Annotated in this window: 51 protein-coding genes and 4 tRNA genes (1 of these 55 running past the window's edge); 28 read left to right on the forward strand and 27 right to left on the reverse strand. The window is 70.9% G+C overall.

Annotation, left to right across the window (positions count from 1 at the left end):
- A partial coding sequence (locus AC1DU4_RS11310; protein ID WP_477839844.1) for an FAD-binding oxidoreductase occupies window positions 1-508 on the reverse strand: 508 nt, incomplete at its 3' end.
- 206 nt (window positions 509-714) lie between these two features.
- On the opposite strand from AC1DU4_RS11310, the gene AC1DU4_RS11315 reads away from it, so the two are divergent.
- Together AC1DU4_RS11315 and AC1DU4_RS11320 are read left to right on the forward strand one after the other, a co-directional pair.
- Window positions 715-1,353: a TetR family transcriptional regulator gene (locus AC1DU4_RS11315; protein WP_477839846.1), complete on the forward strand. Its 639-nt coding sequence runs from the start codon at window positions 715-717 to the stop codon at window positions 1,351-1,353.
- A gap of 39 nt (window positions 1,354-1,392) precedes the next feature.
- Window positions 1,393-2,202, forward strand: a complete 810-nt coding sequence (locus AC1DU4_RS11320) for a TetR/AcrR family transcriptional regulator (protein ID WP_477839848.1) — start codon at window positions 1,393-1,395, stop codon at window positions 2,200-2,202.
- Here AC1DU4_RS11320 and AC1DU4_RS11325 read toward each other — a convergent pair.
- Together AC1DU4_RS11325 and AC1DU4_RS11330 are read right to left on the reverse strand one after the other, a co-directional pair.
- A complete protein-coding gene (locus AC1DU4_RS11325; RefSeq protein ID WP_477839850.1) occupies window positions 2,184-3,164 on the reverse strand; it encodes an endonuclease/exonuclease/phosphatase family protein in 981 nt (326 codons plus the stop codon). The genes AC1DU4_RS11320 and AC1DU4_RS11325 overlap by 19 nt on opposite strands.
- Window positions 3,165-3,266: 102 nt before the next feature.
- The gene (locus AC1DU4_RS11330; protein WP_477839852.1) at window positions 3,267-4,508 is read right to left on the reverse strand and encodes a PucR family transcriptional regulator; all 1,242 of its coding nucleotides are present in this window, start codon (window positions 4,506-4,508) and stop codon (window positions 3,267-3,269) included.
- A 140-nt stretch (window positions 4,509-4,648) separates the two neighbouring features.
- Here AC1DU4_RS11330 and AC1DU4_RS11335 point away from each other — a divergent pair, with 140 nt between their 5' ends.
- Together AC1DU4_RS11335 and AC1DU4_RS11340 are read left to right on the forward strand one after the other, a co-directional pair.
- Entirely contained in the window at window positions 4,649-5,512 is an 864-nt protein-coding gene (locus AC1DU4_RS11335) for an alpha/beta fold hydrolase (protein ID WP_477839853.1), read from the forward strand.
- Window positions 5,509-6,090 (forward strand): DUF4203 domain-containing protein, encoded by a 582-nt coding sequence (locus AC1DU4_RS11340; RefSeq protein WP_477839855.1) that lies wholly within the window; start codon window positions 5,509-5,511, stop codon window positions 6,088-6,090. The genes AC1DU4_RS11335 and AC1DU4_RS11340 overlap by 4 nt, the downstream gene beginning before the upstream one ends.
- On the opposite strand, the gene AC1DU4_RS11345 is transcribed toward AC1DU4_RS11340, so the two are convergent.
- Window positions 6,063-7,415, reverse strand: a complete 1,353-nt coding sequence (locus tag AC1DU4_RS11345) for an MFS transporter (protein ID WP_477839857.1) — start codon at window positions 7,413-7,415, stop codon at window positions 6,063-6,065. The genes AC1DU4_RS11340 and AC1DU4_RS11345 overlap by 28 nt on opposite strands.
- A gap of 151 nt (window positions 7,416-7,566) precedes the next feature.
- Between AC1DU4_RS11345 and AC1DU4_RS11350 the strand changes: the two genes are divergently transcribed.
- The 6 genes from AC1DU4_RS11350 to AC1DU4_RS11375 all read left to right on the forward strand — a co-directional run bounded on the left by AC1DU4_RS11350 (window position 7,567) and on the right by AC1DU4_RS11375 (window position 15,305).
- Window positions 7,567-8,493 carry an SGNH/GDSL hydrolase family protein gene (locus tag AC1DU4_RS11350; RefSeq protein WP_477839859.1) on the forward strand — a complete coding sequence of 309 codons (927 nt, stop codon included), beginning with the start codon at window positions 7,567-7,569 and terminating at the stop codon, window positions 8,491-8,493.
- Between the two features lie 82 nt (window positions 8,494-8,575).
- Window positions 8,576-9,103 (forward strand): PadR family transcriptional regulator, encoded by a 528-nt coding sequence (locus tag AC1DU4_RS11355; RefSeq protein WP_072844888.1) that lies wholly within the window; start codon window positions 8,576-8,578, stop codon window positions 9,101-9,103.
- A gap of 70 nt (window positions 9,104-9,173) precedes the next feature.
- Window positions 9,174-11,204, forward strand: coding sequence for an FAD-dependent oxidoreductase (locus AC1DU4_RS11360; RefSeq protein WP_477839862.1), 2,031 nt, complete (start codon window positions 9,174-9,176; stop codon window positions 11,202-11,204).
- A 102-nt stretch (window positions 11,205-11,306) separates the two neighbouring features.
- On the forward strand, window positions 11,307-12,110 hold the full coding sequence (cmrA, locus tag AC1DU4_RS11365; protein ID WP_477839864.1) for a mycolate reductase: 804 nt from the start codon (window positions 11,307-11,309) through the stop codon (window positions 12,108-12,110).
- Between the two features lie 105 nt (window positions 12,111-12,215).
- Window positions 12,216-13,559, forward strand: a complete 1,344-nt coding sequence (gene lysA, locus AC1DU4_RS11370) for a diaminopimelate decarboxylase (protein WP_477839865.1) — start codon at window positions 12,216-12,218, stop codon at window positions 13,557-13,559.
- Window positions 13,560-13,664: 105 nt separating this feature from the next.
- Window positions 13,665-15,305, forward strand: coding sequence for an AMP-binding protein (locus AC1DU4_RS11375; protein ID WP_477839867.1), 1,641 nt, complete (start codon window positions 13,665-13,667; stop codon window positions 15,303-15,305).
- 64 nt (window positions 15,306-15,369) lie between these two features.
- Here the strand turns inward: AC1DU4_RS11375 and AC1DU4_RS11380 are convergent, their stop codons facing one another.
- Window positions 15,370-17,241, reverse strand: a complete 1,872-nt coding sequence (locus AC1DU4_RS11380; protein ID WP_477839869.1) for a helicase HerA-like domain-containing protein — start codon at window positions 17,239-17,241, stop codon at window positions 15,370-15,372.
- Between the two features lie 85 nt (window positions 17,242-17,326).
- On the opposite strand from AC1DU4_RS11380, the gene orn reads away from it, so the two are divergent.
- Together orn and AC1DU4_RS11390 are read left to right on the forward strand one after the other, a co-directional pair.
- Window positions 17,327-17,926, forward strand: a complete 600-nt coding sequence (orn, locus tag AC1DU4_RS11385) for an oligoribonuclease (protein ID WP_072844882.1) — start codon at window positions 17,327-17,329, stop codon at window positions 17,924-17,926.
- An 89-nt stretch (window positions 17,927-18,015) separates the two neighbouring features.
- Window positions 18,016-18,088 (forward strand) — tRNA-His (locus tag AC1DU4_RS11390).
- 178 nt (window positions 18,089-18,266) lie between these two features.
- Here AC1DU4_RS11390 and AC1DU4_RS11395 read toward each other — a convergent pair.
- A complete protein-coding gene (locus AC1DU4_RS11395) occupies window positions 18,267-19,469 on the reverse strand; it encodes a L,D-transpeptidase (RefSeq protein ID WP_477839937.1) in 1,203 nt (400 codons plus the stop codon).
- 272 nt (window positions 19,470-19,741) lie between these two features.
- Between AC1DU4_RS11395 and AC1DU4_RS11400 the strand changes: the two genes are divergently transcribed.
- The 4 genes from AC1DU4_RS11400 to AC1DU4_RS11415 all read left to right on the forward strand — a co-directional run bounded on the left by AC1DU4_RS11400 (window position 19,742) and on the right by AC1DU4_RS11415 (window position 23,749).
- Window positions 19,742-19,814 (forward strand) — tRNA-Lys (locus AC1DU4_RS11400).
- A 157-nt stretch (window positions 19,815-19,971) separates the two neighbouring features.
- Window positions 19,972-22,335: an arylsulfatase gene (locus tag AC1DU4_RS11405; protein ID WP_477839871.1), complete on the forward strand. Its 2,364-nt coding sequence runs from the start codon at window positions 19,972-19,974 to the stop codon at window positions 22,333-22,335.
- Window positions 22,336-22,349: 14 nt separating this feature from the next.
- Window positions 22,350-23,567 carry a DUF2254 family protein gene (locus AC1DU4_RS11410; protein ID WP_477839872.1) on the forward strand — a complete coding sequence of 406 codons (1,218 nt, stop codon included), beginning with the start codon at window positions 22,350-22,352 and terminating at the stop codon, window positions 23,565-23,567.
- 109 nt (window positions 23,568-23,676) lie between these two features.
- Window positions 23,677-23,749, forward strand: a tRNA-Lys gene (locus AC1DU4_RS11415).
- A gap of 53 nt (window positions 23,750-23,802) precedes the next feature.
- Here the strand turns inward: AC1DU4_RS11415 and AC1DU4_RS11420 are convergent.
- Genes AC1DU4_RS11420 through AC1DU4_RS11430 form a run of 3 tightly spaced genes read right to left on the reverse strand, consistent with a single transcriptional unit; the run spans window position 23,803 to window position 24,968 of the window.
- Window positions 23,803-24,201, reverse strand: coding sequence for a low affinity iron permease family protein (locus AC1DU4_RS11420; RefSeq protein WP_477839874.1), 399 nt, complete (start codon window positions 24,199-24,201; stop codon window positions 23,803-23,805).
- 9 nt (window positions 24,202-24,210) lie between these two features.
- Window positions 24,211-24,738, reverse strand: a complete 528-nt coding sequence (locus AC1DU4_RS11425) for a hypothetical protein (RefSeq protein WP_477839876.1) — start codon at window positions 24,736-24,738, stop codon at window positions 24,211-24,213.
- An 8-nt stretch (window positions 24,739-24,746) separates the two neighbouring features.
- Window positions 24,747-24,968 (reverse strand): DUF3618 domain-containing protein, encoded by a 222-nt coding sequence (locus AC1DU4_RS11430; protein WP_072844876.1) that lies wholly within the window; start codon window positions 24,966-24,968, stop codon window positions 24,747-24,749.
- Between the two features lie 138 nt (window positions 24,969-25,106).
- Here AC1DU4_RS11430 and bcp point away from each other — a divergent pair, with 138 nt between their 5' ends.
- Window positions 25,107-25,580 (forward strand): thioredoxin-dependent thiol peroxidase, encoded by a 474-nt coding sequence (bcp, locus tag AC1DU4_RS11435; RefSeq protein ID WP_477839878.1) that lies wholly within the window; start codon window positions 25,107-25,109, stop codon window positions 25,578-25,580.
- Window positions 25,581-25,636: 56 nt separating this feature from the next.
- Here the strand turns inward: bcp and AC1DU4_RS11440 are convergent, their stop codons facing one another.
- The 4 genes from AC1DU4_RS11440 to AC1DU4_RS11455 all read right to left on the reverse strand — a co-directional run bounded on the left by AC1DU4_RS11440 (window position 25,637) and on the right by AC1DU4_RS11455 (window position 29,894).
- Window positions 25,637-27,004 carry a M20/M25/M40 family metallo-hydrolase gene (locus tag AC1DU4_RS11440; protein WP_477839880.1) on the reverse strand — a complete coding sequence of 456 codons (1,368 nt, stop codon included), beginning with the start codon at window positions 27,002-27,004 and terminating at the stop codon, window positions 25,637-25,639.
- Window positions 27,004-27,480: a hypothetical protein gene (locus tag AC1DU4_RS11445; RefSeq protein ID WP_477839881.1), complete on the reverse strand. Its 477-nt coding sequence runs from the start codon at window positions 27,478-27,480 to the stop codon at window positions 27,004-27,006. Before AC1DU4_RS11445 ends, AC1DU4_RS11440 begins: the two co-directional genes overlap by 1 nt.
- Window position 27,481: 1 nt before the next feature.
- Entirely contained in the window at window positions 27,482-28,945 is a 1,464-nt protein-coding gene (gene gadC / locus AC1DU4_RS11450; protein WP_477839883.1) for a glutamate/gamma-aminobutyrate antiporter GadC, read from the reverse strand.
- Window positions 28,946-29,087: 142 nt separating this feature from the next.
- Window positions 29,088-29,894, reverse strand: a complete 807-nt coding sequence (locus tag AC1DU4_RS11455; RefSeq protein ID WP_477839885.1) for a TetR/AcrR family transcriptional regulator — start codon at window positions 29,892-29,894, stop codon at window positions 29,088-29,090.
- A 68-nt stretch (window positions 29,895-29,962) separates the two neighbouring features.
- Between AC1DU4_RS11455 and AC1DU4_RS11460 the strand changes: the two genes are divergently transcribed.
- From AC1DU4_RS11460 to AC1DU4_RS11470, 3 genes are all read left to right on the forward strand, one after another.
- On the forward strand, window positions 29,963-30,937 hold the full coding sequence (locus tag AC1DU4_RS11460) for an ATP-binding cassette domain-containing protein (protein ID WP_477839887.1): 975 nt from the start codon (window positions 29,963-29,965) through the stop codon (window positions 30,935-30,937).
- Window positions 30,934-31,716, forward strand: a complete 783-nt coding sequence (locus AC1DU4_RS11465; RefSeq protein ID WP_477839889.1) for an ABC transporter permease — start codon at window positions 30,934-30,936, stop codon at window positions 31,714-31,716. Before AC1DU4_RS11460 ends, AC1DU4_RS11465 begins: the two co-directional genes overlap by 4 nt.
- A 92-nt stretch (window positions 31,717-31,808) precedes the next feature.
- Window positions 31,809-32,498, forward strand: coding sequence for a TetR family transcriptional regulator (locus tag AC1DU4_RS11470; protein ID WP_072845007.1), 690 nt, complete (start codon window positions 31,809-31,811; stop codon window positions 32,496-32,498).
- A 107-nt stretch (window positions 32,499-32,605) separates the two neighbouring features.
- On the opposite strand, the gene acpS is transcribed toward AC1DU4_RS11470, so the two are convergent.
- Window positions 32,606-33,022 (reverse strand): holo-ACP synthase AcpS, encoded by a 417-nt coding sequence (gene acpS / locus AC1DU4_RS11475; RefSeq protein ID WP_072844869.1) that lies wholly within the window; start codon window positions 33,020-33,022, stop codon window positions 32,606-32,608.
- The gene (locus AC1DU4_RS11480) at window positions 33,022-42,321 is read right to left on the reverse strand and encodes a fatty acid synthase subunit beta domain-containing protein (protein WP_477839891.1); all 9,300 of its coding nucleotides are present in this window, start codon (window positions 42,319-42,321) and stop codon (window positions 33,022-33,024) included. The genes acpS and AC1DU4_RS11480 overlap by 1 nt, the downstream gene beginning before the upstream one ends.
- Window positions 42,322-42,821: 500 nt before the next feature.
- Between AC1DU4_RS11480 and AC1DU4_RS11485 the strand changes: the two genes are divergently transcribed.
- From AC1DU4_RS11485 to AC1DU4_RS11495, 3 genes are all read left to right on the forward strand, one after another.
- A tRNA-Leu gene (locus AC1DU4_RS11485) sits at window positions 42,822-42,906 on the forward strand.
- Between the two features lie 182 nt (window positions 42,907-43,088).
- On the forward strand, window positions 43,089-43,700 hold the full coding sequence (locus AC1DU4_RS11490) for an AAA family ATPase (protein ID WP_477839893.1): 612 nt from the start codon (window positions 43,089-43,091) through the stop codon (window positions 43,698-43,700).
- Between the two features lie 161 nt (window positions 43,701-43,861).
- Window positions 43,862-44,410, forward strand: a complete 549-nt coding sequence (locus AC1DU4_RS11495) for a GNAT family N-acetyltransferase (RefSeq protein ID WP_477839895.1) — start codon at window positions 43,862-43,864, stop codon at window positions 44,408-44,410.
- Between the two features lie 78 nt (window positions 44,411-44,488).
- Here the strand turns inward: AC1DU4_RS11495 and AC1DU4_RS11500 are convergent, their stop codons facing one another.
- Complete coding sequence (locus AC1DU4_RS11500; protein ID WP_477839897.1) at window positions 44,489-44,872, reverse strand: MerR family transcriptional regulator; 384 nt, start codon at window positions 44,870-44,872, stop codon at window positions 44,489-44,491.
- 48 nt (window positions 44,873-44,920) lie between these two features.
- On the opposite strand from AC1DU4_RS11500, the gene AC1DU4_RS11505 reads away from it, so the two are divergent.
- Window positions 44,921-46,120 carry an MFS transporter gene (locus AC1DU4_RS11505; RefSeq protein WP_477839899.1) on the forward strand — a complete coding sequence of 400 codons (1,200 nt, stop codon included), beginning with the start codon at window positions 44,921-44,923 and terminating at the stop codon, window positions 46,118-46,120.
- A 165-nt stretch (window positions 46,121-46,285) separates the two neighbouring features.
- Window positions 46,286-46,927 carry a dihydrofolate reductase family protein gene (locus AC1DU4_RS11510; protein ID WP_477839901.1) on the forward strand — a complete coding sequence of 214 codons (642 nt, stop codon included), beginning with the start codon at window positions 46,286-46,288 and terminating at the stop codon, window positions 46,925-46,927.
- Between the two features lie 96 nt (window positions 46,928-47,023).
- Here the strand turns inward: AC1DU4_RS11510 and AC1DU4_RS11515 are convergent, their stop codons facing one another.
- Entirely contained in the window at window positions 47,024-47,863 is an 840-nt protein-coding gene (locus AC1DU4_RS11515; protein ID WP_477839903.1) for a pentapeptide repeat-containing protein, read from the reverse strand.
- 340 nt (window positions 47,864-48,203) lie between these two features.
- Here AC1DU4_RS11515 and AC1DU4_RS11520 point away from each other — a divergent pair, with 340 nt between their 5' ends.
- The 3 genes from AC1DU4_RS11520 to AC1DU4_RS11530 all read left to right on the forward strand — a co-directional run bounded on the left by AC1DU4_RS11520 (window position 48,204) and on the right by AC1DU4_RS11530 (window position 50,417).
- Complete coding sequence (locus tag AC1DU4_RS11520; protein ID WP_477839905.1) at window positions 48,204-49,469, forward strand: MFS transporter; 1,266 nt, start codon at window positions 48,204-48,206, stop codon at window positions 49,467-49,469.
- A gap of 187 nt (window positions 49,470-49,656) precedes the next feature.
- Window positions 49,657-50,061 carry a transcriptional regulator gene (locus AC1DU4_RS11525; RefSeq protein ID WP_477839907.1) on the forward strand — a complete coding sequence of 135 codons (405 nt, stop codon included), beginning with the start codon at window positions 49,657-49,659 and terminating at the stop codon, window positions 50,059-50,061.
- Window positions 50,058-50,417 carry a DUF3817 domain-containing protein gene (locus AC1DU4_RS11530; protein WP_072844864.1) on the forward strand — a complete coding sequence of 120 codons (360 nt, stop codon included), beginning with the start codon at window positions 50,058-50,060 and terminating at the stop codon, window positions 50,415-50,417. Before AC1DU4_RS11525 ends, AC1DU4_RS11530 begins: the two co-directional genes overlap by 4 nt.
- Before the next feature lie 367 nt (window positions 50,418-50,784).
- Here the strand turns inward: AC1DU4_RS11530 and rdgB are convergent, their stop codons facing one another.
- The 10 genes from rdgB to clpS all read right to left on the reverse strand — a co-directional run.
- Entirely contained in the window at window positions 50,785-51,402 is a 618-nt protein-coding gene (rdgB, locus tag AC1DU4_RS11535) for an RdgB/HAM1 family non-canonical purine NTP pyrophosphatase (RefSeq protein WP_477839909.1), read from the reverse strand.
- Window positions 51,395-52,183: a ribonuclease PH gene (gene rph, locus AC1DU4_RS11540; protein ID WP_477839911.1), complete on the reverse strand. Its 789-nt coding sequence runs from the start codon at window positions 52,181-52,183 to the stop codon at window positions 51,395-51,397. Before rph ends, rdgB begins: the two co-directional genes overlap by 8 nt.
- Before the next feature lie 27 nt (window positions 52,184-52,210).
- A complete protein-coding gene (locus AC1DU4_RS11545) occupies window positions 52,211-52,969 on the reverse strand; it encodes a cyclic nucleotide-degrading phosphodiesterase (RefSeq protein ID WP_072845005.1) in 759 nt (252 codons plus the stop codon).
- A 130-nt stretch (window positions 52,970-53,099) separates the two neighbouring features.
- Window positions 53,100-53,762, reverse strand: coding sequence for a rhomboid family intramembrane serine protease (locus AC1DU4_RS11550; RefSeq protein WP_083577324.1), 663 nt, complete (start codon window positions 53,760-53,762; stop codon window positions 53,100-53,102).
- Between the two features lie 21 nt (window positions 53,763-53,783).
- Entirely contained in the window at window positions 53,784-54,746 is a 963-nt protein-coding gene (locus AC1DU4_RS11555) for a PLP-dependent cysteine synthase family protein (RefSeq protein WP_477839914.1), read from the reverse strand.
- Window positions 54,747-54,751: 5 nt separating this feature from the next.
- On the reverse strand, window positions 54,752-55,021 hold the full coding sequence (locus AC1DU4_RS11560; RefSeq protein ID WP_477839916.1) for a MoaD/ThiS family protein: 270 nt from the start codon (window positions 55,019-55,021) through the stop codon (window positions 54,752-54,754).
- Window positions 55,018-55,461: a M67 family metallopeptidase gene (locus tag AC1DU4_RS11565; RefSeq protein WP_477839918.1), complete on the reverse strand. Its 444-nt coding sequence runs from the start codon at window positions 55,459-55,461 to the stop codon at window positions 55,018-55,020. Before AC1DU4_RS11565 ends, AC1DU4_RS11560 begins: the two co-directional genes overlap by 4 nt.
- A gap of 24 nt (window positions 55,462-55,485) precedes the next feature.
- Window positions 55,486-56,556: a P1 family peptidase gene (locus tag AC1DU4_RS11570; protein ID WP_477839920.1), complete on the reverse strand. Its 1,071-nt coding sequence runs from the start codon at window positions 56,554-56,556 to the stop codon at window positions 55,486-55,488.
- On the reverse strand, window positions 56,553-57,128 hold the full coding sequence (aosR, locus tag AC1DU4_RS11575) for an oxidative stress transcriptional regulator AosR (RefSeq protein ID WP_072844857.1): 576 nt from the start codon (window positions 57,126-57,128) through the stop codon (window positions 56,553-56,555). Before aosR ends, AC1DU4_RS11570 begins: the two co-directional genes overlap by 4 nt.
- A gap of 61 nt (window positions 57,129-57,189) precedes the next feature.
- Window positions 57,190-57,341 carry the final stretch of an ATP-dependent Clp protease adapter ClpS gene (gene clpS / locus AC1DU4_RS11580; protein WP_072844856.1) on the reverse strand. Its footprint extends 184 nt past the window's final position, so the window shows 152 of its 336 coding nt (coding positions 185-336); its start codon lies off the right edge, out of view; it ends in the stop codon at window positions 57,190-57,192.

The raw sequence follows: 57,341 nt of genomic DNA on the forward strand, positions 1-57,341 counted from the left end.
CGAGGAGGGTCCGCAGCATCGCCAGCACCGGGGTGATGCCGCTGCCGCCGCTGATCAGCAGGACATGCCCGGGCCGCCGGGCCGGGAGCCGGAAGGTGCCGTCGGCGGGCGAGAGGTCCACCACCAGCCCCACCCGGGCCTCCCTGTTCAGGTAGCCCGAGACCACACCGCCCGCATGCTCCTTGACGGTGAGCTCGATGCCGGCGTCGTGCTGCGAGCCGGCGGGCGAGTAGCAGCGGGTGTGCCGGACGCCGTCGACGACCACGCCCACCTGGACGAACTGCCCGGCCTCGAAGCCCCGCCACTGGCGGGTCGGCCGCAGGGTGAGGGTGACGGAGCCGGTACCGCGCCGGACCGCGGTGACCTCGGCCCGCAGGTCGCGGACCGTGACCATCGGATCGACCAGTTCCAGGTAGCGATCGAGGCGGTGCGGGGTCGCGAGCGACTCGAGCAACGAGACCAGCGAGGGCCGGCGGGCGGGCCGTGACGGGCGGGACTGCAGGGCCACTGCGACCTCCTGGGCCGTAGAAGGGAAAGGGTCGGACACGGGGATCAGACTCGACACTTTCAGTGAACAGTCGTACTCCAATTAGTGTGACAGTAAGTGGCAGGTAGATGTCAACAGTCCGGGCCGAACTCGTGTCTCACGACACACCCGTGCACAAATACGGTGCACACCTAGACACCGAACCGAGCTCGCCTACACTCGGAGCCGTGACGGAGCCGGAGACCAGAGCCGAACGCAAGGAGCGCACCCGCCAGGCCCTGCTCGACGGGACGCTGGAGATGCTCGCGGACCGCGGCTTCGCGAGCCTGAGCCTGCGCGAGGTCGCCCGCTCGGCGGGCATCGTGCCGACCGCGTTCTACCGGCACTTCAGCTCGATGGAGGACCTCGGGGTGACCCTCGCCGAGGACGGCATGCGGGTGCTGCGCCGGATGCTGCGCGAGGCCCGACGCGACCGCGGCGCCGCCGGCACCACCACCGTCCGCGCGTCGCTGGACATCCTGCTGCGTGAGGTGCGCGCCCACGAGGGCCAGTTCCGGTTCCTCGGCCGCGAACGCCAGGGCGGCGCCCCCGCGGTGCGCCGCGCGATCTCGACCGAGCTGCGACTGTTCGCGAGCGAACTGACCATCGACCTCTCCCGGATGCCGGCGCTGGCGAGCTGGCCGGTCGAGGACCTGGAGATGGCGGCCGACCTGATCGTCGCGGTGATGATGACGACCGCCGTCGACGTGCTCGAGGTCCCCGCGGGCAGCCGCGAGGAGCGAGCCGTGGTCGCCCGTGCCGAGCGCCAGCTGCGCCTGATCCTGGTCGGCATGGGGTCGTGGCGCACGAACCCGGAGGCCGGCTGAGGGCGGCGTGGACGGCGCACTGGAGGAGAATCCACTGTTGTGGCAGCAAAGAAGGACGTTCCGACCGATCCGGCCCGCACCCTGGCACTGCTGTGGGGCCTGGAAGGCAAGGCCGGGCGCAAGGGTCTGAGCGTGGATTCGATCGTGGCGGCCGGCATCGCCCTGGCCGACGCCGAGGGACTCGATGCCGTCTCCATGCGGCGGGTGGCCGAGCGACTCGACGTCGGCGCCATGTCCCTCTACACCCACGTCCCGGGCAAGGCCGACCTGATGGACCTGATGCAGGACGCGGCGCTCGCCGGGCTGTACGCGGACCTCGACCAACCCGCCCGCGCGCCGGGCGGGTGGCGCGGCGGCATCGAGTTCGTCGCCGAACGCAACTGGGCGCTCTACCAGCGACACCCGTGGATGCTGCACCTGGCCGGGGCCCGCCCGGTCCTCGGGCCGAACACGAGCCGCAAGTACGAGGCGGAACTGCGGCCGCTCGACGGCATCGGCCTCACCGACGTCGAGATGGACTCGGTCCTGACGCTGGTGCTGGCGCACGTCGTCGGCACCGCCCGGCAGCTGGCCAGCGTGGCCGCGACCGTGGAGGAGTCCGGGCTCACCGACGCGCAGTGGTGGGGCATCGTCGGCCCGATCCTCGACCGCGTCATGGACGGCGAGCAGTTCCCGGTCTCCGGCCGGGTGGGCACCGCCGCCGGCACCGAGTTCGATGCCGCGTCCGACCCGATCCACGCGCTGCGCTTCGGGCTGGACCGCATCCTCGACGGCGTCGCCGAGCTCATCGGCTCACGCAGGCATCGGGACTCCGCCGCGTCGCGGCCGGATCAGTCCGGCGCGGAGTAGCCACCGGCCGGGTGCACCGCCACGGTCGCGACCACCCCGCGGTGGTCCGACCCGGGCAGCTCGACCGCCTCGGCGCCGGTGGCGCTCGCCCCGGCGACCAGGATGTGGTCGATCGCGAGCAGCGGCGGCCACCAGCGGTCCGCGGGGTAGGTGCGCAACACCCCGGCACCGGACTGCTCGGCGGCGTCCCGGAACCCGTCGTCGATCAGCGCCCGGTACTGCGCGTGGTCGAAGGTCGCGTTGAAGTCCGCTCCCACGACGACGGGCGCGCCGCCCGCCCGCAGGTCCCGCAGGATCCCCCGGACCTGCCCGAGTTCGCGCGACCAGATGTCTGTCTGCGGCCGCGGCACCGGCGGCAGCGGGTGCGCGGCCACCAGCACGAACGACGGCCCGGTCGGCGGCTGCACCCGCGCCGAGACCATGTTCAACACGAACCCGAGATGCTCGGTCTCCTCCGACAACGGGTGCCGGCTCCAGATCCCGGTCCCGCCGCCCAGTTCCATCGGCCGCAGGTACCGGAACGGCAACTCCTCGTCGAGGCCGGCCGCGCCGAGCGCCGGCACCGCCCCGGGCGTGAGCTCGTTGACCGTGAGCACGTCGACCTGCCTCGACCGGACCTGCGCGACCACGCCCTCCAGGTCGTCGTTGCCGAAGAAGATGTTCGCCTGCATGACCGTCAGCTCGGCGGCCGCGTCGGCGACGCGGTCGGCGGTGTAGAGCGGCAGCTGCGTCCAGGCGGCGGCCGCCAGCACCACCGCCGCGACCACGGCCCCCGCCCAATGCCGGGCCGCGGCGAACGCGGCCAGCCCGACGACGCCGGACGCCATCAGCAGCGGCGCCGCCGAGGCCAGCACCACCAGGGTCGTCACGGTGGTGTCGAGGTAGTGCGCACCGACGCCGACCGCGGCCACCAGCACCGCCAACGACCCGAACGCCACCGCCGCACGCCGAACCCACCGCATCGAATTCCCCTCCAGGTCGTCGCCCGAGTGTGCCCTACGGGCGAGAGGTCGCGGCAACACCCGGGCCGGCGGGACGCCACGACCCCGACCGGGGGCGGCCGGTCAGCCCAGTGCGCGCTTGGCCACCAGCGCCGCGCCGACCTGCGGCAGATCCGACGGATCCGACGGATTCAGTCCCGTCAGCTCGAAGACCCGGCGCATTCGGTAGTCGACGGTGTTGGCGTGGACGTGCAGCGTGGCGGCGGTGGCGCGACGGTTCAACCCGCTGGCCACGTACGCCTCGAGGGTCTGCATCAGCTCCGGCTTCGAGGCCAGCGGTTCGAGCAGCCGGGCCAGCTCGAGGTGTGCCGGACTCGGCCGGCTCAGCTGGTACTCGAGCAGGACGTCGGAGAGCCGGTACAGGCCGGGCGGGCGGCCGGAGCGGGCGACGAGCGCGATGATCTCCGAGGTCTCGTGCACGGCGGCGGGCACGGCGGCGGGTTCGGCGATCGCGCCGGCGACCCGCAGGTCGGCGCCGACGACCACCCGCGCCCGCTCGACCATCTGCCGCAGTTCCTCCCAGTCCGGCGGCGAGGCCGGGCAGGGGATCAGGGCGGTACCGCCGCCGCTGTCGATCACGGTGAGCGCGGGCTCGCCGGTGATCCGGTCGAGCTCGGCCTGCAGCCGGCGCAGCTTGCGGCGGGCGGCGACGGTGCCGCTCACCCCGTAGCCGCGTTCGTCGGTGTTCTCGTCGATCGCCAGGCTCAACGCCAGGTAGTGCGGCGCCACCCGGAGGCCGGTGCGGCGCACCACCGCGTCCACCGGTTCGCCGGCCACCAGCGCCGACATCAGCGAGCGCCGCCCCGAGTTCTCCTGACTCTCCATGATCTGGCGTTCTTCGAGGTACGCGGCACTGACCGCGATGGTGAGCCGGCGCAGGAAGTCCAGGACCATCCCGATCACCACCTGGGTGTCGCCCATCTCGTCGGGGTCGGCGCCGGCGAACAGTTCCTCGGCGGCCAGCCCGATGCCCACGTGGTAGGCGTGCAGGATCGCGTCGAGCGGGACACCCTCCTCGGCGCGGCGGGCGGCCGAGTTGCGCTGCTCGACGAGCTCGGAGTCGTACGCGGCGCGGCGCTCACGGATCAGGGTGGCGAACAGCTCCAGGTTGTGCTGGATGATGGCGGAAATCTCGCCGTGGACCTCTTCACGCGGCAACTCGCGATAGATCGGCAACTCGTCGATGAGCCGGGCGACGACCCGCGCGGTGAGCTCCGATGCCGACGCGTTCAGCCAGTTCGCGATCGGCCGTCCGCCGATTCGCAGGGGTTCATCTCTCCAAACGACCTTGTTGTTATCTGTCACAATTCGACCCCGACGTTTCTCATGAATAGCGCTGCTCACCGCGATACATGTGATGCATACCATGTTGCCGATTCCACACACAACGGAACCGTCCCGATCATCCGGACGCCACACCTCAAGCGCCGGTACGGTTTTCGATCATGAGGCCACGCAGCGCCAGGAACGATGTCCGGACTGACGCGGTCGAGGTGGGAGATTTCACCTTCGAAATCACCTCCGCGGGGCCACCCGAGGGCCCTCCGGCGGTCCTGTTGCACGGGTTTCCCGAGACCCCGGCGTGCTGGCTGGAGCTGACCGGGATCCTCACCGCCGCCGGACTGCGGGTGATCGCCCCGGCGCAGCGCGGCTACTCCCCCGGCGCCCGCCCCGTCGGCGTCGAGCACTACGCGATGCACCACCTCGTCGGCGACGTCGTGGGCCTGTTCGACGCCCTGGGCCTGGACTCGGTCCACCTGATCGGCCACGACTGGGGTGCCGCGGTGGCCTGGGCCGTCGCCGCGACGCACCCCGACCGCATCCGCACCCTCACCGCGGTGTCGGTCCCGCACCCCACCGCGCTCAGCCGCGCCCGGCGCGAGGACGACGACCAGCGCGACCGGTCCCGCTACATCGACCTCTTCCGCGACGGCGACCGCGCCGAGAGCCTGCTGCTGGCCGACGACGGCCGCCGGCTGCGGGCGGTGTTCGGCGACGTGGATCCGGCCCGGGTGGACGCGCACCTGCGGGTACTCACCGAGCCGGGCGCCCTCACCGCTGCACTGTCCTGGTACCGGGCCATGACCCGGGAGGCGCACTCGCTGCCGGCGGTCCGGGTACCCACCACCTTCGTGTGGAGCACCGGCGACGCGGCGATCGGCCGCGCCGGGGCGCAGATGTGCGGCGAATTCGTCGAAGCCCCGTACCGTTTCGTGGAACTGGACGGGGTCAGCCACTGGATCCCCGAGGTCGCCGCCGCAGCGCTCGCCGAGGCGGTACTGGCACGCGTCGAAGGGAATGAGCGATGAGCGGAATTGCGGTACTGCTGGTCGGAATCGTCCTCTGTTTCTGGGGAATCGGATCGCTGCACGTCGCGGTGCTGGCGGCCGGCTTCGGCCTCGGCTGGTTGATCGCCGACCTGTTCAGCGCGTCGCTCGCCACCCTCTTCCTGTTCGCCCTGATCGGGGCCGTCGCCTCGTGGGTGGTCACCACGCTGGTCTTCAAGTTCTCCGCCTACTTCATCGGCGGCCTCACCGGCGCGATGGCGGGCGCCAAGATCGCGGACGTGCTGCAGCCGGGCGAGAACAACTGGGCCCTGAGCGGCATCGTGATCGTCGCGGTGGCGGTGGCCGCAGCCTTCCTCGCCGACAAGTACCGGGCCCGGGCGCTGCTGTGGCTGACCTCGATCGGTGGCGCCAGCATGATCCTGAGCGGCCTCGGCCGGACCACCAGTTCGCTCGACTTCCTGGCGCACCCGAGCCAGGGCTGGGAGCAGGTCACCTCGACGGTGCTGTGGATCGCGCTCGCCGCGGCCGGCTGGCTCGTCCAGCGCCGACTCTTCCCCGACAAGCTCCGGATTCAGTCCGACGAGGGCGCCAAGAGGTAGCCCGCCCGCGGCGGACGGACCGGGAGCAGCGCGGCCAGCCCCACCGCCAGCACGATCAGCAGCCCCAGGATCCCGGCGCGGTCGCTGCCGAAGAGCCACGCACACAGCCCGAACAGGGTCGGCGCCAGGAACGACGCGGCCCGGCCGGTGGTCGCGTACAGGCCGAACATCTGACCCTCGCGGCCCGGCGGCGTGATCCGGGCGAGGAAGGTCCGGGCCGCGGACTGCGCCGGACCGACGAACAGGCACAACACCAGGCCCAGCACCCAGAAGGCGAACGGACCCGACACCACGAGCAGGACGGCGCCCGCGCCGAGCATCGCGATCAGGGACCCGACGATGACCGGCTTGGGCCCCATCCGGTCGTCGAGACGGCCCGCGGCCAGCGCGCCCGCCGCCGCCACCACGTTCGCCGCCACCCCGAACAGCAGCACGTCGGCGGTCGCGATGCCGTAGACGTTGACCGCGAGCACCGCACCGAAGGTGAAGACGCCGGCCAGCCCGTCGCGGAACAGCGCGCTGGCCCCGAGGTAGTAGACGGTGTGCCGGTCGGCGTCCCACAGCTCGCGCAGGTCCCGGCACAGCACCCGGTAGGAGCCGAGGAAGCCGACCTGTCCCGCTGTACCGTCCGAGGCAGCGGATCGCGGCAGTTCCGGGACCGCCAGCAGCACCGGAATCGCGAACGCCGCGAACCAGACCGCGGCGAGCAGCACCACCAGCCGGATGTTCAGCCCGCCGTCGGTGCTGACGCCGAGCAGCCCCCGCGCGTCGCCGTCACCGGCGATGAAGCCGAAGTAGCAGATCAGCAGCAACGCGATGCCACCGAAGTAGCCCATCGCCCAGCCGAACCCGGAGACCCTGCCGATGTTCTGCGGGGTGGACACCTGCCGGAGCATCGCGCTGTAGGGCACCTGGGCGAGCTCGAAGAGCACCGTCGCCGCGCCGAGCAGCGTCAGGCCCAGCCACAGGTTCTGGTACCGGTCCTGCACCAGGCTCATCGCCGTCATGGCGACCACCACCGACCCGGTGAGCAGCGCGAGCGAACGCTTGCGGTGCCCGGCGGCGTCCGACCGCTGACCGGTCACCGGGGCCAGCACCGCGATCAGCAGGCCCGACGCCCCGAGCGCCCAGCCGAGCCAACTGCTGGCCGAGACCGAGCCCGGCAGGTCCGCGCCCACCGAGTCGGTGAGGTACACCGAGAACACGAACGTCACGATCACCGCCGAGAACGCGGCCGAGCCCCAGTCCCACATCGCCCAGGCCAGCACCTGCCCCTTGGAAGTCGCCGACCCGATCGCCGCCGGCCCGATCGCCGCTGTCGCCATAGCGCGAGCCTAGGGCGAGACGTGGCCCGTCGCCGTGACGTCACTTCGGAGTAACGATTACCCCGGAGTGCGGCGCCGCCCACCGCGTCGTTCCTAGTCTTTCGGGCAGCCCTTCCGTGTCGGTCCGTCGCCAAAGAACGGGAGTCCACGCATGCGCTGCCCGAGACTGCTGTCCCTCGCCGTTGCCGTCGCGGCCGCCTCGGCGGCGCTCGCCGGTTCGCCCGCCGGCGCCGACCCGGTCGCCGGCGCCGGTCAGCTCACCGACACGTACTACCTCTCGCTCGGCGACTCGTTGGCCGCCGGCTACCAGCCGGACACCGACCGGGACGAACCGGTCTCATACAGCGACGACCTGTACGCCACGTTGCGCCAGTCCGATCCCAACCTGCAGTTCGTCCGGCTCGGATGTTCCGGCGAGACCACCGAGACGATGATCAGCGGCGGCAGGTGCACCTACCCCGGCGCGAGTTCCCAACTCGGCTACGCCACCAAGTTCCTGCGTGAGCACCCGGGACAGGTCCGGTACGTCACCGAGGACATCGGCGCCAATGACATCTACCACTGTCTCCGTGACTCGACCGGTTCCGCCGGCTCGTCCGGGGTGCCCGACATCGGCTGCATCACGCAGAGCCTCGGCACCGTCGGCGGCAACCTCACCAAGATCAACGGCCAGTTGCGCGAGGCCGGCGGCGACGGCCCCCGTTACGTCGGGATGAACTACTACGACCCCGCGCTCGCCGGCTGGGTCGACGGCGGGGCGGGCCGAGCGATGGCAGCGGCGACCGCGGCCGCCGCCAACGTCCTGTCCGCGACCATCGCCGGCGCCAACAGCGCGGTCGGATGGCAGACGGCCGACGTGGCCGGCGCGTTCTTCAACAACGACTTCGGCAATCCGGTCGACGTCCCCGGGTTCGGGTCGCTCCCCCGCAATGTCGCGTCGATCTGCACGTGGACCTGGATGTGCACCGACCAGGACATCCACGCGAACCCGACCGGACACCGGGTGATCGCGCAGGCCTTCCTGCCGCTGCTGACGGCCGCGCCCGGTCCCGGCGCGGGGTCCGCCGGCGCCTCCTGAACCCGGGTCGTCGGCGCGCGGCCGACGCCCAAGCAAATGCACCTCGTTGCATAGTCACCTCGTTGCATAGATACTCCTACGCGTGGCACTCGAACACGCGCTCCTGGTCTCGCTCTCCGAGCAGTCCGGCTCCGGCTACGAGCTGGCCCGCCGGTTCGACAAGTCGATCGGCTACTTCTGGAGCGCCACCCACCAGCAGATCTACCGGGTACTGAAGCGGATGGCCGCCGCCGGCTGGGTCGACGGCGAGGTCGTCGGCCAGGACGGCCGCCCCGACAAGCGCGTCTACCGCGTCAGCGACGCCGGCCGCGCCGAGCTCCGACGGTGGATCGCCGAGCCGACCGACGCCGGGCACCTGCGCAACGAGCTGGCCGTGAAGATCCGGGCGGCGGCACACGGCGACCTCGACGAGCTGCGTACCGAGGTCGCCCGGCACCGCGACGCGCACGCCGGTCGCCTGGACCTGTACCGGCTGATCGAGAAGCGCGACTTCCCCGCCCCGCAGCAGCTCGCCGGCACCGACCTGCACCAGTACCTGGTGCTGCGCGGGGGCATCCGGGTGGAGGAGGGCTTCACCGCCTGGTGCCAGGAGGTGCTCGATGCCCTCTGACCGTCCGACCGCGCCCGACGATCCGGCGCTCCACCAGCCAGCCAGCCCTGACCCCCGAAAGGCCGCACCCGTGAGCAACCCGTACCCGAACCTGCTCTCGCCCCTGGACCTCGGCTTCACCACCCTGCGCAACCGCGTGGTGATGGGGTCGATGCACACCGGGCTCGAGGACCGCACCCGCGACGTCCCGAAGCTGGCGGCGTACTTCGCCGAACGCGCCCGTGGCGGGGTGGGCCTCATCGTCACCGGCGGCTACGCACCGAACCGCACCGGCTGGCTGCTCCCGCTCGGCGCGGACCTGATCACCAGGTCGCAGGCCGCCAAGCACCGCACGATCACCGACGCCGTGCACGCCGAGGGCGGCAAGATCGCGCTGCAGATCCTGCACGCCGGCCGCTACTCCTACCAGCCGCTGAGCGTCTCCGCGTCCTCCATCAAGGCCCCGATCAACCCGTTCCGGCCGCGGGCGCTGACCGGCCGCGGCGTCGAGTCGACGATCGACGACTACGTCCGCTGCGCCCTCCTGGCCCAGTCCGCCGGGTACGACGGCGTCGAGATCATGGGCGGCGAGGGCTATCTCGTCAACCAGTTCCTCGCCGCGCGCACCAACAAGCGCCGCGACAAGTGGGGCGGCAGCGCCGAAAACCGGCGTCGCCTCGCCGTCGAGATCGTCCGCCGCACCCGCGCCGCGGTCGGGCCGAACTTCGTCATCCTGTTCCGGCTCTCCATGGCCGACCTGGTCGAGAACGGGCAGACCTGGGACGAGATCGTCTCCCTCGCACGCGAACTCGAGGCCGCCGGCACCACGATCCTCAACACCGACATCGGCTGGCACGAGTCCCGGGTGCCGACGATCGTGACCTCGGTGCCGCGCGCCGCCTTCGCCGACTTCACCGCCCGGCTGGCCCGCGAGGTGACCGTCCTGGTGTGCGCGTCGAACCGGATCAACATGCCCGAGACCGCCGAGGAGATCCTCGAAGGCGGTGCGGTGCAGCTCATCTCGATGGCCCGGCCGATGCTGGCGGACCCGGAGTGGGTGCGCAAGACCGCGGCCGACCGCGGCGACGAGATCAACACCTGCATCGCCTGCAACCAGGCCTGCCTCGACCACGCGTTCGTGAACAAGCCCGTGTCCTGCCTGCTCAACCCGAGGGCGGCCCGCGAGACCGAACTGGTGCTCTCGCCCACCCGCCGGGCCAAGAACGTCGCGGTGGTCGGCGCCGGCCCGGCCGGACTGTCCGCGGCGCTGAACCTGGCCGAGCGCGGCCACCGGGTCGAGCTCTTCGAGGCGGGCGAGGAGATCGGCGGCCAGTTCGGGATCGCGCGCCGGATCCCCGGCAAGGAGGAGTTCGCCGAGACCATCCGCTACTACACACGCCGGCTCGAGCTGGTCGGTGTGAAGGTGCACCTGGGCACCCGCGTCACCGCGCGCGAACTGCTCGACGGCGGCCACGACGAGGTGGTCCTCGCGACCGGCGTCACCCCGCGCATCCCGGCGATCCCCGGCATCGACCACCCCAGCGTGCTCTCCTACGCCGAACTGGTCCGCGAGGGTCGCCCGGTCGGGGCGAAGGTCGCGGTGATCGGGGCCGGCGGCATCGGCGTCGACGTCTCCGAATACCTCACCCACGACGCCTCGCCGACGCTCGACCTGGCCGAGTGGAACCGCGAGTGGGGCGTCACCCACGACGAGTCGGCGCCCGGCGCCCTCACCGAGCCCCGGACCGAGCCGTCCCCGCGGGAGGTGTTCCTGCTCCAGCGCAAGGCCGGGCAGATCGGCAAGTCGCTGGGCAAGACGTCCGGCTGGGTGCACCGGGCGGCGTTGAAGAAGAAGGGCGTCGAGCAGATCTCCGGGGTGAACTACGAGCGGATCGACGACGACGGCCTGCACATCACGTTCGGGGACAAGCGCGAGCGGCCGCGGACCCTCGCCGTGGACAACGTCGTGATATGCGCCGGCCAGGAGCCGGTCCGCGACCTCGCGGCGGAACTGCAGGCCGCAGGGATGACCACGCACGTGATCGGCGGCGCCGACGTGGCCGCCGAACTCGACGCCAAGCGGGCAATCGAGCAGGGCACCCGCCTCGCCGCGTCGTTGTGAGAACGCAGGCGGCTCCGCCGCTCGTGCGCGGTAACCGTCCCCCTGGACCCGCAAACCGCGCACGAGCCGTGGGCCGTCTCGGCGACCCGCTAGCCTGACCCCGTGAGCCTGCCTATCCCCACCCCCGACACCCGCGCGGTCGTGACCGGCGCCTCCTCCGGCATCGGCGAGGCGCTGGCCGCCGAACTGGCCGCGCGCGGCCACTCGCTGATCCTCGTCGCCCGGCGCGGCGAACTGCTCGAGGCGCTGGCGCAGCGCCTGACCGAGGCGCACGGCGTCACGGTGGAGGTGCGTGCGGTGGACCTGTCCGACCGCGACGCCCGCGCCGAGCTGACCGCCGAGCTCGCCGACCGCCCGGTCAGCATCCTGTGCAACAACGCGGGCATCGCGACGTTCGGCCCGATCGCGGAGCTGGACCCCGGCTACGAGCGGGCCCAGGTCGAGCTCAATGCCGTTGCCGTGCACGACCTCACGCTCGCCGTGCTGCCCGGGATGCTGGCCCGCAACAGCGGCGGCATCCTCATGGTGGGGTCGGCGGCCGGCAACATGCCGATCCCGAACAACGCCACCTACGCCGCGTCGAAGGCGTTCGTGAACACCTTCTCCGAGTCGCTGCGCGGCGAACTGGCCGGCACCGGCGTGCACGTCACCCTGCTGGCGCCGGGCCCGGTGCGCACCGTGGAGCCCGATCCCGCCGAGGCCTCCATCGTCGACAAGCTGGTCCCCGACTTCCTGTGGATCTCCAGCGAGTACACCGCGAAGCTCTCGCTGGACTCGCTGGCCAAGAACAAGATGCGCGTGGTGCCGGGCCTGATCAGCAAGGGCATGTCGGTGGCCGGGCAGTACACCCCGCGCGCCGTCATCGCGCCGATCGTCGGCACGTTCTACAAGAAGCTCGGCGGGTAGCAGCGTAAGCCTTTGCCCCGCGGCCGTCAGGGTCCCGTCAAGGCCGGCGGATCCGGCGGTCGCGGCGGGTACTCCGGAGGGTGAACCCCACCGTCAGGAGACACCGTGACCCTGCTCGAGATCTTCCCGTCGCTGCGTCAGGCGATGACCCCGCGACTCGACCCCGCGGTGTGGCCGATCGGCACCCACGTCGACGACCGCGGCCGCATCACCGTCGCCGGGGTCGCGCTGGCCGACGTCGCCGACGAGTACGGCACCCCCACCTACGTGCTGGACGAGGCGGACGTGCGGCACCGCTGCCGCGCCTACCGCGAGGTGTTCCCGGATGCCGAGATCGCCTATGCCAGCAAGGCGCTGCTCACCCGCGCGGTCGCGGGCTGGGTGAGCGAGGAGGGCCTCTCGCTCGACGTGTGCTCGGCGGGCGAACTGGCGATCGCGGTGTCCGCGGGGTTCGACCCGCGCCGGATCATCCTGCACGGCAACGCCAAGACCCCCGGCGAGCTGAGCGCCGCCCGGGCCGCGGGCGTCGGCCGGGTGGTGGTGGACTCCTTCACCGAGATCGCGCTGCTCGGCTCGTCGCGCACCCCACGCCAGGACGTCCTGGTGCGGGTCACCCCCGGGATCGACGCGCACACCCACAGGGCCGTCGCCACCGGCGTCGCCGACCAGAAGTTCGGCTTCCCCATCGAGCACGGCCAGGCCGACGACGCGATCCGCCGGGTCCTCGGCCAGCCCGGACTCAATCTCGTCGGCCTGCACTGTCACCTGGGCTCGCAGATCACCGACCCCGCCCACTTCGCCGCCGCCGTGCACCGCATGGTCGGGCAGATGGAGCAGGTCCGGCGCGACCACGGGGTGATCCTCACCGAGCTGAACCTCGGTGGCGGGCACGGCATCTCGTACCGCACGGGCGAGCGCGACCTGGACCTGACGGCACTGTCCGCGACCCTCGACGACGCGCTCGACGACGCCTGCGCGCGCAACCGGTTCCCCCGCCCGCAGCTCACCCTCGAGCCGGGCCGCGCAATCGTCGGCCGGGCCGGGGTGACGGTGTACCGGGTGGTGTCGGTGAAGAAGATCGCGGGCGGGCGCACCTTCGTCTGCGTCGACGGCGGCATGAGCGACAACCCGCGGGTGGCGCTGTACGGCGCCCGCTACAGCGTCGCGCTGGCCAACCGGCACCCGCTGGGCGCGTCGAGCACGGTCACGGTGGCCGGCCGGCACTGCGAGTCCGGCGACGAACTGGCGGTCGACGTGGACCTGCCCGACGACCTGCGCCCCGGCGACGTGCTCGCGATGCCCGGCACCGGCGCGTACCACCACAGCATGGCGTCGTCGTACAACGCGGTCGGGCGGCCGCCGGTGGTCGCGGTCCGCGGCGGCGCCAGCCGGGCGCTGGTCCGGCGGGAGACGGTCGAGGACCTGCTGCGGCGCGAGGTGTCCGGGTAGGCGTGGCGCCAGTCCTTACCGGCAAGTAAGTTGGGTTCCGTGTGGCGGGCGACACCATCGCCGCCGCCCGGGCACACCTCACCGCCACCAGGAGGACACCAGCCGATGCCGCGCCTTTCCGGAGCCACCGACCTGATCAAGGGCCTGGTCCCCATCACCCGCGCCGGCATCGTCGGGCCGATCGGGCCGGGCCGGCTCGCCGGGGTGGTCTCCGCCTGGTACCAGTGGGACTTCACCGCCGGCGGGCTGCTGGCGGTGGCGGCGCGCCGCGACGGCGACCGGGTGGCCGTCGTCGACGACCTCGGCGCGATCAGCTACCGCCGGCTCGACGCCGACGCGCAGGCCCTCGCCGTCGCCCTGCACGACCGGGGCCTGCGCGAACGCGGGCGGATCGGCATCCTGGCCCGCAACCACCGCGGCTTCCTCGTCGCGATGGGCGCCTCGTCGCGGCTCGGCACCGACCTGGTGCTGCTCAACACCGGGGCCTCGGCCGCCCAGCTCGCGGAGGTCGCCGCCGAGCAGAAGCTGGACTGGCTGCTGGTCGACCCCGAGTTCGCGGCGCTGATCCCCCATTCGACGCTGCGGGTCGCCGTCTTCGACGACCCCGACGCGGCCCCCGACGACACCCGCGCCGACGGCTGGGCGCGGTTCGGCGGACTCCTCGAGGACGGCCGGCGCGACGGGGTCTCCGGGCTGCCCGCCCGCCCGCGCCGCGGCCGGATCGTCGTCCTCACCTCCGGCACCACCGGCACCCCGAAGGGCGCCAACCGACCCGAACCGCGCAGCTGGATGCCCGCGTCGGCGCTGCTGTCGCGGCTGCCGCTGCGCAGCGCCGAGACGACGGTGGTCGCGTCGCCGATCTTCCACACCTGGGGCCTGGCCGCCGTTCAGATCGCGCTCGCGCTGCGCTCGACCATGGTGCTCAGCCGGCGCTTCGACCCCGCCGCCACCGTCGCGCTGGTCGCCGAACACCGGGCCAGCGTGCTCTGGGTGGTGCCGACGATGCTCCAGCGCATTACCGACCTGCCCGTGGGCGAGCGCGCGGCGGACCTGTCGACGCTGCGGGTGATCGCGGCCAGCGGCTCCGCCATCCCGACCGGCGTCGTGCACCGGACCCGCGAGGTGTTCGGCCCGGTCCTCTACAACTTCTACGGCTCCACCGAGGTGAGCTGGGCGTCGATCGCGCAGCCCCACGAGCTCGACGCACACCCGACCACCGCCGGCCGTCCCCCGCTCGGCACGGTGCTGCGGATCCTCGACGACCGCGGCGCCGAGGTGCCCCGCGGCACCGTCGGCCGGGTGTTCGTCGGCAACGGCATGCTCTTCGAGGGCTACACCCGCGACGGCGGCGAGAAGGAGGTCCGGGACGGCCTGATGTCCACCGGCGACCTCGGCCACTTCGACTTCGGCGGCCTGCTGTTCCTGGACGGGCGCAGCGACGACATGATCGTCTCCGGCGGCGAGAACGTCTACCCGCGCGAGGTCGAGGACCTGCTCAGCCTGCTGCCCGGGGTGCTGGAGAACGCGGTGGTCGGCGCCGAGGACCCCGAGTTCGGCGCCCGCCTGGTCGCCTACGTGGTGCGCAGCGGGGACGCCGACGGCGAGACGCTCAGCGAGGACGGCATCCGCACCCACGTGAAGGCCCACCTGGCCCGCTTCTGCGTGCCCCGCGAGGTCGTCTTCCTCGACGAACTGCCCCGCAACCCCGCGGGCAAGGTGGTCCCGCGCCTGCTCCCGCCGGTCTAGGCGGCTCCGCCACCTGTGCGTGGTTGACGGGTCCTTCGGCCCCCGTCAACCGCGCACGAGTGCGTCAGCGCTTGCGGCGGCGGCCGGTGCCGAAGATGGACCGCGAGATCTCTCGTCCGGCGACGGTGGCCGCGGACCGCAGGAAGCTCTTGACCGCGGAGTTCTCCATGATCCGCTCGACCGCGCTCGGCTCGTCCGGCGGCGGGGGCGGAAGGTCCGGCAGGTCCGGCAGCAGCGGCGGCAGGTCCAGGCCGTCCGCGTTCGGCGCGCCGGAGACCTTGGCCGTGAGCCGCTCGTAGGCCGACTCGCGGTCGACGGTCTGCCCGTACTTCGCGTTCAGCGGGCTGGCCGCGGCGGCGGCACGGATGGCGGGCTCGCCCACGGTGTCCATCAGCGACCGCGGCGGCGGGATCATCGCCCACGCGACCGGCGTCGGTGCGCCCTTCTCCGAGAGCACGGTCACCACGGCCTCGCCGGTGCCCAGCGAGGTCAGCGCCTTCTCCAGGTCGTAGTGCGCGGTCTTCGGGTACGTCCGGACGGTCTTGTTCAGTGCCTTCTGGTCGTCCGGGGTGAACGCGCGCAGCGCGTGCTGGATCCGGGCCCCGAGCTGCGAGAGCACGTTGTTGGGCACGTCGGTGGGCAGCTGGGTGCAGAAGAACACGCCGACGCCCTTGGAGCGGATCAGCTTGACGGTCTGCTCGACCTGTTGCAGGAACGCCTTCGACGCGTCCGCGAACAGCAGGTGCGCCTCGTCGAAGATGAACACCAGCTTGGGCTTGTCCACGTCGCCGACCTCGGGCAGCGTCTGGAACAGGTCCGCGAGCACCCACATCAGGAAGGTGGAGAACATCACCGGCCGGGCCGCCTGCGCGCCCAACTCGAAGAGCGTGACGACGCCCTTGCCGTCCGGCCCGACCCGCAGGAGGTCCTCGGTCTCGAACTCGGGCTCGCCGAAGAAGGTGTCGCCGCCGTCCGCCTCCAGGTTGACCAGGGCCCGCAGGATCACCCCCGCCGTTGCCGAGGACACGCCGCCGATCCCCTTCAGGTCGGCCTTGCCCTCGTCGGAGGTCAGGTGCGCGATGACCGAGCGCAGGTCCTTGAGGTCGAGCAGGGCCAGGCCCTGGGTGTCGGCCCAGTGGAAGATCAGCCCGAGGGTCGACTCCTGGGTGGCGTTGAGCCCCAGCACCTTGCTCAGCAGGATCGGACCGAAGCTGGTGATGGTGGCGCGGACGGGGATGCCGATCCCGCCGGTACCGAGCGAGAGGAACTCGGTGGGGAACGCGGTGGGCGCCCAGTCCGCGATGCCGGTCGACGCCGCACGGGCGGCGATCTTCTCCCCCGCCTCGCCGGGTGCGGACAGCCCGGACACGTCGCCCTTGACGTCCGCCATCACCACCGGCACACCCGCGGCCGAGAGCTGCTCGCAGATGCCCTGCAACGTCTTCGTCTTGCCGGTGCCGGTCGCGCCGGCCACCAGGCCGTGCCGGTTCAGGGTGGCCAGCGGGATCCGCACTCGCGCAGTGGGATCGACGACGCCGTCCACCATCACGGTGCCGAGCTCGAGCGCGGCGCCGGCGAAGGCGTAACCGGCGGCGATCTCCTGGGCGRCCGAGCTCGACGGCGCCGGAGCCGAGCCACCCGCGACGGACCCGCCGGCGGATTCGGCAGGCGCGGGAACGGATTCGGCCGGAGCGGGGCTGGTTTCCGCGGTAGCCGTGCTGCTTTCGGCGGGAGCCGGGGTCTCGACCAGCGGCGGCCCTGCCTGCTGCGCCGCGGCCTCCGCCTCACGCAGGGCCGCCGCGGCTGCGGCCGCCGCCTCCGCCGCCACCCGGGCAGCCTCCTCGGCCGCGGCCTGCGCCGCCTTCGCCCTCTCCGCCAGCGAAACCTGGTCGGGCTTCGGCTCGGATGCGCCGGATGCAGTCGGATCCACCGTCATTCACGTCCTCCTGGTCGGGACTTCAACGCGTCGAATGTGTCCACCGGGACCCTATCCCGAGAACCCCGTGACTACTGTGGACCCAGTGCAGGACAAACTCGTGTGGATCGACTGTGAAATGACCGGACTGCGGCTCGGCTCCGACAAGCTCATCGAGGTGGCCGCGCTGGTCACCGACAGCGAGCTCAACGTGCTGGGCGAGGGAGTGGACATCGTCATCCACGCCGACGACGCCGCGCTCGCCGAAATGCCCGACGTGGTCAAGGAGATGCACGCGCGCTCCGGGCTCACCGAGGAGGTGCGCGCCTCCACCGTCACGCTGGCCGAGGCCGAGGAGCGGGTCCTCGCCTACATCAAGGAGCACATCCCGAACGCGGGCACGGCGCCGCTGGCGGGCAACTCGATCGCCACCGACCGCGGCTTCATCACCCGGGACATGCCGCTGCTCGACGACTACCTCCACTACCGGATGATCGACGTCAGCTCCATCAAGGAACTGTGCCGGCGCTGGTACCCCCGGATCTACTTCGGCCAGCCCGAGAAGGGCCTCTCGCACCGGGCCCTCGCGGACATCAAGGAGTCGATCCGCGAACTGAAGTACTACCGCCAGACCGCGTTCGTCGCCGACCCCGGCCCCTCCACCAGCGAGATTGCCGAAATCGTCAAGGTTCTCGAAGCCGAGTAGAAACCGATTGGCTTTCCGGCGGGGAGTCAGGCTAATATCGTTCTCGCTGCTGCGGAACAGCCCGAGAGGGCGAAGCCGTGGAAGTTATGGTGACTGTAGTTCAGTTGGTAGAGCACCAGGTTGTGATCCTGGCTGTCGCGGGTTCGAGTCCCGTCAGTCACCCGAAGAGAAGGCCCCCGATTTCGGTCGGGGGCCTTTTCTCGTTTCCGGCCAAGCCGGCCACCCCGTGAGAACCACCCCCAACGACCGAATGCGTCATTCGTTCACTTGAAGTGAACGAATGACGCATTCGGTCAGTCGAGGCGGACCCGGATCTCCGCGGAGACGTCGGGCGTACCGGTCAGGCGTTGCCGGCGTTACCGGCCTTCCACGTGGCCCACGGCACGTTCCAGTCGCCGAGTCCGTCCGTCCCCGACAGCGTGCCGCCGAGGGTGTTCTTCACGATCGTGATGTCGCCGCGCTTGGTGTTGTCGAACACCCACTTCGCGTTGGCGGGACTCAGATTCAGGCAACCATGGCTGACGTTGTAGGACCCCTGGTCCCCCACCGACCACGGCGCGGAGTGGAAGAAGATGCCGCTGTACGACATTCGGGTCGCCCAGTCGACGGGCGTCTTGTAGCCCTGCGGCGAGTTCACCGGGACGCCGTACGTGGACGAGTCCATCACCAGGTGCGAGAACCGGTCCCCGATGATGTAGACGCCGTTGTCGGTCGGCGTGCTGTCCTTGCCCATCGAGGTCGGCATCGTCATCACCACCTCGCCGTTGCGCTCGAAGGTGACCTGCTTGGTGCTGTCGTCGGCGGTCGCGATCATCGCGTCACCGATCTTGAACTGCGAGTGCTCGTCGACCTGACCGAACAGGCCGCCGCCGAGGTCCTTGCCGAAGACATTCACGTCGACCGTGACGGTGGTGCCGGGCGCCCAGTAGTTCTCGGGCCGCCAGCGCACCTCGCGGTTGTTCACCCAGTAGAAGGCGCCCTCGACGGGCGGGTCCGTTGTGACCTTGATCGCAGACTGGGCCGCCAGCCGGTCCGGGACGTTCTCGTCGAACTGCACGGCGACGGGCTGACCGATGCCGACGACGTCACCCTGACCGGGCAGCACGTACGGCTTGGTGAGGTTGCCGGGCGAACTCGTGGTGAACTCCGACGTCATGGTCGTCTCGCCGCCAAGACCGAAGGCGTCGGCCGTGATCTGGTACCGCCCGTTGTACGCGAGCGGCGCGGTGTTCATCCAGGACAGCCCGTCCGCGGCGACAGCGCCCGGCACCGCGGTGCCCGCGGCGTCGGTCAGCGTGACCGCGGACAGCAGCCCGTCGGTAACTCGGACCGCGACCGGGTCTGCCGGCGAGTGCCCGATGGCACCGTCCGCGACCACCGCGGTGAGCTTGGGCTTGACCATCTCCGTGACGGGGTTCAGGTCGATCGCCACCTTGGTCGGGGCCGCCTCCGCGGTACCGCCCGAGGGGACCGTGCACCCCGTGACCACCAGTGCCATTGCCGCCGCCCCCAGCGCCCACGCGCTCAGCGAGACCCGCACCATCTCCACCCCACTTCTCCTGCTTGTAGACCACCACCGACGTCGAGAAAAACGCTCGTCACCTGTGCGGACCTGTCGAACTGCCATGATGCCAGCAGTTAGCTGGACGAGCCAACATCGACTCGGTGCAACCGGTCACGTTCGTATTTCAATCGCAGCGATCCCCCGAAGCGTTACCTGACCTGCGAGAACCTTGCAGATTTGCATTCGATCGAGGCGCTCGTCTAATGTTCTCCACGTCGCAGCGAGCGGGTCTGACCCGGTCGAGTGGCGATGCGCCTATAGCTCAGTTGGTAGAGCAAGTGACTCTTAATCACTGGGTCCGGGGTTCGAGTCCCTGTGGGCGCACCCGAAAAGCCCCCCTGATCTTCACGATCAGGGGGGCTTTCGTGTTTCTCCGTCCACCCGGCCGATTCGCTCCGGCGGTGCACGAGCAGCGATTACCCTGAGGCCACTACAGGCGCCGAACGGCGTTCCGATGCATGCCAACGGAATGTGAGCAGCCATGGTGGACCGGGCCGATCGTCGCGAGGTACTTCCGATTCCGGATCGGCCGCATGTCGGCCTGCTGACCTACGACGCGAAAGACCCGGACACGGCGTTCCCACCGATCGAGCCGTTGCTGCCACCGGCGGGTGCACCCAATGTCCTCGTGGTCCTGCTCGACGACGTCGGGTTCGGCGCCAGCAGCGCATTCGGCGGGCCGGCGAACACGCCGACCGCGGAGCGACTGCAGCGGGGCGGGCTCACCTACAACCGCTTCCACACCACCGCCCTGTGCGCGCCGACCCGGGCCGCGCTGCTCAGCGGGCGCAACCACCACTCGGTCGGGATGGGCATGATCACCGAGACCGCGACCTCGGCGCCCGGCTCGTCCGGGCTGCGCCCGAACACCAAGGCCGCACTGCCGATGACGTTGAAACTCAACGGCTACTCGACGGCCCAGTTCGGCAAGTGCCACGAGGTTCCGCCGTGGCAGACCTCGCCGGTCGGCCCGTTCGATGCCTGGCCCACCGGCGGCGGCGGATTCGAGCACTTCTACGGGTTCATCGGCGGCGAGAACAACCAGTACTACCCGGCCCTCTACGAGGGCGTCGCACCCGTCGAGGCCGACCGGACGCCCGAGGAGGGCTACCACCTCACCGAGGACCTGGCCGACCGCGCCATCGACTGGGTGCGCACCCAGAAGTCGCTCGCGCCCGACAAGCCGTTCTTCGTCTACTTCGCGCCCGGCGCCACACACGCCCCGCATCACGTGCCGCGGGAGTGGGCCGACAAGTACGCCGGCCGGTTTGCCGGCGGGTGGGACGCACAGCGTGAGTCCATCTTCGAGCAGCAGAAGCAGCGCGGCGTGGTTCCCGACTCCGCCGAACTCACCGCCCGGCCGGACGCCATCCCGGCGTGGGACGAGATGGACGAGACCCTCAGACCGGTGCTGGAGCGCCAGATGGAGGTGTACGCGGGGTTCCTCGAGCACACCGACTTTCACGTCGGCCGCGTCATCGACGCGATCGAGGCGCTCGGCGCCCTCGAGAACACGCTGGTCTACTACATCATCGGCGACAACGGTGCCTCCGCCGAGGGAACGGTCAACGGGGCGTTCAACGAGATGGCGAACTTCAACGGCATGGCCGCGATCGAGACGCCGGAGTTCATGGCGGCGGTCAAGGACAAGCTCGGGACGACGGAGGCCTACAACCACTACTCGGTGGGTTGGGCGTGGGCGATGTGCACGCCCTTGCAGTGGACCAAGCAGGTCGCCTCGCACTGGGGCGGCACCCGCAACGGCACGATCGTGCACTGGCCCGCCGGGATCCGCAGCAAGGGCGAGACCCGGTCGCAGTTCACCCACGTGATCGACGTCGCCGCAACGGTGCTCGAGGCCGCCGGACTGCCGGAGCCCACGTTCGTCAACGGCGTGCAGCAGGCCCCCATCGAGGGCACCAGCATGGTCTACAGCTTCGACGAGGCCGACGCGCCGGAGCGACACGACCTGCAGTACTTCGAGATGGCAGGCAACCGCGGCATCTACTACAAGGGCTGGAGCGCCGTCACCCGGCACAGCACCCCGTGGCTGCCGAACGAGGTGCTGCCCGCACTCGACGACGACGTGTGGGAGCTCTACGACGGAACCGAGGACTGGACGCAGGCCCGCGACCTGGCGGCGGAGATGCCCGAGAAACTGGCTGCGCTGCAACGGCTGTGGCTGATCGAGGCCGTGAAGTACAACGTGCTCCCGATCGACGACCGCCGGTTCGAACGGCTGAACGCGACCATCGCCGGCCGCCCACAACTGGTGTCCGGCAACACCCAGGTGCTCTTCCCCGGCATGAAACGGCTCAGCGAGAACAGCGTCCTCGACGTCAAGAACCGGTCCTTCGCCGTCACCGCCGCCATCGAGACGCCGGCCGACAGCGCGACCAACGGGGTGGTCATCGCGCAGGGCGGCCGCTTCGGCGGGTGGGCCCTCTACGTCAGCGAGGGCCGCGCCAGGTTCGTCTACAACCTCCTCGGCATGAAGGAGTTCGTGACCGAGGCCACCGAAGACCTCTCCCCCGGCAGTCACCAGATCCGGGCCGAGTTCGCCTACGACGGCGGCGGTCTCGCGCAGGGCGGCGACGTCACCCTCTACTACGACGGCCGCGGCGTCGGGACCGGCCGGGTCGAGCAGACCCAGCCGATGATCTTCTCCGCGGACGAGACGACGGACATCGGCGACGACTTCGGGATGCCCGTCAGCGCCGGCTACACGGGCCCGACCAGGTTCAACGGACGGATCGACGTCGTGCAGATCGACGTCGGCGACGACGACCACTCCCACCTCATCGACCCGGCGGAGGTCTCGCGGGTGGCCGTTTCCCGGCAGTGACGGGCGAGTGACCGGTGCCCACCCCCGTCGGCCAGGTCTTCCGCCGCCACAGACGACGCCTGCGCGCCGGACTCGCCCAGCTGCTGTCGGTCCTGGCCGGCCTGGGGCTCGGTCTCGTCATGCCGACCGTGACCGGTGGGCCCACCGTGCCCGCCCGGCAGGTCACCGACCTGTTGATCACCTTCGGCCTGGGGCTGCTGGGCGCGGTCGCCGTGATCTTCTCGCTGCTCTTCCTGGTGGTGCAGTGGGCCGCTACCACGTTCACACCGCGCCTGACGCTGTTCCGGGACGACCCCATCGTCTGGCGGACCTTCGCCTTCGCCCTCGGCCTGGCCGTCTTCGCCATCACGACGGCCCTCGCAATCGGCACCCAGACCGAGGTTTCGGTGGTCCTGCCCGTCATCACCTTTCTGCTGCTGCTCGTGATGCTCGCGCTGCTGCGAGCACTCCAGCTCCGTGCCTTCGCCGCGATCCAACTGGCCCCGGCCCTGGCCTCCATCGCGGATCGCGGCCGGACGATCATCGCCGCCCTCTACCCCGAGACCACCGGAGAACCCGTCACGCCGCCGACCACGCTGCCGCCGCTGCGCACGACGGTCACCTGGCCGCACCCGCCGAGCGTGGTGCAGGAGATCGATGTCGACCGGCTCCTGGTCGCCGCGCGGGCCGCGAACGCGGTGATCGTGCTGCGCGGGCTCCCCGGCACCACCCTGCAGCGCGGAGCACCCGTCGCGGACGTCCACGGCGCCGGCCTGCCGGACGTCACGGTTCTCGACACGCTGACCTGTGGCCGGGAGCGAACCTTCGTCCAGGACCCGCTGCTCGCCCTCCGGTTGCTGGCCGACATCGCGCTGCGAGCCCTCTCGCCCGCGGTGAACGACCCCGCGACGGCCGTCCAGGTGCTCGACGAGATCGAAGACCTGCTCGACCGGGTCGCGGCCGCGGGCACGGCGCCGCTGTGGATCGTCGACCGCGCCGGCGTACCGCGAATCGTCGTCCCGCTGCCCGGATTCGACGACTTCGTGCGGACCGGCCTCGACGACGTGATCGCGGCCGCCGCGACCTCGCCGATGACCCTCGACCGACTCCGGGTGCTGCTGGCGCGGGAACTGAACCGGTCGGCGCCCGTCCACCATCGGATGCTCGGCGCCCGGCAGGACTGGGTCGACGAACTGGCCGGACCCTTCACACACCTTCACCCGCCGCCCGGTGACAGCGGTCAGTCACCCTGATCGCCCCCGCTGCGGACACCGGAGCGGGGCCGAATTTGGATTCACGCGGCGCGCTCGTCTAAAGTTCTCCACGTCGCAGTGAGCGGGTCTGACCCGGTCGAGTGGCGATGCGCCTATAGCTCAGTTGGTAGAGCAAGTGACTCTTAATCACTGGGTCCGGGGTTCGAGTCCCTGTGGGCGCACCCGAAAAGCCCCCCTGGTCTTCACGATCAGGGGGGCTTTCGTGGTTTCCGGGTCAGTGGCGTTGTTCGAGCCCGACGGCTTCCCTGAGCCGGTCCGCGGCGGTTCGAAGCGCCGGATCGTCGAGGGCGGGTGAGGCGAGCAGCGCCGCCAACGCCTCCGCGATGACATTGAGCTTCTCCTGCGAGGCCTCGTCGGCGCGGCGCCCGGCGTTCTCGAGCAGCACCACGAGGAGCAGCGTGAAGACGCTCGCGACGGTGTGAATGGCGACTTGCCAGGTCTTGAGGTCCGTCCACCACGGCAGGCTGATCAGCCACACCACGACGACCCCGGCGCACAGGAAGAAGAACGGCGCCTGGCTTACTCGGAGCTCGGCCTGCTCCACGAACCGGTCGAACGACGAACGGCGACTGCGTCCTCCGCGGGTGCGCGCGGCATCACTGCTTCGCTCCATGACCGGAGTTTAGTCGCGCCTCGAGCGCCGGACGCAGGACGAACTCTCACGCTGTCGCACGAAGTGCCGCCGCAGCCGACGGTGCCGATGCGCGAAGAACGCCGCGATCCCGCGGGCCAGCAGGCCGCCCAGTCCGGGGACCACGGCCAGCGCCCGACGGGGCTCGAAGGTGACCCGGTCGTGCACGCGGGTGCGTGACGGCCCGTCCGAGGTCAGCGTCCGCTCGTGTTCCCAACGTCGCATCGAGCCCATCGTGGACCGCTCGTGGAACCGGTGTCCCGGATCCAGCTCGGCCACCGTCAAGTCGTCGTAGTCGAACGGGAGCAGGCCGAAGAGGAACAGCCAGCACCGGCCGACCTCCCGGCCCACCTCGACGGTGTCCACCGTGAGCCCGCGCCTGCCGCGGGGCGTCGCCATCCGCATCACCGGCATCATCTCGCCGTTGATGCCCGCCGGCGTGACCACCCGCGCCCACACCTCGTTCCGCGGCGCCTCGACCAGCGAGGTCCGCTCGACCACGCGCACCCGGGTGGACACCGGTCAGGTCAGCTGAAGATCTTGCGCAGCACCAGGACGACGACCAGTGCGCCCGCGCCCACCAGCGCGTACTTGACGGGCGGCTCGTTCACCTTCGCCACCAGCGTGGCCTTGGCGTTCTCCACCAGACGCTTGGGGTTGGTGCGGACGCTGAGCTCGTCCAGGGTGCTGGCGAGCTGGTTGCGCGCCCGTTCGATGTCGCGCTCGATGCTGTCGGTGTCCCTGGGCACGTGAATCCCGCTTTCTCTCATCGCCTTGTCGTGTGTGCCTTGACCGTACCGGGACGAGCACCCCGGCCGTAGCCAGGAACCCGCGTCGGGGCCGACGGAGCACGGCGGGCGGGGAGGTCGAGCAAGTAGCCTGGCGTCGTGACCGAGAACATCAAGCTCTCCCCCGGAGACGCCGCACCCGAGTTCACCCTTCCCGACGCCGACGGCAAGGAGGTGTCGCTGTCCGACTTCCGCGGACGCAAGGTCATCGTGTACTTCTACCCGGCCGCAAGCACCCCCGGCTGCACCAAGCAGGCCTGCGACTTCCGCGACAGCCTCGCCGAGCTCAACGGCGCGGGCCTCGACGTCGTCGGCATCTCCCCCGACAAGCCCGCCAAGCTGGCCAAGTTCCGCGACGCCGAGTCGCTGACCTTCCCGCTGCTCTCCGACCCCGAGCGGACCACGCTGCAGGCGTGGGGCGCGTTCGGCGAGAAGAAGATGTACGGCAAGACCGTGCAGGGCGTGATCCGCTCGACCTTCCTCGTCGACGAGGAGGGCAAGATCGAGGTGGCCCAGTACAACGTCCGGGCCACCGGGCACGTCGCCAAGCTGCGCCGCGACCTGTCCGTCTGACGCGTCGACCGCCGCCCCTGCGCCCGAGCACGCACCCGGACGCAGGGGCGTCGTGGTCACCGGGTGTCGGCGAACCGGCGCAGGAACAACGCCTCCGCGACCGCCAGGTTCTCGATCTCGGACGGGTCGACGCTCTCGTTCGGGGCGTGGATGAGGCAGCGCGGCTCCTCGACCCCGATCAGGGCGATCTCCGCCCCCGGGACCTGGTTCGCGAAGACGTTGCACAGCGGGATCGACCCACCCTGCCCGACCGTGCCGAGCGGCTTGCCGAACGCCTCCGCCATGGCCGCGCCGAGCGCCGCGTACCCCGGGCCGTCGGTGCCGGCCCGGAACGGCGACCCGGTCGGCTCCCGCTCGACGGTGACCCGCGCGCGCCAGGGCGCCGCGGCCTCGAGGTGCGCGATCAACGCGTCCTGGGCCTGCTGTGGGTCCATGCCCGGCGGCACCCGCAGGTTCAGCCGGGCGGAGGCGCGCGGCTGGACGGCCGCGGCCGAGCCGACCACCGGCGGGCAGTCGATGCCGAGGATGGTCAGCGCCGGCCTGGCCCAGACCGCGTCCGCCACCGAACCCGTCCCGGCCAGCCCGACGCCGTCGAGCACGCCCGCGTCCGTGCGGAACTGGGCCTCGGGGTAGTCCACCCCCGCCCACGTCTGGGTGGCGTCCAGCCCCGCCACGACGGTGTTGCCCGCGGCGTCGCGCAGCGTCGCGAGCATCGCCACCAGGGCCGCCAGCGCGTCCGGCGCGGGGCCGCCGAACATGCCCGAGTGCACCTCCCCCGCCAGGGTTTCCACGTGCACCACCACGTTGGCGATGCCGCGCAGGGTGGTGGTGGCGGTCGGCAGGCCCACCTCCGCATTGCCGGTGTCGACCACCAGGATCATGTCCGCCTCGAAGAGTTCGGGCCGCTCCTCCACGAGGGCCTCGAGGCCGCCGGTGCCCATCTCCTCGGAGCCCTCGGCGACCACCCGGATGCCCACCGGGAACGGCGTGCCCAGCGCCCGCAGCGCCAGCAGGTGCATCACGATGTTGCCCTTGCAGTCCGCGGCGCCGCGTCCGTACCAGCGACCGTCGCGCTCCGTGAGCTCGAACGGCGAAGTGTGCCATTTGCTCTCGTCGCCCGGCGGCTGGACGTCGTAGTGGCAGTACAGCAGCACCGTCGGCGCACCCGGCGGTCCCGGCTGGTGCCCGACGACGGCGTTCGACCCGTCGGCGGTCTCGATCAGGTCGACAGTGCCGATCCCGGCCGCAACGAACGCGTCCCGGACCCACTGCGCGGCCTGCACGCATTCCTCCGCCGGGAACTGTCGCGGGTCGGCGACCGAGCGGAAGCCGACCAGCGTCGCGAGTTCCTCACGCGCCGTGGGCATCAGGGCCCGCACCGCGCCGCGGATCTCGTCCGCCGTCGACGTCTGACTTCCCGCCATCATTCCTCCACCAGTTTGAGGTCGCGCACGTGCGCGTCGTATCCGGCCAGCTCGTCCGGACAGTAGACCTCGAGCACCAGTCGCTGGGCCTCGACCAGTTGCCGGGTGCCGATGATCGGGCGCTGGCCCGGCCCGGCCGCGCCGCTGACGATCTGCTGGTGCAGCACGGCGTCGCGCAGGGCGCTGCCGGGGTCACTGCACGCCGCCCCGCCGTCGGTGCCCAGCACCCGCGCGGTGGCCTCCGTGTCCAGGGTCCCGAATCCGGCCGCGTCGAAGCGCGCCGACAGTTCGGTCGCCTTGTCCTGCGCGGCGAGGTCGTCCTGGTGCTGGTTGAACGCGACCAGCCCCCACACCGCCAGTCCCACGAAGACGGCGGCCGCCACCAGGTACACCACCCGGTGGGTGTTCTCGGGCCGCGTGGGCTGGTCGTCCACCGCGGCGATGCTCACGCCGTCGTCCTTTGCGGCACCGGCCATCTCACGCCTCCTTCACGGGATCCACGACGAGTTCCTGTTTCCAGGACGGCTTGCGCAGCGCCAGGATCAGCAGCGGCACACCCAGGCCCACGATCCCGAACCCGCCGCCGACGATCAGCACGTACACCAGGACGCTGCCGCCGCCGAACTGCGAGGGCGGGACGAAGCCGATGCAGAACGCCGCCACGCTGGCGACCAGGCCCACCCAGCACAGCAGGAACAACGCGGGCGCGCGGTAGCCGCGCGGGTGGTCCGGCTGCTGACGCCGCAGCCGCATCGCCGCCACGAACATCAGCACGTACACCACCAGGTAGACCTGCGTGGTGATGACCGAGAGGATCCAGTACGCGCTGGAGACCTCCGGGATGAACGCGTAGAGCAGGGCGATCACGGTGGTCACCGCGCCCTGCGCCACCAGGATGTTCTGCTGGACCCCGTGCACGTTGAGCCGCTGCAGGATCGGCGGCAGGAAGCCGTCCTGCCGGCCGATCATCAGCAGGCCCTTCGACGGCCCGGCCAGCCAGGTGAGCATGCCGCCCAGTGACGCCGCGATCAGCATCAGCGCGAGGATCGGTGTGGCCCACCCGAACCCGAAGTGCGCGAAGAAGGTGTCGAAGGCCTGCATGACGCCCGCGGTCAGGGACAGACTCTCCGCCGGCACCACCCAGCTGATGGCGATGGCGGGCAGGATGAAGATGCCCAGCACCAGCCCCATCGCCACGAACATCGCGCGGGGGAACTCGCTGGCCGGCTTGCGCAGGCTCGAGACGTGCACGGCGTTCATCTCCATGCCCGAGTAGGACAGGAAGTTGTTGACGATGAGCACCAGGCTGGCGACGCCGGTCCAGGCCGGCAGCAGCGCACTGAACTCCATCGGGGCCGCGGACGGGTTGCCCTGGCCGAGGAACACCACGCCCATGACGATCAGCAGCACGCCGGGGATCAGGGTGCCCAGCACCAGCCCGGCGCTGGAGAGTCCGGCCACCGCCTTCATCCCCCGCGAGGACACGAACACCCCGGCCCAGAACAGGGTGACGATCACGATCGCGGTGTACGGGCCGCTCGATGCCAGTTGCGGGTTCACCACGTAGGCAAAGGTGCTCGCGACGTACGCCAGCAGTGTCGGATAGTAGAAGATCGTCATCGCGAACTGGCACCACACGGCCAGGAACCCGGCCTTGTCCGAGATCCCCTCGCCCACCCAGCGGTAGACGCCGCCCGCCCAACCCGACGCGAGTTCGGCGGAGACCAGCGCGGTCGGCAGCAGGAACACCAGTGCCGGGACCAGGTAGAGGAACACGCAGGCCAGCCCGTACACGGCCATCGACGGGGCCGACCGCAGGCTGGCCACCGAACTGGTGGTCATCATGGCCAGGGCTATCCAGGTGATGTACTGCTGGCGCGGCGCGGGTGGTTTCCGGTGCGCCGCGGTGGAACTCGGCTCCCCTGTCGTGTCCACGCTCATTCGGTCACCATCCCGTCGGACGGGCCGCCGCGGAGTCGGCGGGCTCCCACCCACACTGTCCCCTCTACCGCGGGGGCGTGCACTCGATCATGCGGGCCCGGACCGGATTTCACCCGGATCGGATGAGCCGACCGGGCGCGGCTCAGCGATGCGCGTCGATCAGCTTCTCGATGCCGTCGAGCAGCAGGGCGAGCGCGAAGGTGAAGTCCGCGTCGTCCCAGTCGACGTCCGGGTCGGCGTCGAATGCGCCGTCCGCGACCGCCGCGGTCAGGTGCGGGAACTTCGCCGGGTCGAGCAGTTGCGGCAGCAACACCGAATAGTCCAGCGCGGCGGCGTACTCGGGCGACACCGTGGCGGAGGCCGCCTCGAAGTCCGCGGCGAAGCGGGCCCGTCCGATCACGTACAGCGAGGTGTTGAGGACGATCTGGAAACGCAGCGGCGGCGGCAGCGGGGTGTCCGCCAGGCAGCCGAGTCCGGCCTCGAGCCACGCGATGTTGTTGGGTCCGGTCGGCGGCACGCCCCCGAGGGACAGCTGCAGCCACCACCGGTGCCGCATCAGCGCCTCGTACTCGGAGGTGGCCCACTGCGCCAACGCATCCCGCCACGGCGTGCCCGGCTCGATGTGCGGCGCGGGCCCCACCACCCGGTCGGTGATCAGCTCGATCAGCTCGTCCTTGCTCTTGACGTACCGGTACAGCGACATGGTCGTGAAGCCCAGCTCCTTGGCCAGGCGGGCCATCGACAGCGACGCGGCACCCTCCGCATCCGCGACTTCGATTGCGGTGTCGAGGATCTTCTCGAGACTCAGCCCGCGGCGCGGCCCCCGACTGCCCGGTTCGGTGAGCCCCCAGGCGAGCCTGACGGCTCGGGGCAGATCGCCTGTCCCCGTGGTGTCCGCACCACTCGTGTCCATGTCCGTACCGCTCCCGTCGTCACCTCTTGCGCTCATCGTAAAACTGTGTACGTTATAAACCGAAGTATATGGCATACACAGTTTCCGATTCCGGGAGAAGACTGATGACTCACGACGAACCCACCGGGGCGATTCACGTCTCCGGCCTCACCAAGGCCTACGGCGACCACACCGTTCTCGACGGCCTGGACCTGCACGTGCCTGCCGGCCGGATCTTCGCCCTGCTCGGCGCAAACGGTGCGGGCAAGACCACCACGGTCCGCATCCTGTCCACGCTGCTGCCCTTCGACTCCGGGCAGGTGAGCGTCGCCGGACACCCGCTCCCCGGCGCCGCGCGGGCGGTGCGCCGACGCATCAGCGTCACCGGCCAGTACGCCGCGGTCGACAAGGTGCTGACCGGCCGCGAGAACCTCATGCTCGTCGCCGAACTCAACCACCTCGGCCGGAGCGAGGCCCGTCGCCGCACGGCGGAACTGCTGGACCGATTCGACCTCGTCGACGCGGCCGACCGCCGGGCGCAGGACTACTCGGGCGGCATGGCGCGTCGGCTGGACCTGGCGATGAGCCTGGTCGCGGACCCGAAGGTCGTCTTCCTCGACGAGCCGACCACCGGACTCGACCCGCGCAGCCGTCGCGAGATGTGGTCCGTCATCCGCGAACTCGCCGACGGCGGTGTCACCATCTTCCTGACCACGCAGTACCTCGAGGAGGCCGACCAACTCGCGGATCGTGTCGCCGTCATCGACGGCGGCCGGATCGTGGCCGAGGGCACCCCCGACGAACTCAAGCGACTGGTCGACGGCGGCCGCATGGAACTGCAGTTCGCCGACCGTGCCCAGTTCGACCTCGCCGCGGGTGCGCTGCCCGGTGCGGTCACCGACGACGCCACCCTGACCGTCGAGGTACCCACCGACGGCAGCGTCGCCTCCCTCAAGGCGCTGCTGGATCGAATCGACTCCCCCGACCTCGCGGTCGAGAGGTTCGCCCTGCACACCCCCGACCTCGACGACGTCTTCTTCGCCCTCACCGGCGCACCGCGCGTGCCCGGCCCCACCTCGACGAAAGCGGCGGCCCGATGAGCACCCACACCGATCGTGAACTCACCTCTGTCGTGGCCGATTCGACGGTGATGCTGCGACGCAACCTCAAACACGTCCTGCGCAGCCCGGACACCATGCTCATGGCGGCGGCGCTGCCGATCATGCTGATGCTGCTGTTCGTGTACGTCTTCGGTGGCGCGATCGACACCGGCACCGAGTACATCAACTACGTCGTCCCCGGAATCATCCTGCTGTGCGCGGCATTCGGCGCATCGACCACCGCGGTCAGCGTGTCCACCGACATGACCGAGGGCATCATCGACCGCTTCCGCACCCTGCCCATCGCGCAGTCGTCGTTCCTGACCGGGCACGTGCTCGTCAGCGTGGTCCGCAACCTGGCGACCACCGCGATCGTCATCGCGGTCGCGCTGCTGTTGGGCTTTCGCCCGACCGCCGACCCGCTGCGGTGGCTGGGGGTTCTCGGCGTCATCGGCGGCTTCATCTTCGCCCTGTCGTACCTGTCGACGGCGCTGGGACTGCTCGCGAAGAACCCGGAGGCGGCGAGCGGGTTCACCTTCGCGATCATGTTCCTGCCCTACGTCAGCAGCGCGTTCGTGCCCGCCGACTCGATGCCCTCGTGGCTGCAGTGGTTCGCCGAGAACCAGCCGGTCACCCCGATCATCGAGACCGTCCGAGGACTGCTGATGGGCACCGAGATCGGCAACAGCGGCTGGCTCGCCCTCGGCTGGTGCGCGGCGATCACCGTGGCCGGCTTCGCCTGGTCGACCGTGCTCTACCGCCGGCGCGTCGCCGCCTGAGAACCCGGCCCCGTCGGAGGTATCCGGTACCGGGAGAAACACCAGACCATGGGGTGCGTCGAAACCCGAGCCCCTGCGGTTAACCTGGGGTGGTGGAAGCCATCACCAGCAGTCGAGCCTCGCGACGCGCGGACCCGGCTCTGGAGAGCCCGGACGATCCGCAGGAGTTGCTGCCCCGCAAGCGCCCCACCCAGGAGCGCAGCCAGCGCAAGTTCGACGCCCTGCTCTCCTCCGCGCGCGAACTGCTGACCGAGGTCGGTTTCGAGTCGTTCACCTGCGAGGAGGTCGCCTCCCGCGCGGACGTCCCGATCGGCACGCTCTACCAGTTCTTCGCCAACAAGTACGTCATCGTGTGCGAGCTGAACCGGCAGGACTTCGCCGACGTCCGCGACGAGCTCGAGCAGTTCAACGGCGAGGTGCCGTCGCTGGACTGGCTGCGCTTCCTCAACAACTTCGTCGACCACCTGGCAAAGCTGTGGACCTCGGACCCGTCCCGGCGGGAGGTGTGGCTGGCCATGCAGTCCACCCCGTCCACCCGCGCCACCGGCAAGATCCAGGAGAAGGGGCTGGCCGGGCAGATCGCCCTGATGCTGGCCCCGTTGACCCCGCGCACCGAGCGGGACCGTCGGATCATGATGGCCGAGGTGCTGGTGCACGTCGTGTACTCGATGCTGAACTTCTCGGTGCAGGACGGCCAGAGCCACGCCGACGCCGTCGACGAACTCAAGCGGCTGATGGTCGCGTATCTCCTCGTGGCGGAGAAGGAGTCCCGCTCTCACTGATGTCCCCCGGGCGCTCGGCTCCCGATCACGGACACGACACAGACGAACGAGGCCGGCCGGCGGATTTCTCCGCCGGCCGGCCTCGTGTGAAGTCCGGGTGCTGTCGGTCAGCGCGGGATCGGCACCACGATGTCCGGTTCCTCGATCACGACCATCGCCCCGGCCATGTCGCCGTCGTGCGTCAGCGACAGGTGGATGATGGCGCCCGGCAGGAACTCCGCGGCCTCGTCGTGCAGCTTGATGCTCGGCCGGCCCCAGGCGTCGTTGACCACCTCGATCTGTGCGTACGCGTTGTCACCGACGGCGGGCGGCCGGGCGAACCGGGAGGACGCCCAGGCCTTGATGACCGCCTCCTTGGCCGCCCAGCGCACCGCGTAGTGACGCGCCGGCTCGGTGCTCTTCGACTCGCAGTACCGCCGTTCCCCCGGCCGGAAGCTCGAGAGCATCGCGGTGCCGGGGCGTCCCAGCTGCTCCGCGAACTCGGAGACGGTGACCAGGTCGAACCCGATTCCCAGGATGGCCATTACTGGCACCCCGGCAGACCGGAACGGTAGACGTCGTCGTCGCCGAGGCGCGCCTCGCACGTGAGCAGCATGTCGGCCTCGAGCTGACGGGCCGCCTGGGCGGGCACCGAGTCGCCGCCGAAGCGACGGTCCGCGGGCCGCTCGTAGAGGTCCGCGCCACCGCACATCGCCGACGCGAGTCGGCGCTGACCGGCGAGGGTCCGCTCCTGCGCCTGTGCCAGGTAGTCGGCCCGCTCGGCGGCGGGGATCGACTCCACGAACGCCTGCGGGTGGACCACCGCGATCAGTCCGGACACGTGACCGAAGCCGAGGCTGGTGAGCAGGCCCGCCTTGAGCGGGAAGCTGCCGCCGAAGCGCATCGCCTCACGCGGCCACACCAGGTGCTCGAACTCGGCCATCTTCGGGTCCACGCAGTCGAGGCTGCGGTTCGGCGGGACGATGCCCTGGCCGAGGACCTGGCACAGCCCGATCAGCTGGAAGGCCGCGGCGCCGCCCTTGGCGTGACCGGTCAGCGACTTCTGCGAGACCACGAACAGCGGGGAGCCCTCGCTGCGGCCCAGGGCCGCCGCCAGACGCTCGTGCAGTTCGGCCTCGTTCGGGTCGTTGGCCGCCGTCGAGGTGTCGTGCTTGGAGACCACCGAGATGTCGTCCGCGGTGACGCCGAGCGCGTTGAGCGAGAGCGCCAGCTGCGAGTCCTGGCCGCCGCGACCGGCACCCAGGGCGCCGATTCCGGGGGCCGGGATGGAGGTGTGCACGCCGTCCGCGAACGAACCGGCCCACGCCACCACACCGAGCACCGGCAGGCCCATCTCCAGCGCCAGGTCGCCCCGCGCCAGGAGGATGGTGCCGCCACCGGCGGACTCGACGAAGCCGCCTCGACGACGGTCGTTGGCCCGCGAGAAGCGGCGCTCGTCGATGCCCTTGGCCGTCATGTCGGCCGACTTGGCGGTGGCCGACATGTCGCCGAACCCGACGATGCCCTCGATGCCGAGGTCGTCGAAGCCGCCGGCGACCACCAGCTGCGCCTTGCCGAGGCGGATCTTGTCGACGCCCTCCTCGACGGACACCGCCGCCGTGGCGCACGCCGCGACCGGGTGCACCATCGCGCCGTAGCCGCCGACGTAGGACTGGACCACGTGCGCCGCAATGACGTTCGGCAGGGCCTCCTGCAGGATGTCGTTCGCGCGGGACTCGCCGAGCAGGGTGTCGATGTAGAGCGAGCGCATGGACGTCATGCCGCCCATGCCGGTGCCCTGGGTGTTGGCCACCGTCGACGGGTGCACCCAGCGCAGCAGCTCCGACGGGGTGAAGCCGCCGGTCAGGAACGCGTCCACCGTGGTGACCAGGTTCCACAGGCCGACCCGGTCCACGGATCCGGCCATGTCCGCGGGGATGCCCCACTTGGTGACGTCGAACCCGGTCGGGATCTGCCCGCCCACCGTGCGGGTGAGCTTCGCCTTGCGCGGCACCCGGATCTCGGTGCCGGCCCGGCGGGTGACCTGCCAGTCGCCGCTGTCCGGCACGGCAGCCGCGACGGTGTGCTCGGGGTCGGACTCGACGAAGGCCTTGGCCTCCGCCTCGCTGCCGACCACGAAGGTCAGGTCGTTGTCCAGGAACACCGACGTCAGCAGCGGCGCGGTGTTGTCCACCATGGCGCCCTCGTCGACGTAGGTGCGGATGCCGCACCGCTCGACGACCGCGTCGTGGTAGCGCTCGGCGATCTCCGCCTCGGGCACCAGTTCACCGGACTCGGTGTCGTACCAGCCGGCGACCGGGTCGTTCTCCCACGTGAGAAGTCCCGTGTTCCAGGCCAGTTCGAGCACACCTGCCGCCGAGAGCTCCTCGTCGACCTCCATCTCGAAGCGGGTCCGGGAGGAGCCGTAGGGGCCGAGCTCGCCGGCGCCGACGATGACCACCAGGTCGGACGGGTTGACGTCCAGCTCGGGCCAGACCATCTCGGGCAGCGCGGCGGCGAGGCGAGGCGGCGAGGGCAGCGCCGCGATCGTGCCGTCCTCGTCCGCTGCGGATTCGCTTGCCGCGGCGGCCTTCTCGGCGTCCGCCGCGTCGCGGGCCAGGGCGACCAGGTCCAGGTCGACGTCGGCGAGTCCGCCGGTCAGGTCGAGCTGCACCGGTGCGGTGACGGCCGCGCGGACCGTCTCCGGGGTGCAGCCGGCCAGCAGCTGCTCGGCCATCTCCTCGGTCGACCAGGTGCGCACACCCTTGGCCTCGACGGCCTCGACCATCGGGTCGTTGCCGCCCATCAGCCCGGTGCCGCGCACCCAGCCGATCAGGGCGTGCACCAGCGTGACCCGCTCAGCCCAGTTGCGCTCGGCGTTCCAGCGCATGACCACCGCGTCCAGCGCGGCCTTGGACTCGCCGTAGGCGCCGTCGCCGCCGAACAGGCCCCGGTTCGGGGAGCCGGGCAGCACCACGTGCAGGTGCGTGTCGACGTCACGGTCGTAACCGATCTTCGACAGCCCGCCGATCAGCCGCTCGACCGACCACAGCAGCACCCGCATCTCCATCTCGGCGCGGGCGCCGGCGTCGGAGAGCTCGCCGCCCACGCGGGGCGCGGCGAACGGGAACAGCATCGTCGGGGTGACGGCCTCCTTGACCAGCTTCTTGGCGCCGCCAGCGGTCTCGGTCTGCTCGCTGCCGATCCACTCGATCAGCGCGTCCACGTCGGAGTAGGACGCCATGTTCGCGGGCACCACCCACAGGGCGGCACCGGCACGAGCGTTGGCGCGGTACAGCTTCCGGTAGAAGCCGAGCCGCTCCGAGTCCAGGCGCGAGGTGGTCACGAAGACCGTGGCCCCGCCGCGCAGCAGCTTGCCGGCCACCGAGGCGGCGATGGAGCCCTTGCTGGCGCCGGTGACGACGGCGACCTGGTCGGCCCACTCGGCTGCCTGGTCGTCGGACGCGACGGCGTCRGCGGCGATCCGGGCGTAGGTCGTCGCCAGCTCGGCGCGACCCTCCGCCTGTGCCCGCTGCTGCCACCAGGCGGCGTGGGCGGCCACGGTCTTGCCGGCGCCGGTGAAGTTCACCGTCTCCAGCGCGGACGCGTCGGACTCGAGCCACAGGCGGGCCAGGTCCTCGCGGGCGGTGGCCCAGCGGTCGTCGACGAGCACCGCGCGGCGCGCGTCGAAGGCCGGGGCGACCAGTCGGGGCCAGTCCGAGCCGAGCTCGGCGGAGACCAGGTCGACCAGCTCGGTGTCGGCGTCGGGAGCGGCCGAGACCGCCTCGTCGGCCAGGCCGAGCTGCTCGAGCACCAGCCGGGCCGCGGAGGCGAGCACGCCGTTGCGTCCGGTGATGTGCTCGGTGAACTCGCCGAGTGCGGCTGCGTCGACGGTGCCGCCCGCGCCGCCACCGGCGGCGGGCATCGACACTGCGACGCCGCGACGGGAGGCCACGGACTGGACCGCGGCGTCGATCACGGCATCCACCGCGGCGCCGTCGGACAGCGCGCCCTCGTGCAGGCCGCCGAGCGACCCGCCCCGGACGCTGGAGCCGTCCCGGGTGCCGAGCGCCACCTCGGCGGTGACGTGCGACGCCCAGCCGGCGCCGAGCTCCCAGACCTTGGTGACGCGCTCCGCGATGGCCGCCGGGCGCTTGCCCGAGGGGCCGAACACCTTGCGCAGGTGGTCGTTCAGGGAGTCGGTGAGCACCGGGCCGAACGGCTTGTAGGTACGGGCCAGCTTGTTGACGGTGACCGCCAGCGCGCCCATGTCCGCGTCCGCGGCGCCGTCGATGGCGCCGAGCGAGAGCTCCGCACCGAGGTCGACGAGCAGCTGGTTGCGGCGCGAGGACACGCCGTCGCACAGCGCCTCGATGGTGTCGGCGGGGCCGACCTGGTCCGGGCGCAGCTTGGTCCACAGCCCGATCAGCACGGCCGTCGCGTCGGACGCGGCGAATGCGATGTCGTCGGGGCGCGGTCCGCCGGACGGGGCGGCCGGGGCCGCGGCGGGTGCCGGTGCGGCCGCGGCGGCGGGCGCCTCCGAAACCGCTTCTGCCACAGGCTCGTCGTCGTCGACGGGCGCCGGGTCGGTGTCGGTGGAGAACACCACGCCGGCCTCGCGCTCGATGTTGAGCACCTCGACGGGGTTGCCGAAGCGGCCGGGCAGCTTGAGCGTCTGCGAGGCCAGGTTCGCCACGGTCGGGACCGCGCCGAGACCGATCTCGACGAAGCGCTCGACCCCGAGGCCGCCGTCGGACTCGTCGCCGAAGAGCAGGTCCTGCGTCTCGATCCACCGGACCGGGCTGGCGAACTGCCAGGCCAGCAGCTCGGCCAGCACCACGCGGCACAGGTCCGAGGGGCGTGCGGCCCACGCGTCGAAGTCCGCGAGGACCTCCGCCAGCGGCTCCGAGGGCACCAGGTCGGCGATCTCCTGGACGAAGTCGCGGCCCAGGTTGAACGGCTTGGGCACCAGGTTCGGGATGTACCGGCCGATCAGGATCGCGGGGTCGATCTCCTGCGGCAGCAGGTGCAGCAGCCGCTCGCGGAAGTCGTCGACACCGCCGCGCAGCACGGTGGAGTGGAACGGGACGTCGATGCCCGGGATCTGGATGTACGCCCGCTTGCCGCCGGTCTCGGCGCGCTTGCGGTCGATCTCCTGCTCTAGCGCGTCGAGTCCCGCGACGGTGCCGGCGATGGCGTACTGCGAGCCGCGCAGGTTCAGGTTCACGATCTCGAGGAACTCACCGGTCTCCGCGGCGACGGACGCCACGAACTCGGCGAGGTCCTCGTCGGCGACGCCGATCTGCGAGGGCCGGATCGCGGCCAGGCGGTAGTTGGAGCGGCCCGCCGCGTCGCGGGGCACCAGTGCGTGCATCGCGGAGCCGCGCTGGAAGACCACCTCGAGGACGGCCTCGAGCGGCAGCACCCCGGCGACGGCGGCGAGCGCGTTGTACTCGCCGACCGAGTGGCCGGCCAGCAGTGAGTCCTCCACGAAGGCGCCGGCCTCACGCAGCTCCGCCACCTGGGCGACGCCGAGCACGGCCATGGCGACCTGGGTGAACTGGGTCAGGTGCAGCACGCCGTCGGGGTGCTTGTGGGTGACCCCACGCGCCTTGAGGACGGTCGGGTTGTCGCGGACGACGGCGAGGATCGAGAAGCCGAGGGCCGCGCGGGTGTGCTTGTCGGCGCGGTCCCAGATCTCGCGGGCGGCCTTGGAGCGGGCGCGGGCGTCGAGGCCCATGCCGGGACGCTGGATGCCCTGGCCGGGGAAGGCGTAGACGGTCTTCGGCGCGTCGGTGCGGCCGGAGGCGACCATCACCAGTTCGCCGTCGACGCGGCAGCCGACCTCGATGACCTCGGCGCCGCCGTCGAAGGCGGTGCGGTCCACGCGGACGTCGATCTCGGCGCCGGGCCGGACCATGCCGAGGAAGCGTGCGGTCCAGGCGGTCAGCCGGCGCGCGGGGACGGTGGCCGTCGGGTCCACGGCGGTGACGACCTGCTGGGCCGCGGCCGAGAGCCACATGCCGTGCACGATCGGGCTGCCGAGGCCCGCGAGCAGCGCCGCGGCGTCGGAGGTGTGGATCGGGTTGTGGTCGCCGGAGACCCGGGCGAACGCACCCATGTGACGCGGCGCGACGACCGTCGCCTGACGACGGCGGCGGCGCGGGGTGTCGGTCGCGGCGTCGGTCAGCGAACCGCCGGCGCGGACCGGGTCGGCCAGCTCGCCCTTGCCGGTACGGCCGCGGATCGCGAACCGCTCCACCATGGTGGCGAACGTCGGGGCGGTGGCGCCCTCCTCGCCGCGCATGGCACCGACCTCGACGCGGACCTCCACGACGCGGCCCATGTCGGTGTCGACGACGGAGATGCCCTCGGCCTTGACGGTGAGCACGGCGGCGTCGGCCGGGACGGCGTCGACCAGGTTGACCGCGTGGTCGAGGTGCACCAGGTCGAGCATGCCCTCGATGGCGTGGATGCCGTCGGCGGTGGTCGCGGCGCCGAGCACGGCGAACACGGCCGGCCAGCAGGCGCCGACGATGACGTCGGGCACCGCGCTGGCGCCGGTGGTCAGCGACTCCGGCAGGCCGGACGCGGTGACGCCGGCGTGGTCCGCGACGAGGTCGGGGATCCAGGCGACGTTCAGCCGGGCGGTGGCGTTCTTGACGGCGGGCAGGTCCTGGCCGGCGGCCACGCCGAGCAGCGCGGACATGGCGGCCTCGGCGTCGGCCTCGGTGACCACGGGGGCGCCGCCGTCACGGGTCGAGGCGGGCACGGTCAGGCGGATGGTGACCGCGCGGCCGGCGACCAGCGGCACGCTGAGCTCGGCGGTCTCGGCGTCGACGGCACGCAGCACGGCACCGGTGGTGGCGTGGGTGGCGGACTCCTCCTCGACGGTCCACGCGGCGAGGTCGCCGAGGCGGTGCACCGGGTTGCGGGTCAGGCGCGAGGCCCACAGCACGTCCGGCGAGGCCAGCACGACGGCGAGCAGGCCGCGGGCCTGGGTGCCGTGGCGGCGGGCGGTCACCTCGGTGGGCGTGACGCCCGCGCCGAGCAGCTCGTCGGTGGTGGCGCGCTCGAAGCGGTCGAGCAGCTCGCCGACCGGCTCGTCGACGCGGGTGATGCCCGCGACGGCGACGGTGCCGGGGATGACGCACACCTGGTCGGCGGAGTAGCGCGGGTCGTGGGCCTGCCACAGCGAGTCGGAGCGCCACCAGCGGCGGACGTCCTTGTCGATGACCGGCACGAAGTTCACCGGCTTGCCGGCGATCTTGCACAGCGAGGTGAAGAACGGGACGTCCGCCGGGTGCAGCACGGTGTCCGCGGCGTCCGGGTAGGCGGCCGTGAGCGCGCACAGCGCGGCCTCGGGCCGCTCGAGCGTCGCCTCGTCGGCGAAGAGGGTCTGGATCGGCCCGCGGTCGTTGCGGTGCAGCCGGGCCTCGGCGCGCTGCAGCATCTGGGCGAAGCGGTCGCGCCAGGTGACGTCGAGCCACACGGACTCGGTGGCGTCGGCGTAGGCCTCGGACCAGTCGGTGCCGCAGTCGAAGACCTTGGCGGAGTCGATGCCGACGGCCAGCTCCAGGTAGCGGCGCAGCCAGCGCTCGTAGCTCATGGTCGCGACGTCGCCGAAGTACGGCTTCGCGGTGCCGTCGAGGGCGGCGACGATCTCGTCGCGGCGCTCGGCGACCGCGTCCGCGTCACCGGCGACCTCGTCGAGCAGGCGGCCGGTACGCGAGGCCGCGTTGTCGATCTCGTGGATGTCGGCGCCGAGCTGGCTGCGGCCGGAGGCCATCCCGCCCGCCGCGGTGCCCGCACCGACCCAGTCGGGGGTGCCGGGGGTGTCGACGAGCATCTGCTTGACCTCGGGCGAGGTGGTGGCCTCGAGGGCCGCCATCGCCGCGGTGCCGACCAGGATGCCGTCGACCGGCATCGCCGGGTAGCCGGCCGCCTCGGACCAGCGGCCGGTGAGGTACTCGGCCGCCCGCTCCGGGGTGCCGATGCCGCCGCCGACGCAGATCACCAGGTTCGGCCGGGCGCGCAGCTCGGCGTAGGTGGTGAGCAGGAGGTCGTCGAGGTCCTCCCAGGAGTGGTGGCCACCGGCCTTGCCGCCCTCGATGTGGACGATGACCGGGTAGTCGGGGACCTCGTTGGCGATGCGGATCACCGAACGGATCTGCGCGACGGTGCCGGGCTTGAACGCGACGTGGCTGATGCCGGCCTCGCCGAGCTCCTCGATCAGCGCGACGGCCTCGTCGAGCTCGGGGATGCCGGCGGTGACGATGACGCCGTCGATCGGGGCGCCGGCGGCGCGGGCCCGCTGCACGAGACGCTTGCCGCCGAGCTGGAGCTTCCACAGGTAGGGGTCCAGGAACAGCGAGTTGAACTGCACGGCGCGGCCCGGCTCGAGCAGGGTCTGCAGCTCGGCGACGCGGTCGGTGAAGATCTGCTCGGTCACCTGGCCGCCGCCGGCCAGCTCGGCCCAGTGGCCGGCATTGGCCGCCGCGGCGACGATCTTGGCGTCGACCGTCGTCGGGGTCATGCCCGCGAGCAGGATGGGCGAGCGGCCGGTCAGCCGGGTGAAGGCGGTGGAGGTGGCGACCTTGCCGTCGGGCAGCGTCACCAGGGTGGGGGCGAACTCGGTCCACGCCTTCTGCACCTCGGGCGCCGCGCCGGGGGTCAGCAGGTTGCGCTGGCCGCCGCGGGTGGAGGCCGCGACGATGCCGACGCCGCGGCCGCGCAGTGCGTTGACGGTCATCCGGGTGAGCAGGTCGCCCGGGCCCAGGTCCAGGATCCAGGACGCGCCGGCGTCGACGGCGTTGTCCACCTCGACGACCCAGTCGACCGGGTCGGTGAGGCAGGCGCGCGCGAGGCGGGTGGAGAGGTCGGCGTCGAGGCCGCAGCGCACGGCCCAGGCGCCGACGGTGTCGACGGCGTCGGCGAGCGCGGGGTGGTGGAAGCCGACTTCCACGGCCAGCGGCTCGAACACGGGCGAGAACACGGCGCCGCCACGCTTCTTGGCGTCACGCTCACGGGCTTCGTCGGCGGCGACCTGCTCGGCGCGCTGCTGGACGCGGGCGAGCTGCGCCGGCGGGCCGGAGAGCACCACGCGACGGCGACCGTTGCGGATGGCCATGACGGCCGCGCACTCGCTGTCGAGGCCGCGGCCGACCTCGTCGACGATGGCCTGCATCCGGGCGGGGTCGACGTCGGAGACGGCGAGCATGGGGGCGCGCTCGGCGCCGCCGAGGACGCCGCGACGACGGCCGACCAGGACCGCGGCCGCGCCGATCAGCTGCGCGATCGCGAGGAGGGAGGCGTCCGCGTTGCCACCGGTGGCGACGGACTCGGCGGCGAGCAGGCCCTGCGAGTGGCCGATGACGGCGACGGGCGGGGTGCGCTCGGGGTCGAGGCCCTGCAGGCGCAGCGACTTCAGGGCCGCGATCTGGGTGAGGAGCACGCCGGGCAGGGACACCGAGGCGGAGGTGAGTGCGGCGGCGGAGGGGCCGGCCGGGGCGGCGCCCTCGTCGACGACGTCCTGCTCGAGGATCCAGCCGATCGGGTCGAAGCCGGCGGGCCGGACCACGAGGAGATCCTGGGCGACGGGCGCGAGCAGCGCGGCCGCCTCGTTGACCAGTGCGGTCATGTCGGGCTCGAGGCCGTTGTCGCGAATCAGCTCTTCGAGGGGGCTCAGCCACGCGGCGCCCTGGCCGCCGAAGGCGAGGGCGTAGGGCTCACCGGACAGGAAGCGGTCACGCAGGGGGGACTTCGCCGGCCCGGCGTTCGGTGCGAACCGTGACCGTCCGGCGCCGTTCCCCTGGCCCGCTGGTGTGCTCTCGTCGATCGTCACGCTGGACAGTCCTCTCCTGGTCGGAACCCACCGAGATCTGAAGCCTCACGCGGCCTATCGGCGAGCACGCGGGAGTCCTTCGACGGGCCCCGTCAGGTTTGCACAGAATCATGAGGACTTCCTCACGTTTGCGACCTGGACAAGCGTTCTACCAGGTAGTAGGCGTGATGCAGGTCACAAAAGCCGCTCCGAAGTGACTCGCGAGTAGGAAAAGAACGCGCTGGCTGAGCCGAAAACGGGGCGCCGCCAAACCTGAGGAACTCCTCATATTGATCGTTATAATGTTGTTATATATGCCACGGCGTCCACCGGGCTCCGACGGGCCCTTCAAGACCCTTCCGGCGCGGCGCGAAGCGGGATGCGCGGCCCCCGTCGGCCGGGGCGGGGAGGCCCGGCCGCCCCGTCGAGACCGCCCGAAACCGGGCGGCCGCCACCGCGACTGCGCACTCGAGCACCGGGAGGATTCGGGACAACGCCGTGGCGTAGTCTGTCCCGGTCACGCGCGAGTGGCGGAATTGGCAGACGCGCCAGGTTTAGGTCCTGGTGTCCTAGGACGTGGGGGTTCAAGTCCCCCCTCGCGCACCACGAGCAGTTCTACGAACTGCGACGAACGAGATCGCGAACTCGCAATGAGCCGGTGGCCTCGTTCTTTTTCGTTGCACGGATCGGTCCGCTGGTCACGGCTGTTCAGTCGGTCTCCGAGTCAGGTGAGACTGTTACGAGTTCAGCGCCGACGCAAATCGGCCGTGCCCGCTAGGCTCGGCGCAATGCTCATATGGATCAACGGCGCATTCGGTGCGGGAAAGACGCAGACTGCGTTCGAGTTGAATCGACGTGTCTCTCGCTCTCACGTCGCCGATCCTGAACTCATCGGATTCGCGATCCACAAGATGCTTCCGGCCTCCGCGCGACGCGACTTTCAGGACCGACCCCAGTGGCGATCAGCTGTAGTCGCGACGCTCGCCGACGCGGTGGCTGCCCACGACGGTCCAGTGATCGTCCCGATGACGCTGGTCAACCCGGACTACTTCGACGAGATCATGGCAGGTCTGTCCACCGAAGGCGTTGACGTCAGGCACTTCTCCCTCGTCGCGTCACCCGGCACTCTCCGACGTCGACTGCAAACCCGCACCGGCTACTGGCTGGGTCGCGCTGTGGGAAGCGATGAAACCTGGGCTATGCAACAGATCAGCCGTTGCGTGACCGCGCTAGGCACGGAACGATTCACGGAACATGTCGATACCGACGATCGCACCGTCGACGACGTAGTGGAGCACATTGCGGCACGCACGGACCTACACCTGACACACGACCGCCTGGCCCCCGTCCGCTATCAGCTCCGGCGGGCCGCAGTCGGCATCCGTCATATCAGAACCTGAGTGGCGATCGGTATGCACACCACGAGCAGTCGACTGACTGCGCCGAACGAGGTCACGAAATCGGAAGAGTTCGTGACCTCGTTTCGTTTGGTGGGTCGATGAATAGTGTCCGATGGACGTAGCGGCGGGTCGCTCCGCAGCACGAACATACGAGGGGCGGAATGAACGTGGAGCGTCAGACGATTCTGAGTACCGAGCGAGTGAGGATCACCACCTGGCTCCCTTCAGACCTACAGGATCTGGCCACGCTGCACGCAGACCCGATCACAATGCGCTTCATCGGGCACGGGCGTCCTGAAACCATGGATGAGGCGCGGTCGAGGATCCTCGAGTATCGCAGCGAGCAGGGTCAAAGAGGTTGGACCAAATGGCGCGTAGAGGACAACGACGGAGGAATGATCGGTCGGGCCGGATTCAGCGAAAGCGATGCTGGCCGCGAGTTGGCTTACGCCTTGCGCCCCGACCATTGGAACCGCGGCCTCGCAACTGAGATTGCCGAGGCCTTGGTCCGCTGGCACCTCGAACACCCGCCGGTCGCCGCATCCTCGAGCAGCCTCTGCGCATACGTCGAGGTCGGCAACGAAGCGAGCGTTCGAGTCCTCGAGAAGGTCGGTTTCACCTTCGTGGACAGACACACCTACAAGGGCGTCACCTGCGACTTCTTTCAGTTCCCCAGCACGAGTGGGTGCACGCTGTCTGACTGTCGTTGACACGACGTTGTCGCGGCCGGTTTCGAGTTCGTGGCCTCGTCCGGTGGGCGTGTGGCTGACTGGCCGCGGCGTGATCGCTCAGGCACTGGCCTGCTCGGACCCACGCTGCGATTGTGCGAGTCGCAGCAACTCGTCGAGGGCATTGCGGCTGCGAGTCAGGCATGCGATACGGCTGTCGAGATCCTCGATCTCGCTGCCGAGTTGGTCCGCGAAGACCTGATCGCAGTTGCTTGTCCAGCGGCCTTGCAGACCATCGCGTTGGTCGAGAACGGCCGGAATCAAACGGGTAGGCACGCCGGAGGTGACGAGGTCGCGGATCATCTTTGCGCGTTCGACGTCGTTCTCGCTGTAGTCGCGGTAGCCGTTTGCGCTCCGCTTCGGCTGGAGCAGGCCCTCCTGTTCGTAGTAGCGCAGCATCCGGGAAGTGAGTCCCGTTTGGCCGGACAGGTCACCAATCCGCATATTTTCTTCCTTGACCTTGACGTTGATGTCAATGTTTAGCGTCGTTCCATGACCGACATCGACAGCTCGATCCCACTGAAAATTACTCCGACGCAGTCGTCGCTGCCCTGGACGAAACTCACCGCACTGACCTTCGCCGCGTTCGCGACGGTCACCGTCGAGATGCTGCCCTCGGGGCTTCTACCGCAGATCGGGCGCGGGCTGGGGGTCGAACCGGCCGTGGTCGGAATGCTGGTCACGGCCTGGGCGCTGACGATCGTGGTGACCAGCATGCCACTCGTACGGGCCACGATGAGTGTTCGCCGGGCACTGTTGATCCCGGCCGCACTCGCCGTGGTCACGGTTTCGGGACTGGTGACGGCGTTCGCCCCAGTCTTCGAGGTGGCCCTGCTCGGACGAGTGATCGCCGCGGCCGGGCACGGCGTGTTCTGGGCGGTCGTCGTTGTGTACGTCACCGACATCGTCGCGCCCGAACGAATCGGACGCGCGTTGGCAATCGTGTTGTCAGGTCCCATGATCGCCGGGTTCGTGGGACTTCCGCTCGGGGCCGCACTCGCTGATGTCGTGGGGTGGCGCGGGATATTCGGCGGTGCGTCGGTGGCACTTGCCCTCACTGCGGGTGCACTCGTACCGATTCTCGCCGACCCAGACAAGGCAACGGAGACCACCGGACCCGGCTCGGGATCGGTATCGCGGTGGGATCGCAGCGCGATCCTGTCCATCGGTACCGCGTTCGCGGGGGCGCTCGTGCTCGTCGGGCACTTCGTCTTGTTCACCTACGTCTCGCTGCTGATCACCGATGTCGCAGAGTTCGAGTCCGGTGCTGTTGCGCTGTTGCTGGCGGTGTTCGGTGCGGCCGGGGCAGCCGGCGTCGCAGTGTCGGGATGGCTGTCGGATCGCTGGCCCCGGGGAACCCTGCCCGCGTCGGCCCTCGCTGCACTTGCCGCGTTCGCCATGTTGACGATTGCGCCCGCGCTCCCGGCGGTGTTTGTGACCGCGGTGGTGCTGTGGGGAGCTGCCATCGGCCTACTTCCGGCCGCGATGCAGGTCCGGGTCCTGCGGCTCGCGTCTCCGCAGTTCCGCCCTGCCGCAGGCAGTGTGGTCGTCACCGTTCTCAGTCTCGGCGTTGCCGGCGGCTCCGCCCTCGGGGGTCTGGTGGTCGGCTCCGGGGTCGGCGAGCTGGCACCGGTCGCCTGGCTCATGGCTGCGCTCGGCGCGATCGGGCTGCTGCTGTCCAGTCGCTCGTAGGAGACCGTCGACGGCCGATCACACCGACAAGGGTCGACTGGATCGGGCTGCCCCTGGTCCTGGCATGGCGGCCGGATTGCATTCGTCGGCGTGTCGCGCGATGAGTTTCTCGAACGCGGGGAGTCTCAATCTCTGCATCCATCGTCAAGAGGGCAGGAGACCCGAGTGACACAGCTACTGCGAGTACAGAACTTCAACGTCTCGAGTGACGGAATCGGTGCCGGTGAGCACCAAAGCCTCGAGAGTCCGTTCGGCCTCGACCCCGGGAAGATGTTCGCCTGGGCCGGCGCTACCGCCAGCTGGCCCATGCGCACCGACCCCGGCGGAAGTCGCGGGCTCGACGACTACTTCACCCGTGACTACGCACGCAACATCGGTGCCGAGATCATGGGCCGCAACAAGTTCAGTCCCCACCGCGGGCCCTGGAACGACCTCGAATGGCGTGGCTGGTGGGGGGACGAGCCCCCGTTCCGCACCCCGGTGTTCGTCATGACCCACCACGAACGCCCCTCCTTCACCCTCTCCGACACCACGTTCCACTTCGTCGACGGCGACCCTGCCGACGTCCTCGAGCAGGCACGTGAGGCGGCTCAGGGCAAGGACGTTCGGCTCGGCGGTGGCGTCACCACCATCCGGGAGTTCCTCGACGCCGACCTCGTCGACACCATGCACGTGGTGGTCTCACCCGTGAAATTCGGATCCGGACTGCGACTCTGGGAGTCACCCGACGAGCTACTCGACCGATTCCACCTCGAGGTCGTACCCAGCCCGAGCGGCGTTGCCCACCACCTGTTCTGGCGAAAGTGATTCCGAGGAGTCAGAGGGCGTGCGGGCATCGGGAGACTTCGGTCGGGAGCACCTTGCGAGCGTGCTCGAGCGGAGGTTGCGACTTAAAACGGTGTTCTAGCGATTGGGCCGACTGGACGGAGGGGTGAAGCCTGACCAGGCCGTGTTCTGGTCGTAGTAGATGTCGGTCAGGTCCACGCCGGTCAGTTTCGCGCCGGTCAGATTCGTGCCGGTCAGGTTCGCTCCGTACAGGTCGGCGTCGGTCAGGTCCGCGCCGGACAGGTCGGCGTCGGTCAGGTCGGCGCCGGCCAGGTTCGCGCCGGACATCGCCGCGCCATAGAGGTCGGCGTCGGTCAGGTCCGTGCCGGTCAGGTCCGTACCGGTCAAGTTCGCGCCGTACAGGTTCGCGTCGTTCAGGTGTGCGCCAGACACGCAGGTGTTTGCGAGGTCGATCGGGTTGGGTCCGTCTCTGGTCGCGTCGCGTCGGCCGATCACCGTTACGGCAGCCTGACTGTCTACCGCGAGCATCCGACCGGGATTGGTGCGCTGCGAGCATTCGGACGTGGCTGGGGCATGGGTGCGGACGAAGGCGCCGAGGACCTCGAACACGGTGGGGTGATCTGTCGGGGAGTCTCGGGCAAGGCGCTCCAAGGAGTAGATGCCGCCCAGACGAACGTCCATGTTGTCCGAGCCGATTTGTTCTGTCGCCTTGGAGAACCTGTCGGTGACCTGCCCCTGCTCGGACAGTCCGTATTGATTCTCGGTAGCACTCAAGGAGTGGCCCGTGAACCAAAGTGCCGCAACGGCGGCGGCCGCCGTGGCCAGAGAGGCGACCTTCGGCCAGCCGTCCCAGGCGAAAAGCTCGAGCAGGAAGCGCCGGACCTGCCAGATCCACCTCTGCCACCGCCGTTGCGGTGACGGCCTGTTCAACCGAATGCCACTGTGCGGGCGGCTCACGGCACCAGCAGCCGAGGCGCGGCGAGATTGCCGCGGGGACGGGGAGCCGGAACTCATGTCTTCATCATTCAGGCCCCATTCGGTCCACGTGACGCCTTTGCCTGGTTACGTGTTCCGTCGCGCCCACTGCTTCAACTCCGAAGGGACGCGCTCAGCGCCGCTGACCGTTTCCCCGCGCGTGAGCAGACCGCAGGCCGGTCGGACTTCGTCCGGTGCTCCCCGGTGGCGACGGCCGCAAGATAACGTTTCTATAACTGTACCTATCAATGACTCGGTGAACCCCCATACTTCCGAGGCAGTGTCGCGCGCCACACTGCCCGAGAAGAAGCAGGAGACTCCGATGACAGTCGTGGACACCGAGGGGCTCGAACCGACGAATGCCGGTCAGTCGACGTCGACTCCCCCGCCCCGGGCGTTCGCCGCGCGCCTGGCGATGGCGAACCTGGGCCTGTCCATGGCACTGATCACGCCGGTGGTCGTCACCATGCAGCTGCGCATCGAACACCTCGACCCGGACCACAAGGAACGGACCCTCGGCCTCGTCCTCGGCATCGGCGCGCTCCTGGCGCTCATCGGGAACCCGCTCGCCGGCCGGCTCTCGGATCGGACCTCGTCGCGATTCGGCCGCCGCCGGCCGTGGCTGATCGGCGGAGCCCTGGTGGGCACCGCCGGCCTGACGGTCGTCGCGACGGTGCCGTCGATCGCGGGCGTGATCGTCGGATGGTGCCTGGCCCAGCTGGCGTTCAACGCCGTCATGGCCGCACTGACGGCCACGATCCCCGATCACGTGCCGCCGGAACAACGCGGACTCGCCTCGGGTGCAATGGGCTTCAGCCAGATCATGGCGATCGTCGTCGGCGTCCTGCTCGCCACCGCGCTGCCCGGGCCCGCGAAGTTCCTGGTGCCGGCCGCGATCGGCGTGGTCCTGATCACCGCCTTCGCCGTGACCCTGCCCGATCCGCAGGTGCCAGCCCCGCGCGAGCCGTTCTCCTTCCGGATGTTCGCGGGCAGTTTCTGGGTCAATCCGCGGCGCCACCCGGACTTCGGCTACGCCTGGCTCACCCGGTTCCTCGTCATGCTGGGCGTCGCGATGCCGATGTCGTTCCTGCTGTTCTTCCTCCAGGACCGGATCGGCATGTCCAGCGAAGAGGCCGCCGCCGGTGTCGCGACACTGGTCGGCACGAGCTATGCACTCACCGCGCTGATGTCCGGGCTGGGCGGTTGGATCTCCGACAAGGTCGCGCGCCGCAAGGCATTCGTGATCGGGTCGGCACTGACCATGTCCGCCGGCCTGGCCCTGCTGGCCACGGCAAGCACCTTCACCATGGTGATCGTCGCCGAACTCGTCATCGGCCTCGGCACGGGACTGTTCTTCGCGGTGGACATGGCGTTGGTCACCCAGGTGCTGCCGGACCCGCGGACGGCGGCGAAGGACCTCGGCGTCATCAACATCGCGAACGCGTTGCCGCAGTCGCTGGCGCCGGCCATCGCGCCGCTGTTCCTCGCGATCGGACCCGAGAAGAACTATCCGCTGCTGTTCACCTTCGCCGCGCTGTCTGCGCTGGTCGGAGCCGTCCTGGTCACGCGGATCAAGGGAGTCAACTGACGGTCCCGGCCGGGCGGCCCGGGTGCCGGGCCGCCGCCGGGCCGTCGGCCCCGGTCACCGCCCGCGGCGCGGCCCCACCGCCCGCGTGCGGCGCGGTCCGAGACGGCGCCGTCGGCGTGGTCCACCGGCCCGCCACCGGCGCCGGGCGTCGTTTCGGCCGCCCTGTCGGCTCGGGTACCGTCGAGGCATGGCAAGTTCACCATCCCGTCGCCGACCAGCACTGATCCTGTTCGTCGTCATCGCGGCAGGCGCCTGCCTGGCGTTGGGATGGTGGCAGTGGACGCGGTTCGAGGCCGCGGGCGGCACCGGCCAGAACCTCGGCTACGCCTTCCAGTGGCCCCTGTTCGCGGCCTTCGTGGTCTACGCGTACCGCAGGTTCGTGCAGCTCGAGGACGCCGATCCGGATGCTCCGGTCGCCGGGGCGGACGAGGGTCCCCGCGAGATCCCCGCCGACCTGCTGCCCCAGCGGGCCTCCGTCGGCGCAGCGGCGACAATCGGCACCGACGTCGACGACCCCGAGGTCGAGGCCATAGCGGCGTACAACAACTACCTCGCGCAGATCCGCGCCGAGGGCGATAGGAGCACCACGTGAGCACGGCCCCCGAAGACACCGTCGAGACCGCGCCGGTCCGCGACAACAAGAAGATCGCCGCGGCACTGCTGCGCTACCGGGTCCTCGCCTACGCCACCGGCATCTGGCTGCTGGTGCTCACCGCCGAGATGGTCGCCAAGTACATCTTCAAGGTCGACAACCTGCCGAGCTGGATCGCCATCGTGCACGGCTGGGTCTACTTCGTGTACCTGATCCTGACGATGGACCTCGCGGTGAAGGTGCGCTGGCCCGCGGGCCGGACCGTCGGCACCCTGCTCGCCGGCACCGTCCCGTTCCTGTCCTTCTTCGTCGAGCACTGGCGCACCCAGCAGGTCAAGCGCGACTTCGGCGTCTAGTCGCCCGCTCCGCCGAGTGTGCATCTGCCGGGACGTCGCCCGAGAAGCGACGACGGGAAGTGCACACTCGGCGGACGCGGCTAGGACCCGCCGCCGCCCTTGACCACCGGCTGACCGGTCAGCGTCGCAACCAGGTAGACCAGCCAGTCGCAGGGCGTCTGCGGAATCATCCTCGGGGTCATCGGCACCCTTTCCTTTCGGTCGGTCGGGCTCGTCTGCCCGCACCGGCGCCGCCGAGTGTGCACCTGCCGGGGCGTCGCGCGGGGGCAAACGACGAAAAGTGCACACTCACGCCATTGACCGAATGCGACATTCGTTCACGTCGAGTGAACGAATGTCGCATTCGGTCGACAGGGAGGTCGACCGGTCAGCGGCCGGACAGTGCTGCGAGGTCGGGCACCAGCTGCGCCAGCGCGCGACCGCGGTGCGAGGCCGCGTCCTTCTCCTCCGGCGACAACTGCGCCGCGCTGCGCTGCTCCCCCGCCGGCACGAACACCGGGTCGTAGCCGAAGCCGCCGTCGCCTCGCGGCTCCCGGGCGATCGCGCCGGGCCACGTCCCGCGCACGACGCGCTCCGCCCCGCCCGGCGTCACCAGCGCGCACGCCGAGACGAAGGCCGCGCACCGCCGCGCGTCCGGCACGTCCAGCAGCTGCGCCAGCACCAGCGCGGTGTTCGCGCCGTCGTCCCCGTGCACGCCCGACCACCTCGCGGACAGCACCCCGGGCATGCCGTTCAGTGCGTCCACCTCGAGGCCGGAATCATCTGCGACACAGGGCAGTCCGGTCGCCGCGACCGCGTCACGCGCTTTCGCCAGGGCATTCTCCTCGAAGGTGGCGCCTGTCTCCGGCGCCTCCGGGAAGTCCGGCACCTCGTCCAGGCCGACCAGCTCGATGCCGCTCACCCCGGCGGTCTCGAGCACCCGCCGCAGCTCGCGCAGCTTCTTGGCGTTACGGCTCGCGACCAGCAGCCGGACCGCCTCAGGCACCGAACTTCTTCTTCGCCGCCTCGGGGTTCTTCGGCTCGGGCAGCTCGCCCGGGTACGGCATCTCCAGTGCCTGCCGCTGCAGCTCGAACAGGTGCTCGCAGCCCGCCAGCGCGGAGTCCAGCATCTTGTCCAGGGTGGTGCGCGGGAAGGTCGCGCCCTCGCCGGTGCCCTGCACCTCGACCAGGGTTCCCGTGTCGGTGGCGACGATGTTCATGTCGACCTCGGCGCGCGAGTCCTCCTCGTACGGCAGGTCCAGCCGGACCCGGCCGTCCACGACGCCGACACTGACGGCGGCGATGCCGCAGGAGATCGGCTGCGGGTCGGTCAGCAGGTCCGCCGCCCGCAGGTAGGTGACGGCGTCGACGAGCGCGACGTACGCGCCGGTGATCGCCGCGGTGMGGGTGCCGCCGTCGGCCTGGAGCACGTCGCAGTCGATGGCGATGGTGTTCTCGCCGATCGCGGCGAGGTCGATGCAGGCGCGCAGCGAGCGGCCGACCAGCCGGCTGATCTCCTGGGTGCGTCCGCCGACCTTGCCCTTGACCGACTCGCGGCCGCTGCGGGTGTGGGTGGCCRCCGGGAGCATCGCGTACTCCGCGGTGAGCCAGCCGAGGCCGGAGCCCTTGCGCCAGCGGGGCACGCCCTCCTCCACGCTGGCCGTGCACATCACCCGGGTGTTGCCGAACTCGACCAGCACCGACCCTGCGGGGTGACTGGTGAAGCCTCGGGTGATCCTTACCTCGCGGAGTTCGTCGTCCGCCCTGCCGTCCAGTCGTCTGCTCACCTGGGTCAGCCTAATCGGTGGGCCCGGTCAGATCGCGAAGACATCCCCGGGCAGGACGGCGTGCACGGGTCCGGAGAACTCCGCCTTCGCCTCGGCGATGACGTCCTCGCGGGAGGTCCACGGCGGAATGTGGGTGAGCAGCAGCTCGCCGACGCCGGCCCGCGCCGCGACCTGACCGGCCTCGGTCCCGGACAGGTGGATGCCCTCGGGACGGTCGGGGCTGTGCGTCCACGACGCCTCGCACAGGAACACGTCCACCCCGCGGGCCAGTTCGACCACCTCGTCGCACATGCCGGTGTCCCCGGAGTACGCCAGGCTGCGGCCGTCCGGATCGGTGAACCGGAGCCCGTACGCCTCCGGCGGGTGGAACACCCGGCGGGCCTCGACGGTCAGCGCGCCGAACTCCACCGAGCGCCGGTCCTCGAGGAGCCTCAGGTCGATGGTGTCGGAGATGTCGTCGGTTTCGCCGGCGAGTTCCGCGGACGCCGCGCCGATCCGGGAGTCGGTGCCGCTGGGGCCGTACAACAGGGCGCGCCCGGCCGGCTTCACCGGGTGGTAGCGGCGCCAGACGAGCAGCCCGGGCAGGTCGAGGCAGTGGTCGGCATGCAGGTGGGTCAGGAAGATCGACACCTCGCCGGGGTCGGCGTACCGCTGCAGCGCGCCCAGTACGCCGGGCCCGAAGTCGATGACCACCGGCGGTGTGTCGGGTGCGGTCAGCAGGTAGCCCGACGCGGGCGAATCGGGGCCGGCGACGCTGCCCGAACAACCCAGGACGGTGATGCGCATGAGTGCCATGCTGCCACGAGCCGTCGGTCCCTTGAATACTTCCCGGGCGTTTCGAGACGAATCCTTGGTGACCGTGTCGATGCGCCTGCCGTCACACCCGGCGGCCGCGGGCCCACATCCGGTCCCCCGGCTACGGATTCAGCGCCGGGGCCCGCCGCGCCTTTCGGACGTCGGACGCCAGCACCCACGCCGCCAGGACGCCGCCCAGCGCGCCGAACAGGTGCCCCTGCCACGACATCCCGTTGACCCCCGGGAACACGCCCCACAGCAGCCCGCCGTAGACCACCAGCACCACCAGTCCCAGGGCCAGCTGGCCCAGGTGCCGGGTGAACAGACCGCGGGCGATCAGGTATGCCAGCCAGCCGAACACCAGCACCGACGCACCGAGGTGGATGCTGTTCGCGCCGCCGAAGAGCCACTGCCCCAGGCCCCCGACCACCCAGATGATGCCGGTGGCCGCGAGGCCGCGGCCGATCCCCGAGAGCAGCACCAGGAATCCGAGCACCAGCAGCGGGATGGTGTTGGCGACCAGGTGTCCCCAGCCGGCGTGCAGCACGGGCGCGAACACGATGCCCCACAGCCCGTCCAGGGTGCGCGGCTCGACGCCGACGCTGTCCAGGCGGCCGCGCATCAGCATGTCGACGAACTCGAGCAGGTAGAGGCCGACGACGAATCCACCGATGACCATCGCCGCCTGTTGCCACAGCGCGCGCTGGGTGGCGGGCACGGCGGGCTGACCGGGCACCGGCAGTCCCGCCGGGGTGCTCCGGAACTGGTCCATGGGATTGGTCATCTTCCGCCTCAACCGCTTTCGTCACGCCCACAGCTGACCGTCGAGGGCTTGCTCTGCATCTTCGAGCGTACCGTCGTACGCGCCGGTCGACAGGTACTTCCAGCCCGCGTCGGCGACGACGAACGCGACGTCCGCGGCCCGGCCCGCCCGCGCCGCCCGGCCCGCGACGACGAGCGCGGCATGCAGCACCGCGCCCGAGGAGATACCGGCGAAGATGCCCTCCCGCTCCACCAGTTCGCGGGTCCGGCGCACCGCGTCGGCCGGTCCGACGGAGAAGCGGGCGGTCAGCACCGTCTCGTCGTACAGCTCCGGGACGAAACCCTCGTCGAGGTTGCGCAGGCCGTAGACCACCTCGTCGTAGCGCGGCTCGACGGCGACGATCTCGACACCGGGGACGCGCTCACGCAGGTAGCGCCCGACGCCCATCAGGGTGCCGGTGGTGCCCAGGCCGGCCACGAAGTGGGTGATCTCGGGGAGGTCGCGCAGCAGCTCCGGCCCGGTGCCCGCGTAGTGCGCATCCGCGTTCGCGGGGTTGCCGTACTGGTAGAGCATCACCCAGTCGGGGTGCTCGGCGGCCAGCCGCTTGGCCGTCGCGACGGCCTCGTTGGAGCCGCCGCGGGCGGGCGTGTCGACGATCTCGGCGCCGTACAGCGCGAGCAGCTGGCGGCGCTCGAGGGACGTGTTCTCCGGCATGACGCACACCAGCCGGTAGCCCTTGAGCTTCGCCGCCATCGCCAGCGAGATGCCGGTGTTGCCGCTGGTGGGTTCCATGATGGTGGCGCCGGGGGCGAGCCGGCCGTCCCGCTCGGCCCGGTCGATCATCGCCAGGGCCGGCCGGTCCTTCACCGATCCGGTGGGGTTGCGGTCCTCGAGCTTCGCCCACAGCCGCACCGGGTCCGGGCCCGACCAGCGGGGCGAGAGCCGGGGCAGGCCGACGAGCGGGGTCTCGCCCAGCGTCGCCAGCAGGCTCTCGTACCGGGCCACCGCGCTCAGCCCCCGGCGACCGCGGGCAGGATCGTGACCTCGTCGTCGGCGGCGATCGCGGTGCCGAGTCCCCCGGTGAACCGCACGTCCTCCTCGCCCACGTACACGTTCACGAACCGGTGCAGCGCGCCCCCGGCGACCAGCCGGTCGCGGATGCCGGCGTACCGGCTGTCGAGGTCGTCGATCAACGCCGACAGCGTGGAACCCGTTGCCTCGACCCGTTTCTCGCCCCCGGTGTGGACGCGGAGAACGGTCGGGACGGAGACGACGGTCATGGTTTGCTCCCATTCGATGCCGCGGCCCCGGACCCGGGCAGCACCTCGACCGGCTCCTCGGCGACCTGCCCGCCGACGATCCGGAAGCTGCGCAGCTCGTCCCGCTGCGGGTCGCGGGTGGAGATCAGCACGTAGTGGGCGTCGGGTTCGGCGGCGAGGGCGACGTCGGTGCGGCTGGGGTAGGCCTCGGTGGCGGTGTGCGAGTGGTAGAGCACCACCGGCGCCTCGCCGGCCGCGTCCATCGCCCGCCACAGTCGCAACTGCTCACCGGAGTCGAAGCGGTAGAAGGTAGGCGACCGCTCCGCGTTGGTCATCGGGACGTGCCGCTGCGGGGCGTCGGAACCCTCGGGGCCGACCACGACGCCGCAGGCCTCGTCCGGGTGGTCGGCGCGGGCGTGCGCCACCATCGCATCCACCAGGTCGGATCTGATCTGCAGCACGCTCGCCTCCCGAGTGCCCCCAGCCTAGGTCCGGAAGGCGGAGGGGAACAGTTCCCGGTAGGTCGGGATCCCCGCCACCGGGGTGGCCGTCAGGATCGCGTCGACGATCGCCCGGGCCGTGACGTCGGCGGCGGCCTCGCACACCGCGGCCAGCACCGGCAGGTCCGCGGCGAAGGCGGCCGGGACGGGCAGGGCGGCGTCCGGCGGCGGCCCCGGGTGGGTCCCGGTGGCGAGGGCGAACAGGGTGTCGCCGTCGAGCGGCGAGTGCGCGGGGCGGATCGCCCGGGCCATCCCGTCGTGCCCGGCGACGGCGACGCGGCGGCACCCGGCCTTGCCGAGCGGGGCGTCGGTGGCGACCACGCCGATCGTGGTGTTGAGGACGGTGCCCTTCTGACCCAGCTCGACGGCCGCCGCCAGTTCGGCCGGATCCGGCATCCGCAGCCCCCACCGCTCCAGGTCCCCCGGGCCCGCGCCCCAGGGCAGTCCGGTCGCCGGATCGAACACGGCGCCAACGGGATTGGCGACGACCAGCGCCGCCACCGTGACGCCCTCCGCGGGTCCGGTCCCGAGCACCGCGGAGGCGGTGCCGACGCCGCCCTTGAGGATCCCGGCCCGGGCGCCGACGCCGGCCCCCACCGAGCCGCGCCCCACGCTCGTCGAGGCGGCGTCCGCGGCCAGGAACCCGTGGTCCGCGGTGGGACGCACGGCCCAGTCCCCCACCGGCAGGTCGAAGATCACCGCGCCCGGCACGATCGGAACCACGTGGCCGTCGGCGTCCATCGGGATGCCCCGGCCGCGTTCCTCGAGCCAGCGCATCACGCCGTCCGCCGCGGCCAGGCCGTACGCGCTGCCGCCGGTGAGCAGCACCGCGTCCACCTGCTGCACGCTGTGGCTGGGATCGAGGAGGTCGGTCTCGCGGGTGCCCGGGCCGCCGCCCCGCACGTCCACCGAGGCGGTCGCGCCGCCCGGCGCCAGCACGACGGTGCAGCCGGTGGCCCGGCCCGAGCCCATCGCCGCGTGCGGGTCCAGTTCGTGGTGGTGGCCCACCAACAGGCCGGCGACGTCGGCCAACGAGTCGCTCGGCCCCGGCCTCACGGGACCAGGACCTGCACCAACGAGTCCTGCATCCAGGTGAGCCAGTGGTAGACGTCGAGATGCGGGGCCCGCGGGTCGTCGGGGTCCAGTTCGTCGGGGGTGTCCGCGTCGATCTGCAGCGTCGAGCCCAGCGCCAGCCGGACGTCGTTGAGGCCCGCGAGCCAGGCGTCGGCCTGCTCCGGCGTCAGGACCACCTTGCCGCCCTCCGCCGGAACCGTCTGCAGGATCACCGAACCCGCCGCGAGCTTCGCGTCGATGATCTCCGGCTCGTGCAGACTGCGCAGTGCCCCATTGACATTGGCACCCGGCGTCGCCTCCTCGCCGCCCGCGGCGTCGGGCTTGAGGAAGTCCGGCAGCAGCCGGGCGAGCGTCGCATCGGTTGGCGCGGTGGAGTTCCCGGTCCGCAGCCCGGTCAGCTCGGCCAGGTCGTCCTGCGGCGCGGACGCGGCCCGGTCCTGCAGCAGCGAGAGCACCGAGCTCACCAGCGACCGCAGCACCGACGCCTCACGCGCATCCATCTCGGAGCGAATCTTCACGCCGCCCAGCGAATTCTTCCGACTCCATGTGCGCACGATGCCTACCCGCAGGTCCTTTCGAGTGGTGGTGAGGCGTCTCTCCGTGAGGAGATCCGCGTCAGCTGTCCCGCTGCATGGTCGCCCACAGCCCGGCGGCGTGCAGTCGCTGCACGTCGTGTTCCATCTTGTCCCGCGAACCGGAGGACACCACGGCCTTGCCCTCCTTGTGGACCTGCAGCATCAGGTCGGTGGCCTTCGCCTTGCTGTAGC

The organism is Rhodococcus sp. P4_F5, assembly GCF_056401315.1.

Excerpts from the sequence above, each read along its gene's own strand:
- AC1DU4_RS11550 (WP_083577324.1), bottom strand. The coding sequence starts at position 53,762 with ATGACCAATCCCATGGACCAGTTCCGGAGCACCCCGGCGGGACTGCCG.
- AC1DU4_RS11520 (WP_477839905.1), top strand. The coding sequence starts at position 48,204 with ATGACAGTCGTGGACACCGAGGGGCTCGAACCGACGAATGCCGGTCAG.
- AC1DU4_RS11560 (WP_477839916.1), bottom strand. The coding sequence starts at position 55,021 with ATGACCGTCGTCTCCGTCCCGACCGTTCTCCGCGTCCACACCGGGGGC.
- AC1DU4_RS11490 (WP_477839893.1), top strand. The coding sequence starts at position 43,089 with ATGCTCATATGGATCAACGGCGCATTCGGTGCGGGAAAGACGCAGACT.
- AC1DU4_RS11325 (WP_477839850.1), bottom strand. The coding sequence starts at position 3,164 with ATGCGGTGGGTTCGGCGTGCGGCGGTGGCGTTCGGGTCGTTGGCGGTG.
- AC1DU4_RS11460 (WP_477839887.1), top strand. The coding sequence starts at position 29,963 with ATGACTCACGACGAACCCACCGGGGCGATTCACGTCTCCGGCCTCACC.
- AC1DU4_RS11465 (WP_477839889.1), top strand. The coding sequence starts at position 30,934 with ATGAGCACCCACACCGATCGTGAACTCACCTCTGTCGTGGCCGATTCG.
- AC1DU4_RS11345 (WP_477839857.1), bottom strand. The coding sequence starts at position 7,415 with ATGGCGACAGCGGCGATCGGGCCGGCGGCGATCGGGTCGGCGACTTCC.
- AC1DU4_RS11495 (WP_477839895.1), top strand. The coding sequence starts at position 43,862 with ATGAACGTGGAGCGTCAGACGATTCTGAGTACCGAGCGAGTGAGGATC.
- AC1DU4_RS11500 (WP_477839897.1), bottom strand. The coding sequence starts at position 44,872 with ATGCGGATTGGTGACCTGTCCGGCCAAACGGGACTCACTTCCCGGATG.
- AC1DU4_RS11420 (WP_477839874.1), bottom strand. The coding sequence starts at position 24,201 with ATGGAGCGAAGCAGTGATGCCGCGCGCACCCGCGGAGGACGCAGTCGC.
- AC1DU4_RS11350 (WP_477839859.1), top strand. The coding sequence starts at position 7,567 with ATGCGCTGCCCGAGACTGCTGTCCCTCGCCGTTGCCGTCGCGGCCGCC.
- AC1DU4_RS11525 (WP_477839907.1), top strand. The coding sequence starts at position 49,657 with ATGGCAAGTTCACCATCCCGTCGCCGACCAGCACTGATCCTGTTCGTC.
- AC1DU4_RS11340 (WP_477839855.1), top strand. The coding sequence starts at position 5,509 with ATGAGCGGAATTGCGGTACTGCTGGTCGGAATCGTCCTCTGTTTCTGG.
- AC1DU4_RS11375 (WP_477839867.1), top strand. The coding sequence starts at position 13,665 with ATGCCGCGCCTTTCCGGAGCCACCGACCTGATCAAGGGCCTGGTCCCC.
- AC1DU4_RS11505 (WP_477839899.1), top strand. The coding sequence starts at position 44,921 with ATGACCGACATCGACAGCTCGATCCCACTGAAAATTACTCCGACGCAG.
- AC1DU4_RS11395 (WP_477839937.1), bottom strand. The coding sequence starts at position 19,469 with ATGGTGCGGGTCTCGCTGAGCGCGTGGGCGCTGGGGGCGGCGGCAATG.
- AC1DU4_RS11545 (WP_072845005.1), bottom strand. The coding sequence starts at position 52,969 with ATGCGCATCACCGTCCTGGGTTGTTCGGGCAGCGTCGCCGGCCCCGAT.
- AC1DU4_RS11455 (WP_477839885.1), bottom strand. The coding sequence starts at position 29,894 with ATGAGCGCAAGAGGTGACGACGGGAGCGGTACGGACATGGACACGAGT.
- AC1DU4_RS11440 (WP_477839880.1), bottom strand. The coding sequence starts at position 27,004 with ATGGCGGGAAGTCAGACGTCGACGGCGGACGAGATCCGCGGCGCGGTG.
- AC1DU4_RS11335 (WP_477839853.1), top strand. The coding sequence starts at position 4,649 with ATGAGGCCACGCAGCGCCAGGAACGATGTCCGGACTGACGCGGTCGAG.
- AC1DU4_RS11405 (WP_477839871.1), top strand. The coding sequence starts at position 19,972 with ATGGTGGACCGGGCCGATCGTCGCGAGGTACTTCCGATTCCGGATCGG.
- AC1DU4_RS11445 (WP_477839881.1), bottom strand. The coding sequence starts at position 27,480 with ATGGCCGGTGCCGCAAAGGACGACGGCGTGAGCATCGCCGCGGTGGAC.
- acpS (WP_072844869.1), bottom strand. The coding sequence starts at position 33,022 with ATGGCCATCCTGGGAATCGGGTTCGACCTGGTCACCGTCTCCGAGTTC.
- gadC (WP_477839883.1), bottom strand. The coding sequence starts at position 28,945 with ATGAGCGTGGACACGACAGGGGAGCCGAGTTCCACCGCGGCGCACCGG.